50 protein-coding genes and 1 other RNA gene (1 of these 51 running past the window's edge) are annotated in these 57,671 nt (G+C 39.6%); 34 read left to right on the top strand and 17 right to left on the bottom strand.

The genetic code is table 11. The features are described 5' to 3' along the window. The 15 genes from ACWIT3_RS07150 to ACWIT3_RS07080 all read left to right on the top strand — a co-directional run. Positions 1-433 carry the 3' portion of a VOC family protein gene (locus tag ACWIT3_RS07150; RefSeq protein ID WP_457162061.1) on the top strand. It extends 155 nt beyond the left edge of the window, so the window shows 433 of its 588 coding nt (coding positions 156-588); the start codon falls outside the window, past its left edge; its stop codon occupies positions 431-433. Between the two features lie 9 nt (positions 434-442). After that, positions 443-754: a hypothetical protein gene (locus ACWIT3_RS07145; protein WP_457162060.1), complete on the top strand. Its 312-nt coding sequence runs from the start codon at positions 443-445 to the stop codon at positions 752-754. Between the two features lie 23 nt (positions 755-777). Beyond that, complete coding sequence (locus tag ACWIT3_RS07140) at positions 778-1,242, top strand: outer membrane lipoprotein (protein ID WP_046338391.1); 465 nt, start codon at positions 778-780, stop codon at positions 1,240-1,242. 158 nt (positions 1,243-1,400) lie between these two features. After that, complete coding sequence (prfA, locus tag ACWIT3_RS07135) at positions 1,401-2,483, top strand: peptide chain release factor 1 (protein ID WP_457162059.1); 1,083 nt, start codon at positions 1,401-1,403, stop codon at positions 2,481-2,483. Positions 2,484-2,540: 57 nt separating this feature from the next. Further along, a complete protein-coding gene (locus ACWIT3_RS07130) occupies positions 2,541-3,032 on the top strand; it encodes an RDD family protein (protein WP_457162058.1) in 492 nt (163 codons plus the stop codon). Beyond that, positions 3,033-4,364 (top strand): peptide chain release factor N(5)-glutamine methyltransferase, encoded by a 1,332-nt coding sequence (prmC, locus tag ACWIT3_RS07125; protein ID WP_457162057.1) that lies wholly within the window; start codon positions 3,033-3,035, stop codon positions 4,362-4,364. Continuing rightward, on the top strand, positions 4,361-5,152 hold the full coding sequence (locus tag ACWIT3_RS07120) for a SirB1 family protein (RefSeq protein ID WP_046338394.1): 792 nt from the start codon (positions 4,361-4,363) through the stop codon (positions 5,150-5,152). Before prmC ends, ACWIT3_RS07120 begins: the two co-directional genes overlap by 4 nt. 13 nt (positions 5,153-5,165) lie before the next feature. Continuing rightward, entirely contained in the window at positions 5,166-6,020 is an 855-nt protein-coding gene (gene kdsA, locus ACWIT3_RS07115) for a 3-deoxy-8-phosphooctulonate synthase (RefSeq protein ID WP_457162122.1), read from the top strand. Positions 6,021-6,249: 229 nt separating this feature from the next. Next, positions 6,250-7,200 (top strand): 2-hydroxyacid dehydrogenase, encoded by a 951-nt coding sequence (locus ACWIT3_RS07110; protein ID WP_457162056.1) that lies wholly within the window; start codon positions 6,250-6,252, stop codon positions 7,198-7,200. 79 nt (positions 7,201-7,279) lie between these two features. Further along, on the top strand, positions 7,280-8,470 hold the full coding sequence (locus ACWIT3_RS07105; protein WP_457162055.1) for a lipoprotein-releasing ABC transporter permease subunit: 1,191 nt from the start codon (positions 7,280-7,282) through the stop codon (positions 8,468-8,470). 16 nt (positions 8,471-8,486) lie between these two features. Continuing rightward, complete coding sequence (gene lolD, locus ACWIT3_RS07100; RefSeq protein ID WP_457162121.1) at positions 8,487-9,170, top strand: lipoprotein-releasing ABC transporter ATP-binding protein LolD; 684 nt, start codon at positions 8,487-8,489, stop codon at positions 9,168-9,170. After that, the gene (lolE, locus tag ACWIT3_RS07095) at positions 9,171-10,424 is read left to right on the top strand and encodes a lipoprotein-releasing ABC transporter permease subunit LolE (RefSeq protein ID WP_457162054.1); all 1,254 of its coding nucleotides are present in this window, start codon (positions 9,171-9,173) and stop codon (positions 10,422-10,424) included. Between the two features lie 101 nt (positions 10,425-10,525). Next, positions 10,526-11,611: a 3-deoxy-7-phosphoheptulonate synthase AroG gene (gene aroG, locus ACWIT3_RS07090; protein ID WP_457162053.1), complete on the top strand. Its 1,086-nt coding sequence runs from the start codon at positions 10,526-10,528 to the stop codon at positions 11,609-11,611. Between the two features lie 226 nt (positions 11,612-11,837). Next, the gene (gene codB / locus ACWIT3_RS07085; protein WP_457162052.1) at positions 11,838-13,064 is read left to right on the top strand and encodes a cytosine permease; all 1,227 of its coding nucleotides are present in this window, start codon (positions 11,838-11,840) and stop codon (positions 13,062-13,064) included. Positions 13,065-13,073: 9 nt separating this feature from the next. Continuing rightward, positions 13,074-14,336, top strand: coding sequence for a cytosine deaminase (locus ACWIT3_RS07080; RefSeq protein ID WP_457162051.1), 1,263 nt, complete (start codon positions 13,074-13,076; stop codon positions 14,334-14,336). Between the two features lie 92 nt (positions 14,337-14,428). Here the strand turns inward: ACWIT3_RS07080 and ACWIT3_RS07075 are convergent, their stop codons facing one another. Further along, a complete protein-coding gene (locus tag ACWIT3_RS07075; RefSeq protein ID WP_457162050.1) occupies positions 14,429-15,448 on the bottom strand; it encodes a branched-chain amino acid aminotransferase in 1,020 nt (339 codons plus the stop codon). 482 nt (positions 15,449-15,930) lie between these two features. Between ACWIT3_RS07075 and ACWIT3_RS07070 the strand changes: the two genes are divergently transcribed. Beyond that, positions 15,931-16,812: a transcriptional regulator GcvA gene (locus ACWIT3_RS07070; protein ID WP_457162049.1), complete on the top strand. Its 882-nt coding sequence runs from the start codon at positions 15,931-15,933 to the stop codon at positions 16,810-16,812. After that, positions 16,812-17,909 (top strand): 23S rRNA (cytidine(2498)-2'-O)-methyltransferase RlmM, encoded by a 1,098-nt coding sequence (rlmM, locus tag ACWIT3_RS07065; RefSeq protein ID WP_457162048.1) that lies wholly within the window; start codon positions 16,812-16,814, stop codon positions 17,907-17,909. The genes ACWIT3_RS07070 and rlmM overlap by 1 nt, the downstream gene beginning before the upstream one ends. 65 nt (positions 17,910-17,974) lie before the next feature. On the opposite strand, the gene ACWIT3_RS07060 is transcribed toward rlmM, so the two are convergent. Both ACWIT3_RS07060 and tesB read right to left on the bottom strand, forming a co-directional pair. After that, a complete protein-coding gene (locus ACWIT3_RS07060) occupies positions 17,975-18,841 on the bottom strand; it encodes a ferritin-like domain-containing protein (protein WP_457162047.1) in 867 nt (288 codons plus the stop codon). 16 nt (positions 18,842-18,857) lie between these two features. Beyond that, positions 18,858-19,721 carry an acyl-CoA thioesterase II gene (tesB, locus tag ACWIT3_RS07055; RefSeq protein ID WP_457162046.1) on the bottom strand — a complete coding sequence of 288 codons (864 nt, stop codon included), beginning with the start codon at positions 19,719-19,721 and terminating at the stop codon, positions 18,858-18,860. A gap of 193 nt (positions 19,722-19,914) precedes the next feature. Here tesB and ffs point away from each other — a divergent pair. After that, positions 19,915-20,013: signal recognition particle sRNA small type (ffs, locus tag ACWIT3_RS07050), an RNA gene on the top strand. 30 nt (positions 20,014-20,043) lie between these two features. On the opposite strand, the gene cydC is transcribed toward ffs, so the two are convergent. From cydC to ACWIT3_RS07030, 4 genes are all read right to left on the bottom strand, one after another. Next, positions 20,044-21,774, bottom strand: coding sequence for a heme ABC transporter ATP-binding protein/permease CydC (gene cydC / locus ACWIT3_RS07045; protein ID WP_457162045.1), 1,731 nt, complete (start codon positions 21,772-21,774; stop codon positions 20,044-20,046). Next, positions 21,774-23,537: a heme ABC transporter permease/ATP-binding protein CydD gene (cydD, locus tag ACWIT3_RS07040; protein ID WP_457162044.1), complete on the bottom strand. Its 1,764-nt coding sequence runs from the start codon at positions 23,535-23,537 to the stop codon at positions 21,774-21,776. The genes cydC and cydD overlap by 1 nt, the downstream gene beginning before the upstream one ends. A 174-nt stretch (positions 23,538-23,711) precedes the next feature. Further along, a complete protein-coding gene (trxB, locus tag ACWIT3_RS07035) occupies positions 23,712-24,668 on the bottom strand; it encodes a thioredoxin-disulfide reductase (RefSeq protein ID WP_457162043.1) in 957 nt (318 codons plus the stop codon). A 78-nt stretch (positions 24,669-24,746) separates the two neighbouring features. Further along, entirely contained in the window at positions 24,747-25,604 is an 858-nt protein-coding gene (locus tag ACWIT3_RS07030) for a co-chaperone YbbN (protein WP_457162042.1), read from the bottom strand. A 155-nt stretch (positions 25,605-25,759) separates the two neighbouring features. Between ACWIT3_RS07030 and ACWIT3_RS07025 the strand changes: the two genes are divergently transcribed. Next, positions 25,760-27,364, top strand: coding sequence for a sulfatase-like hydrolase/transferase (locus tag ACWIT3_RS07025; protein ID WP_457162041.1), 1,605 nt, complete (start codon positions 25,760-25,762; stop codon positions 27,362-27,364). Positions 27,365-27,427: 63 nt separating this feature from the next. On the opposite strand, the gene can is transcribed toward ACWIT3_RS07025, so the two are convergent. The 4 genes from can to ACWIT3_RS07005 all read right to left on the bottom strand — a co-directional run bounded on the left by can (position 27,428) and on the right by ACWIT3_RS07005 (position 31,289). Next, complete coding sequence (gene can, locus ACWIT3_RS07020; RefSeq protein ID WP_457162040.1) at positions 27,428-28,114, bottom strand: carbonate dehydratase; 687 nt, start codon at positions 28,112-28,114, stop codon at positions 27,428-27,430. A 164-nt stretch (positions 28,115-28,278) separates the two neighbouring features. After that, positions 28,279-29,085 carry a tryptophan synthase subunit alpha gene (trpA, locus tag ACWIT3_RS07015; protein ID WP_457162039.1) on the bottom strand — a complete coding sequence of 269 codons (807 nt, stop codon included), beginning with the start codon at positions 29,083-29,085 and terminating at the stop codon, positions 28,279-28,281. Then, on the bottom strand, positions 29,082-30,281 hold the full coding sequence (trpB, locus tag ACWIT3_RS07010; RefSeq protein ID WP_457162120.1) for a tryptophan synthase subunit beta: 1,200 nt from the start codon (positions 30,279-30,281) through the stop codon (positions 29,082-29,084). The genes trpA and trpB overlap by 4 nt, the downstream gene beginning before the upstream one ends. A gap of 249 nt (positions 30,282-30,530) precedes the next feature. Next, positions 30,531-31,289, bottom strand: a complete 759-nt coding sequence (locus ACWIT3_RS07005) for an SDR family oxidoreductase (RefSeq protein WP_457162038.1) — start codon at positions 31,287-31,289, stop codon at positions 30,531-30,533. A 337-nt stretch (positions 31,290-31,626) separates the two neighbouring features. Here ACWIT3_RS07005 and ACWIT3_RS07000 point away from each other — a divergent pair, with 337 nt between their 5' ends. Beyond that, positions 31,627-32,502: an AEC family transporter gene (locus tag ACWIT3_RS07000; protein WP_457162037.1), complete on the top strand. Its 876-nt coding sequence runs from the start codon at positions 31,627-31,629 to the stop codon at positions 32,500-32,502. Positions 32,503-32,643: 141 nt separating this feature from the next. Here ACWIT3_RS07000 and ACWIT3_RS06995 read toward each other — a convergent pair whose 3' ends face one another. Further along, the gene (locus ACWIT3_RS06995; protein WP_457162036.1) at positions 32,644-33,234 is read right to left on the bottom strand and encodes an FMN-dependent NADH-azoreductase; all 591 of its coding nucleotides are present in this window, start codon (positions 33,232-33,234) and stop codon (positions 32,644-32,646) included. A 182-nt stretch (positions 33,235-33,416) separates the two neighbouring features. Here ACWIT3_RS06995 and sohB point away from each other — a divergent pair, with 182 nt between their 5' ends. Continuing rightward, a complete protein-coding gene (sohB, locus tag ACWIT3_RS06990) occupies positions 33,417-34,475 on the top strand; it encodes a protease SohB (RefSeq protein ID WP_457162035.1) in 1,059 nt (352 codons plus the stop codon). A gap of 241 nt (positions 34,476-34,716) precedes the next feature. Beyond that, positions 34,717-35,535: an OmpA family protein gene (locus ACWIT3_RS06985; RefSeq protein WP_457162034.1), complete on the top strand. Its 819-nt coding sequence runs from the start codon at positions 34,717-34,719 to the stop codon at positions 35,533-35,535. 115 nt (positions 35,536-35,650) lie between these two features. On the opposite strand, the gene ACWIT3_RS06980 is transcribed toward ACWIT3_RS06985, so the two are convergent. After that, positions 35,651-36,517 carry a fructosamine kinase family protein gene (locus ACWIT3_RS06980; protein WP_457162033.1) on the bottom strand — a complete coding sequence of 289 codons (867 nt, stop codon included), beginning with the start codon at positions 36,515-36,517 and terminating at the stop codon, positions 35,651-35,653. 252 nt (positions 36,518-36,769) lie between these two features. Here ACWIT3_RS06980 and putP point away from each other — a divergent pair, with 252 nt between their 5' ends. After that, complete coding sequence (gene putP / locus ACWIT3_RS06975; protein ID WP_457162032.1) at positions 36,770-38,272, top strand: sodium/proline symporter PutP; 1,503 nt, start codon at positions 36,770-36,772, stop codon at positions 38,270-38,272. 72 nt (positions 38,273-38,344) lie between these two features. Further along, positions 38,345-41,941, top strand: a complete 3,597-nt coding sequence (putA, locus tag ACWIT3_RS06970) for a bifunctional proline dehydrogenase/L-glutamate gamma-semialdehyde dehydrogenase PutA (RefSeq protein WP_457162031.1) — start codon at positions 38,345-38,347, stop codon at positions 41,939-41,941. A 107-nt stretch (positions 41,942-42,048) separates the two neighbouring features. Here the strand turns inward: putA and ACWIT3_RS06965 are convergent, their stop codons facing one another. Further along, positions 42,049-43,644, bottom strand: coding sequence for an ABC transporter substrate-binding protein (locus tag ACWIT3_RS06965; RefSeq protein ID WP_457162030.1), 1,596 nt, complete (start codon positions 43,642-43,644; stop codon positions 42,049-42,051). A 342-nt stretch (positions 43,645-43,986) separates the two neighbouring features. Between ACWIT3_RS06965 and thrS the strand changes: the two genes are divergently transcribed. After that, entirely contained in the window at positions 43,987-45,918 is a 1,932-nt protein-coding gene (gene thrS, locus ACWIT3_RS06960; protein ID WP_457162029.1) for a threonine--tRNA ligase, read from the top strand. Between the two features lie 72 nt (positions 45,919-45,990). Here thrS and ACWIT3_RS06955 read toward each other — a convergent pair whose 3' ends face one another. Beyond that, a complete protein-coding gene (locus tag ACWIT3_RS06955; RefSeq protein WP_457162028.1) occupies positions 45,991-46,791 on the bottom strand; it encodes a sulfite exporter TauE/SafE family protein in 801 nt (266 codons plus the stop codon). 227 nt (positions 46,792-47,018) lie between these two features. Here ACWIT3_RS06955 and ACWIT3_RS06950 point away from each other — a divergent pair, with 227 nt between their 5' ends. The 9 genes from ACWIT3_RS06950 to ACWIT3_RS06910 all read left to right on the top strand — a co-directional run bounded on the left by ACWIT3_RS06950 (position 47,019) and on the right by ACWIT3_RS06910 (position 56,199). Beyond that, on the top strand, positions 47,019-48,701 hold the full coding sequence (locus ACWIT3_RS06950) for a solute:sodium symporter family transporter (RefSeq protein ID WP_457162027.1): 1,683 nt from the start codon (positions 47,019-47,021) through the stop codon (positions 48,699-48,701). A gap of 26 nt (positions 48,702-48,727) precedes the next feature. Next, positions 48,728-50,173 (top strand): sulfatase-like hydrolase/transferase, encoded by a 1,446-nt coding sequence (locus tag ACWIT3_RS06945; protein ID WP_457162026.1) that lies wholly within the window; start codon positions 48,728-48,730, stop codon positions 50,171-50,173. Positions 50,174-50,263: 90 nt separating this feature from the next. Then, positions 50,264-50,860, top strand: coding sequence for a Crp/Fnr family transcriptional regulator (locus tag ACWIT3_RS06940; RefSeq protein ID WP_457162025.1), 597 nt, complete (start codon positions 50,264-50,266; stop codon positions 50,858-50,860). A 31-nt stretch (positions 50,861-50,891) separates the two neighbouring features. Beyond that, entirely contained in the window at positions 50,892-52,031 is a 1,140-nt protein-coding gene (locus ACWIT3_RS06935) for an anaerobic sulfatase maturase (protein WP_457162024.1), read from the top strand. 29 nt (positions 52,032-52,060) lie between these two features. Continuing rightward, positions 52,061-52,885, top strand: coding sequence for a D-hexose-6-phosphate mutarotase (locus tag ACWIT3_RS06930; RefSeq protein ID WP_457162023.1), 825 nt, complete (start codon positions 52,061-52,063; stop codon positions 52,883-52,885). A 178-nt stretch (positions 52,886-53,063) separates the two neighbouring features. Beyond that, entirely contained in the window at positions 53,064-53,606 is a 543-nt protein-coding gene (infC, locus tag ACWIT3_RS06925; RefSeq protein ID WP_457162119.1) for a translation initiation factor IF-3, read from the top strand. A gap of 239 nt (positions 53,607-53,845) precedes the next feature. After that, complete coding sequence (rpmI, locus tag ACWIT3_RS06920) at positions 53,846-54,043, top strand: 50S ribosomal protein L35 (protein WP_032109042.1); 198 nt, start codon at positions 53,846-53,848, stop codon at positions 54,041-54,043. Positions 54,044-54,110: 67 nt separating this feature from the next. Beyond that, a complete protein-coding gene (gene rplT / locus ACWIT3_RS06915) occupies positions 54,111-54,464 on the top strand; it encodes a 50S ribosomal protein L20 (protein ID WP_005596075.1) in 354 nt (117 codons plus the stop codon). Between the two features lie 760 nt (positions 54,465-55,224). Continuing rightward, positions 55,225-56,199, top strand: coding sequence for a YadA-like family protein (locus ACWIT3_RS06910; protein ID WP_457162022.1), 975 nt, complete (start codon positions 55,225-55,227; stop codon positions 56,197-56,199). 479 nt (positions 56,200-56,678) lie between these two features. On the opposite strand, the gene ACWIT3_RS06905 is transcribed toward ACWIT3_RS06910, so the two are convergent. Beyond that, a complete protein-coding gene (locus ACWIT3_RS06905) occupies positions 56,679-56,813 on the bottom strand; it encodes a hypothetical protein (RefSeq protein ID WP_457162126.1) in 135 nt (44 codons plus the stop codon). Between the two features lie 165 nt (positions 56,814-56,978). After that, on the bottom strand, positions 56,979-57,671 hold a 693-nt coding region (locus ACWIT3_RS06900; protein ID WP_457162021.1), incomplete at its 5' end, for a YadA-like family protein.

Raw genomic sequence — 57,671 nt, 5'->3', positions numbered from 1 at the left:
CACAACGGCGTTAGCAAAATATTGGCTGACACATTTCTTAAAGTGCGGTACAATTTTGAGCAATAATATCGTCAATGGACGGATGATTTATTTAATCAAATTAAATCAGCCCTTGCAGTTAGCTGGGCAACTCATTGACGTGATAGAATTACCTTTTCCAAAAGACAAAGTTTATTCTGTTGAAGGATGGGAACATATTGAAGTCGTGATCCCTTTTCTGCAACATGAAACAACAGAAGAATGGATAAAAAGGATTAATCTTTTGTTTTTGTGGAACCAATTAACGACATTAACGGTCAAAGTGAGCGAACCTAAAGTGGAAGGGGAGCGGTTACCTAACCCATCCATTGCAGTCAGCTTTGCAGATAATCGAGATAATCATACCTGCATTAAGATTCATCCTTATAATATCAAGCAAATTATTGAGGTCTAGTCAGCAAAGATGAAAAATGCAATTATGTTAGCCTGCGTGACAGCACTGAGTTTGGGGCTGGTTGCGTGTACAAAGAATCATAATGATCGCTATTATAATAATGGTTATCGTGCTGAAATTCTTTTCAGTGAATATAATGGTGAGAATTTATTGATTACAGTTCGTAAAAACAACTGTGAAAACAAAGAAGGTCCGTTGGAAACAATCCAAATGGACCACAAATATGATTCAACTTTAGTTGTTGGTGCTTGTGTTCGAGTACTAGAGAATCATGAGGGATTAAAGAATATTTCAACATTTAATCCAAAATCACCTATATAATTTTATTTTCAGGTAGGAGTTTTATGAAAAAAATTACGTTAGCATTAGCTATTTTAATGAGTTTAGGTTTAGCAGGTTGTGCCAATACTGACATTTATAGCGGTAATGTTTATGAAGGCAATCAATCGAAAGAAGTGCGTTCAATTAGTTACGGAACGATCGTTTCAAGTCGTCCTGTGAAAATTCAAGCAGATAACCAAGGCGTCTTAGGTTCAGTCGGCGGTGGCGTACTGGGTGGTATTGCAGGTTCTGGTATCGGTGGCGGTACAGGGCAAATGATTGCAACAACTGTCGGTGCAATTGCGGGTGCGGTGATTGGTAGCAAAGTTGAAGAAAAAGCAACTCAAGTGGATTCATTAGAACTGGTTATCAAAAAAGATAATGGTCAGGAAATCGTTGTTGTACAAAAATATGATGCGAGTTTAATGCCTGGTGCACGCGTGCGTATCGTAGGTGGCTCGAAAGTGAATGTCTCTGTAATTAGATAAACTTTTGTCTTCTAGATAAAAGGCTTTCAGGTTTGTCTGAAAGCCTTTTTGTTTTTTAGTGAGTATGTGAATAAAAAGATTTTTTATAATTTCTTTTTAAATACATGATAGAATTATCCGATTTTTTATTTTGTTTTATTTATTCACAGGGTTAATCAATGAAACCAAGTATTGTCAGTAAATTAGAAAGTTTAAAAGAGCGTCACGAAGAGCTAGAAGCGCTGTTAGGTGAGGCTTCTGTTATTAGTGATCAGGATAAATTTCGTGCGTATTCAAAAGAGTATGCACAATTAGAAGATGTTGTGAAATGTTTTGCGCGTTGGAACCAATTACAAAACAATGTCGAAGAAGCACAGTTTTTGCTAGATGATCCAAGCATGAAGGACATGGCTCAAGAAGAAATTGAAATGTGTAAGGCGGAAATCGAACAAGTTGAGCAGCAATTACAAATTCTCTTATTACCTAAAGATCCGAACGATGAATATAACTGCTATTTAGAGATCCGCGCTGGAACGGGCGGTGACGAAGCGGGCATTTTCGCTGGCGATTTATTCCGTATGTACAGTCGCTATGCAGAAGGCAAACGTTGGCGAGTCGAAGTACTAAGTGCGAATGAAAGTGAACAAGGTGGCTATAAAGAAATCATTGTAAAAGTCAGTGGTGAAGGAGTATATGGTCAACTTAAATTTGAATCTGGTGGACATCGTGTTCAGCGTGTCCCTAAAACTGAATCACAAGGTCGAATTCACACTTCTGCTTGTACGGTAGCCGTTATGCCTGAGTTACCAGAGTCTGAGTTACCTGAAATTAATCCATCAGATTTGCGCATTGATACTTATCGTTCTTCTGGGGCTGGGGGGCAGCACGTTAACACAACGGATTCTGCAGTACGTATTACACATATTCCAACGGGTATTGTGGTGGAGTGCCAAGATGAACGCTCACAACATAAAAATAAAGCAAAAGCATTATCTGTGTTAGCTTCACGTATTGTTCAAGCTGAAAAAGAGCGCCAAGAACAAGCACAAGCGGATACGCGTCGTAACTTGTTAGGTTCGGGTGACCGATCAGATAAAATTCGCACATATAATTACCCACAAGGTCGTGTTACGGATCACCGTATCAATTTAACAGTATATCGTTTGGAAGAAGTGATGAATGGGAAAATTGATGAGCTGATTCAACCTATTATCACAGAATATCAAGCGGATCAATTAGCCGCGTTATCTGAACAAGCATAAAGCCGTGAACCTCGAGAACGTGATTGAGACGTTGAGTGGTATCCGAGGAAATAATATATGCAATATAATAAGAAGAAAGCGAGCGGGTTCTCTGAACCTGCCTTTTTTATTTCTGATGAGGTTCAATTAGCAAATCGTTTTAAGCGTTTTATGGCCAATTGGATAAATCTGATTTTTTTATTTATCCTGTTCTCTATTTCGGTTGTTGCTTATGAATATTGTGCTGAGAAGACAAAACAGTCAGTAGACATTTTATTATATTGGTTGTTATCTGTGAGTTGTTATTTGTTTGTACAATTAGTTTTGATGAAATATTATGGGCAAACTTTAGGCAAGCATCTGCTAGGTCTCATTGTCGTGAGTCAACAAGATTATCGTCGATTACCTTATTGGTGTTATGTTGTACGTGAGCTATTGGATATATTATTTTGTTTATTACAACTCCCTTTTTTAGTGAGTCTCATGATGATGTTAAAAACAAAACGGTGGCGTTCTTTATCGGATATGTGCGTTTCTTCTGTTGTAATTGAAATAAAAAATAAACGTTAAATGGATAAGCATATTTTTGACAAACAACGGGTATTTGATATTACCCCTAACTATTTAGCCTGTTTAGTGATTACGGGAGTGAAAACCACAACCTGTTCTGGTCGACTTTTGTATGATATTCGGCGGGAAGCATTGCCTCAAGTGAATGAGGTAGTACAAATCTTAGACTCTCAACATCGACCTCTTGCCACAATCAAATTGCATACAGTTGAGCAATTTGCGTTTGGACAAGTACCAAAAATCTATGCTCAAATGGAGGGAGAAGAGTACGAGGTATGGTTTGAACGTCATCAAGTATTTTTTAATCAACAATTAGCAGAGTTGAGATGCCAAGAAGTTGATCAATACACAGGTGTTTGCAATAAAAATGTGACAGGTGATTTTCAAGTAATATGTGAACAATTTTGTGTTGTGCATATTGAACCCAAAAGTTATGCCGAGTGGCTGAGTTTTGCAGAAAAAGTACTCTTAGAGCGCACGCTTAATGACCCCTATCTTAATATAAAACGTGATATCCAAGTGTTGCTGTCTTTTGTGACAGGGCGAAATAAAGCTGCTATTTTAGCCTTTCCAGAAACATTGCTTTGTACTGAACAATTACAACATCTTGCCCAGTTATTAGTTCGTCGCGCTAACGGTGAGCCGATAGCTTATATCATTGGTGAGAAAGAGTTTTGGTCATTGCCGTTAAAAGTCTCGCCAGACACCTTAATTCCACGTCCAGATACGGAGATCTTGGTAGAAAAAGCATTGGAAATCGCGCTCTCCCGTTTAAATGCACCAGATTTCTCTGGGGAGTTAACCATTTTAGACCTTGGAACAGGAACGGGGGCTATTGCCTTGGCGCTAGCCGCAGAGTTAATGCCTTGCGCGAAAAAGCGCGGAGTCAATGTGAAGATTTTAGGGGTAGATGTCGTGCAGGGGGCTGTTGAGTTGGCCAAGCAAAATGCGCAACAACATCAACTTGAGGTGGAATTTGTACAAAGTCATTGGTTTTCGGCACTGACGTCAACCATGAGGTTCGATGTTATTGTAAGTAATCCACCTTATATTGATGCGGATGATGTTCATCTTTCTCAAGGTGATGTGCGTTTTGAACCTCGAAGTGCGTTAGTGTCTGAGCAACAAGGTTATGCAGATTTACAAGAAATTATTCAACAAGCGCGTCATTTTCTGAAAGACGGCGGCTATTTGTTAGTCGAACACGGCTGGCAACAAGGGGAAAAAGTGCGGTCTATTTTTCAAAAAAATCAATGGCAAGCCATTTCAACAATACAAGATTACAGCAGTAATGAGAGAGTGACCTTAGGTGTTTGGGGGGTAACAGAATGAAATATATCAAGAAAGCACTTTATGATGAAATGTTAGCTTTTTACAATACAACATTACATAATCATGAAGAAGTATTACGTATCCGTGGGCAAATTGGACACTTAGTGCGTGCTGCACGTAAAGCAATTCCTGACGAAATGGATGCAAAAGCGAAGATCCATTTATTATTGCAATTATTCTATGGGGAGTGGGGCTTTCATTGTGATCCCCAGTCTTATTTTCTGTCTTCCAATTTGTATTTAAATGATGTGTTAGACAGACGTCGAGGGATGCCTGTTAGCCTTGGGGCCATTTTGTTGTATATCGCAGATCGGTTGAACTTGCCACTTTATCCAGTCGATTTCCCAACACAATTAGTGTTACGTGCGGATGTGGACGGTGAGGTTGCCTTTATTAATCCGTGGGATGGGCAATATATTCCAAGAGCATTATTAAATAAATGGTATGAAGGGGCGATGGGATTTGGGGTCGAATTGACGCCCACAGACTTAGCTGTAGCAGAAGTAGGGGATTTATTGGGACGTTTTAGACAACTGGCAAAGAATGCGTTAATTCGAGAAGAACGGAATGATGAAGCATTGCGCTATATTTCACATTTGATGCACTATAACCCCGATGATCCTTATGAAGTTCGCGATCGTGGTTTGGTGTTAGCGCAGATGGGCTGTTACCATGTGGCGACAGAAGATTTTGAATATTTTATTGATCAATGTCCGCAAGATCCCACTGCCGCATTACTGAAAACACAATTAGAAGAATTAAAACAAGATTCTTATCCTATTCACTAAGAAGGAAAACATGATGCAAAACAAAGTAATTCGTTTAGATAAGATTGAAATTGCTAATGACAAACCATTTGTATTATTCGGTGGGATGAATGTCTTAGAGAGTCGTGATATGGCAATGCAAGTGTGTGAAGCCTATGTCAACGTCACAGAAAAGTTAGGCGTTCCTTATGTGTTTAAAGCCTCATTTGATAAAGCCAATCGTTCTTCCATCCATTCTTACCGTGGGCCAGGCATGGAACAAGGCTTACATATTTTCGAAGAGTTAAAAAAGACGTTTGGCGTTAAAGTAATTACGGATGTACATGAAATTTATCAGTGTCAGCCTGTCGCTGAAGTGGCTGACATTATTCAACTTCCTGCTTTTTTAGCGCGTCAAACTGACTTAGTTGAAGCAATGGCTAAAACAGGTGCGGTCATTAATGTGAAAAAACCACAATTCTTGAGTCCTGGTCAAATGGGCAACATTGTTGAGAAAATTGAAGAATGTGGCAATGATAAAGTCATTTTATGTGATCGTGGTACTAATTTTGGTTACGATAATCTTGTCGTCGATATGTTAGGGTTCTCGGTCATGAAAAAAGTGTCTAAAGGTTGTCCCGTTATTTTTGATGTTACTCACGCATTACAATGCCGAGACCCATTTGGCGCTGCTTCAGGCGGTCGTCGCGGTCAAGTGACTGAATTAGCGCGGGCAGGGATGGCTGTAGGATTAGCAGGGCTATTTTTAGAAGCACATCCTAACCCAAATCAAGCAAAATGTGACGGTCCTTCTGCGTTACCACTTTCAGCACTTGAAGGTTTTGTGACTCAAATGAAAGCGATTGATGATTTAGTCAAACAGTTTCCAGCGTTAGATACATCCAATTAACGTTTTCTTGATAAAAAAGCATCGGGCGTTTTTGTGTGATTATGTTGCTATCAACCCGTCTTACAAAATGATGTCTTGTTGTGAATGGGAAAAAGCCTCTACGATAGAGGTTTTTTCTTTAATCGGGCGAATGTACAAAACAATAATGTGATTTTATAAAATTTGTATTTGCTATCTCAATTCAAATTGGACACAATACTTATTCATTGCAATATTAAAGGAGTGACCAATGTTAAAAATCGTTTTTCTTGATAGTACTGCTATTCCGAAGCACATTCCGATTCCTCGTCCTCGTTTTGAACATGAATGGATTGAGTATGAACATACCTCGTCGGATCAAGTTGTTGAGCGTATGCAAGACGCAGAAATTGCAGTAACCAGTAAAGTTGTGTTTAGTCGTGAAGTGATGCAACAATTACCGAAATTGAAGCTGATCGCGATTACGGCAACAGGAACGAATAACGTCGATTTAGTGGCGGCTAAATCACTTGGTATTGCAGTGAAGAATGTGACAGGTTATTCCGCTACAACAGTACCTGAACATGTATTAGGTCTCATTTATGCGTTAAAACATAGCATCATGAGCTGGTATCGTGATCAACTCTCTGCCAAATGGGCTGATAGTAAACAATTTTGTTATTTCGATTATCCGATTACGGATGTAAAAGGGTCAACCTTAGGTGTTGTTGGTAAAGGGTGCTTAGGTTCTGAAATTGGCCGTTTAGCAACTTTACTCGGTATGAATGTTCTTTATGCAGAACACCGTGGTGCGACAGCTTGTCGGGAAGGTTATACCCCATTTGAAGAAGTATTAAAACAGGCTGATATCATTACGCTACATTGCCCATTAACTGAAACCACACAAAATTTAATGAATAAAGAAACACTGGGATTAATGAAAAAAGGTGCTTTTTTAATTAATACAGGGCGTGGTCCATTAGTGGATGAGCAAGCATTGGTGGATGCCTTAGAAAGTGGGCATTTAGGCGGAGCAGCCGTAGATGTGTTAGTAAAAGAACCGCCAGAGAAAGAGAATCCTATTATTCAAGCGGCGACACGTTTACCAAATTTAATTGTGACACCACATATTGCTTGGGCATCTGACAGCGCAGTGACTACATTAGTCAACAAAGTGACACAAAATATTGAAACCTTTGTTAAAGAGGAATTCAACCTATAATGACAAAATATCGTGAGGTTGTTGCATAAAATTCATGCAATAATAGCACGATATTTTTATTGCTAATTTTTAGGAAAATATGACATTTTCAGTTCCTTTCTTTATTGCCTTACGTTATTGGCGAGCAAAAAGTGCGGATCGTTTTGGACGATTAGTGACGAATTTAGCGAGTATTGGCATTGTATTAGGTGTGATGGCACTTATTATTGTTTTATCGGTGATGAATGGGTTAGAACAGCACCAAAAGCAACAAGTGCTTGCTGATTTGCCTCATGCAATTATCATTCCCAAGAATCAACCTATTGCGTTAACTGACAATATATTAACGTTACCTGATAGTGTGACAAAAGCGGTTGCGATTAATCAGACTCATATCATTTTACAAACTGCAAAAGGGGTGAGTGCTGGTCAAGCAATTGGCGTTCAACATTTGTCAGATGATCCGTTACTCTCTACGATTTTTAACACGGAATTCGAGCACGTTTTGCCAGCTGGTGCATTTAATGTTGTCATTGGCTCATCATTGGCTCAAAAATTACAACTTCATGTTGGTGATAAAGTACGCCTAATGATTACTGACAATAGTCAATATACGCCTTTTGGTCGTGTCCCTGTTCAACGTTTGTTTACTGTGAGTGATATCTATTATACGAATGCAGATATATCGAGCTATCAAGTTTTCGTGAATTTAAGTGACATTGGTCGTTTAATGCGTATTCAACCAACACAGGCTCAAGGCTATCGATTATTTTTAAATGATCCTTTCCAAATTGTGACGCTTCCACAGTTTTTTAGTCCAGAAGCATGGACTATTAAAGATTGGCGTGAGCAAAAAGGGGAGTTTTTTCAAGCGGTCAGAATGGAAAAAAATATGATGGGCTTGTTGATTAGTTTGATTATTATCGTGGCAGTTTCCAACATCATTACATCTTTGAGTTTAATGGTGGTGGATAAGCAAGGAGAAATTGCCATTCTGCAAACTCAAGGGCTAAATAAAAGCCAAGTGCGGTCCATTTTTATTTATCAAGGTTGTTTAGTCGGGAGTGTTGGCACAGTCATTGGGACTATATTAGGTATATTCGTCACATTCAATTTAGACCGTTTAGTGAATTTGATTAATCCGCAAGGCATTTATCTGCCTACCGCACTTGAGCCAACTCAACTCGCGATCATTATTGGTTTTTCTTTACTTTTATCGCTGCTTTCAACGATTTATCCTGCTTATCGTGCCGCAAAAATTGAACCTGCAGAAGCATTACGTTATGAATAAAAAGGCTGCAAACGAAATGAAACAACATTTATTACATTGTCAGAATATTAGTAAGTTTTATCAAGAAGGGCAAATTCAGACTCAGGTATTGAAAGATGTCTGCTTTTCTATGGAAGAAAATGAGCTGGTGGCGATTGTCGGCAGTTCGGGCTCAGGTAAAAGTACGTTGTTACATACATTAGGTGGATTAGATCAACCGACGCAAGGGGAAGTGTTTATCAAAGGGCAATCCTTGCAAAAAGCAAGCCCAAATCAGCTCGCAAAATTGCGTAATCAATATCTTGGCTTCGTGTATCAATTTCATCATTTAATGGCGGATTTTACAGCATTAGAAAATGTCATGATGCCGATGTTAATTGGACAGCAAAATAAAACAGAAGCCAAAGACCGTGCAGAAAAAATGTTAGCAGCAGTGGGGTTATCCCATCGTATTTCACACCGCCCTTCAGCTTTGTCTGGTGGAGAGCGTCAACGTGTTGCGATTGCTCGGGCATTGGTCAATCATCCCGCGTTAGTGTTAGCCGATGAGCCAACAGGAAATTTGGATCGTAAAACAACGGAAAGTATCTTTGAGTTAATTCAACAGCTGAATCAAGAACAGAATATTGCTTTTCTTTTAGTGACTCATGACTTAGGTTTAGCGGAAAAGTTAACACGTCGCTTAGTGATGCAAGACGGTGTATTACGTGAGGAAGGGTAAATGAATACGCCTTTTTTTATTAGTTGGCGCTATCAGCGCAGTAAGCAAAAAAATCGTCTAGTAACATTGATTTCTACATTCTCTAGTATTGGCATTGCATTAGGTGTCGCGGTGTTAATTCTTGGTCTAAGTGCAATGAATGGCTTTGAACGAGAATTAAATCATCGCATTCTTTCTGTGGTTCCCCATGCTGAAATCATGATTTATCCCAATGATAATCAATCGCCAGCTATCGAAAATGGTGCAGCATTAATCCAACGTCTTGCGCAACATGAACAAGTTCGGGGGATTTCGCCTTATGTAAGTTTTACCGCACTCGTTGAAAATGGGACGAAACTGAAAGTCGTGCAAGTGAAAGGGATTGATAAAACACAACAAGATCATGTCAGCACATTAGGGCATTTTGTTTTAGATCAGGCGTGGGAACGTTTTGATCAACAAAGCGGCTTAATTTTGGGGTATGGGATTGCCCGTGATCTTGAGGTCCAAGAAGGAGATTGGGTGACATTGCTGATCTCTCAACAGACAGAGAATAATCAATTGACTCAACCTGTGCGCCACCGTATACAAATTAGCGGTATTTTGCGTTTAGATGGGCAGCTTGATCACAGTTATGCTTTACTCCCTCTTCGTCAGGCACAAGAATTATTAGGACTGACATCTGCACAAATTCACGGGGTTGAGCTAAAAGTCAGTCAGCCTTTTGCCGTACAATCTTTGCAGTATCCAATGCTACAAGACTATCCGCAAGCGCTTTATGTTCAAAATTGGGTCAGTAAATTTGGTTATATGTACCGTGATATTCAGCTCATTCGTAGTGTGATGTATATTGCGATGGTGTTGGTGATTGGAGTCGCCTGTTTTAATATTATTTCGACGTTGATCATGGCAGTCAAAGATAAACAAGGTGATATCGCAATTATGCGTACATTAGGGGCAAATAATCGTTTTATTAAACAAATTTTTGTTTGGTATGGCTTGCAAGCTGGCATGAAAGGGTGTTTAATTGGCATCCTTTTAGGTGTAATTTTGTCCTTGAATTTGACGCAAATTATTCATGGTGTTGAATCCTTAATCGGTAGAAAATTATTATCAGATGGTATTTATTTTGTCGATTTTTTACCAAGTGAGTTACATTGGCAAGATGTGTTGTTGGTTTTCATTTCGGCGTTAATGCTCAGTTTAATCGCCAGTTTATATCCAGCTAATCGAGCCGCTAAATTGCATCCCGCGCAAGTCCTCAGTAGCCATTAAATGTAATGTTTCGCGATGAGCGATAAATGATTTATTTTCAGATGAGACCCGCGCCTCAGATTGACGTCATTTTTATGTAAAAAGAAGTAAGTGAGAGCAGTATGACAGAATATAAAAACGAGATTCATATTGAGAATGATGATACTCGTATTGATAAAATTGAGCAGGTATTACCCCCCGTAGCGTTATTAGAAAAATTTCCTGCGAGTGATAAAGCGGTTCAGGTTGTGAAAGAAACGCGTAGAAAAGCACATGATATTATTCATCAAAATGATGATCGTTTATTAGTCGTGATGGGACCTTGTTCTATCCATGAACCACAATCTGCCATGGAATATGCTAAACGTCTTCACATCATGCGTGAAAAATATCGTGATACGCTTGAGATTATTATGCGAGTGTACTTTGAAAAACCGCGTACTACAGTGGGTTGGAAGGGATTGATTAATGATCCTCATCTCAATGGTACTTTCGCATTGAACGATGGATTGCGTATAGCTCGCAAGCTTTTGTCAGATATCAATGATCTCGGTGTGCCTGCAGCAGGTGAATTTTTAGATATGATTACGCCACAATATTTAGCTGATTTTATGAGCTGGGGAGCAATTGGGGCGAGAACAACAGAATCACAAGTGCACCGTGAATTAGCCTCTGGGCTGTCATGTGCGGTTGGGTTTAAGAATGGCACTAATGGCGGTGTGAAAATTGCACTAGATGCCATTGGTGCAGCAGAAGCACCACATTACTTTTTATCCGTAACAAAATTTGGGCATTCTGCGATTGTATCGACGAAAGGTAACGAGGATTGTCATATCATTTTACGTGGTGGGGACAACGGACCAAATTATCATGCGGAAGACATTGCTGCCGTGTGCGCGGATATTGAGAAAAGTGGACGTATTCCACACATTATGGTGGATTTTAGCCATGCAAACAGCCATAAACAGTTTAAAAAACAGTTAGATGTTTGCGCCAGTGTATGTGAACAAATTGCCAAAGGTTCAACACAAATTTTTGGTGTGATGGTGGAAAGTCACCTTGTTGAAGGGCGTCAAGATCTGGTTGAAGGCAAAGCTCTGCATTATGGACAAAGTATCACAGATGCGTGCATTGGTTGGGAAGACAGTGAGGCTGTATTGGCTGCCTTATCAAGTGCGGTCATGTCTCGTCGAGAAATCCATAAATAATACTTTTCTGCGCCAGTGTTACCTGGCGCATTTTTTTCACATTTATCTTCTTCCTTTTCGTTTATCTTTTCTAAGTTTTTATTTTGAACCGCTGTGTTAAGTGGTGTTGATTAACCAGAGCGCGTGATTTCTATTCTGATCAAAAATTATTACGCAAACGTTTGCTTTTCTGTGCTATGGGATTATAATGCAACGATTTTTTTAATTTTTAACCAAGGAATTGATAATGAGCTTAGATAATTTTAGTTTAAAGCCAGTCCCACAGCATGAACGTAAAGGGGGAATTGCCCTGACTTTTGTAATGCTAGGGTTGACCTTTTTCTCTGCAAGTATGTGGACAGGGGGAACATTAGGGACCTCATTAACTTATGATGATTTTTGGACGGCTATTTTAGTGGGTAACTTAATGTTGGGGGTCTATACCTCTTGTCTAGGGTATATCGGAGCAAAAACGGGGCTGACGACACACATTTTGGCGCGTTATTCCTTTGGTGTGAAAGGATCTTGGTTGCCCTCATTATTATTAGGTGGAACACAGGTCGGTTGGTTTGGCGTTGGGGTGGCTATGTTTGCGATTCCTGTAAATAAAGTCACTGGAATTGATGTCAATACCTTAATTATCCTTTCTGGTGCATTAATGACGATCACCGTTTACTTTGGTATTTCTGCACTTACTATTTTATCGGCAGTGGCAGTGCCTGCGATTGCACTATTGGGCTCTTATTCCGTTTATCTTGCTGTGACTGATGCGGGTGGATTAGATGTGTTGCGCCAAATTGTGCCAAAAGAAAGTATGCCTTTATCGATGGCAATTACATTAGTGGTTGGTTCATTTATTAGTGCTGGGAGTTTAACTGCGGATTTCGTACGTTTCGGTCGTGTGCCAAAGCAAGCGATTATTATCAGTATGATTGCCTTTTTCTTAGGTAACTCGTTGATGTTTATTTTTGGAGCAGCAGGGGCATCAGTGAAAGGCATGGCTGATATTTCGGATGTGATGGTAGCACAGGGCTTAATTTTACCTGCTATCATTGTACTTGGTTTGAACATTTGGACTACGAATGATAATGCATTGTATGCGTCTGGTTTAGGTTTTGCCAATATCACGGGATTAAGTAGCCGTATTTTATCGATGGTAAATGGTGCGATTGGTACGTTGTCTGCGCTTTGGTTATACAATAACTTTGTTGGTTGGTTAACGTTCTTATCATCGGCGATTCCTCCTGTGGGTGGGGTGATCATTGCTGATTATCTCTTACGTCGTCAGGCTTACCAAGAGTTTGAGCAGGCAAAATTTGTGAATATCAACTGGATTGCCATTGTAGCCGTTGCGATTGGTGTGGCTTGTGGCAAATACTTACCAGGTATTATTCCAGTGAATGCAGTATTGGGTGGTGCTATTTCATATTTAATTCTTAATCCATTATTAGCAAAAAAACTGGCAACAAAATAGGAATCGGTGATGTTAATTAAAAATGTACATTTGGCAAATAAAGAAGGACTTTGGCAAATTCTGGTTGAAAATGACAAGATTGCACGTATTTGTCCACATGATGAAGTTATCGCTTATGAAGGGAAAATTCTTGATGCTGAGGGGGGGATTGCGTATCCACCGTTTGTTGAGCCACATATTCATCTTGATGCGACTCAAACTGCAGGACAACCGAATTGGAATCAGTCGGGTACTTTATTTGAAGGCATTGAGCGTTGGGCAGAGCGAAAATCGTTATTAAGCCACGAAGATGTGAAAGCGCGTGCGTGGAAAACGTTGAAGTGGCAGATTGCAAATGGGGTGCAATACGTGCGTACACATGTCGATGTGTCTGATCCCACATTAACGGCATTGAAAGCTATGCTAGAGGTTAAAAAAGAAGTTGCACCTTGGATTGACTTACAAATTGTGGCTTTTCCTCAGGAAGGCATTTTATCCTATCCAAATGGTGAGGCGTTATTGGATCAAGCGATGGCAATGGGGGCGGATGTTGTTGGCGGTATCCCGCATTTCGAATTTACTCGCGAATATGGCGTTGAGTCGATGCACATAGCCTTTAATATCGCACGGAAATACGGCAAGCAAATTGATATTCATTGTGATGAAATTGACGATGAACAATCTCGCTTTGTTGAAACCGTTGCAGCACTTGCATTGAAATATGAAATGGGTGATAAGGTCACTGCAAGTCATACGACGGCAATGCACTCTTATAACGGAGCGTATGCTTCACGTTTATTCCGTTTATTGAAAATGTCTGGTATTCATTTTGTGGCGAATCCATTAGTGAATATTCATCTACAAGGACGATTTGATACTTATCCTAAACGTCGTGGGATCACACGTGTCAAAGAAATGTTGAAGAATCAGATCAATGTGTGTTTTGGACACGACGATGTGTTTGACCCTTGGTATCCATTAGGGACAGCCAATATGTTGCAAGTGTTACATATGGGCTTGCATGTTTGTCAGTTAATGGGCTATGGTCAGATCAATGAGGGATTGAAATTAGTGACAGAAAATAGCGCCAAAGCGCTAGGGCTAACAGATTATGGTCTGCAAGAAGGAAATTCTGCTCACTTAATTATTTTACCTGCTAAAAATGGGTTTGATGCAGTAAGAAGACAAGTACCGACACGTTACTCTATTCGTTTTGGTAAAGTCATTGCAGAAACCAAGTTGGCGGAAACACAGATCTATTTAGATCAGGCTGAGTCGATTACCTATTGTTAGGTGTGATGGCGTTCAGTCAGGATTAAAACCATCAAAATGAAAGTGCGGTCAAAAATTTAGAAAATTTGACCGCACTTTTTTAGATAGTTGTGTTATTCGACTTTTACAATCCAGCCTTCAGGCGCTTCAATATCACCAAACTGAATGCCTACCAGTTCGTTATATAATTTTGTGGTCACTTCACCTACTTCAGTTTCTGAATAAAATACATGGAAGTGATCGCCATATTGAATAGCGCCAATTGGTGTAATCACGGCGGCAGTACCGCAGGCCCCTGCTTCTTTAAATTGATCTAATTGATCAATATATACATCTCCCTCTTCTGTTTCTAAGCCCAAGCGTTCTTTGGCTAAATAAAGTAAGGAATATTTTGTGATACTTGGCAAAATAGAAGGAGAGAGTGGGGTAATAAATTTATTGTCTTTTGTGATCCCAAAGAAGTTTGCAGAACCGACTTCTTCAATTTTAGTATGGGTAGTTGGATCGAGATAAATACAGTCACCAAAACCATTTAATTTAGCTTTTTTGCCAGGATATAAACTGGCAGCATAGTTTCCTCCCACTTTGGCGGCACCCGTACCTTGTGGTGCTGCGCGGTCATAGTTAGACACTAAGAAATTTGTTGGTTTTAATCCACCTTTAAAATAGGCGCCAACAGGACAACAAAAGATAGAGAAAATATATTCTGGAGCGGGATTTACACCAACATTATCACCTACACCAATTAAGAAAGGACGTAGATAGAGTGTTGCACCTGTACCATAAGGGGCTAGCCATTCTTGGTTTGCTTTGACAACTTGTTTACAGGCATCGATAAACATGTCGGTTGGTACTGTCGGCATTAATAAACGTTGACAACTGCGTTGCATACGCTCTGCATTTTGATCGGGACGGAACAAATTGATCGAACCATCTTTACAACGATAGGCTTTTAAGCCTTCAAAACATTGCTGACCATAGTGTAATGCAGTGGAACCTTCACTGATGTGTAAAACGTTATCTTTTGTCAATTCCCCTTTAGACCATTTACCGTCTTTCCAATAGGCAATATAGCGATAATCCGTTTTGATATAACCGAAGCCCAAATTCTGCCAATCAATATTTTTTGTCATTGTTATGTCCTTTCTATTTTATTGTGTTTGAGAGTACTTTTTAATCTACACCATTCTTGATGGCTTGCAAGCCTTTGCGTAAAAAAATTTAGTGAATTGAATAATAACGGCAGAAAAACGAAATATCTTGAAGTTAAACAAGCAATCAGCAAGTGGCTATGTTAAAATTCTAGACATAAAAAAACACCGCTCAAATGAGCGGTGTATAACCAAAAGGGTTTAAAATAAATATACAGGAAGTGAAAATAAGTAACTGTAAAAGTTACTCTGTTTGGTTTCCCAAACAATATGCAAACACAACATCATACTTAAGTCCGAAAACTCTTAACCAGTAAGGAATTACCATTCATTAAGTATGAGGGCATTTTAAGGGGAAGTATGGGTATGAACAATCGATATTTTTTTATATCAAACATTAAAAAAACTAATGCGAAGTGCATTTTTTCTATTATAGATCAAAAATTTAACATTGAGAAGAGTATATGTGTAAACGTTTGCCTCCCTTGAATTCATTGAAAGCATTTGAATCTGCAGCAAGGCATTTAAGCTTCACAAAAGCGGCTGAAGAATTGTTTGTCACACAGGCCGCCGTGAGTCATCAAATAAAACTGTTAGAAGATTTTTTAGGCATTACATTATTTAAACGGAAGAATCGTGCGTTAGAATTGACCGAATTAGGGAAAGCATATTTCACGGATATCACGAAAATATTGCATCGATTAGCAGAGTCAACGGATAAATTATTAGCACAAAAAAATAATAAACATCTTACAATTAGCGTACCGCAAACATTCGGTATACAATGGCTGGTCCCACATTTAAGTGACTTTAATCAGCACTATCCTGAGATTGAAGTGCGTTTGAAGGGCGTTGATCAAGACGAAGGCTTGCTAAGCAAAGATATTGATATCGCGATTTATTATGGACAAGGAAATTGGGAGAATTTGCAGGTTGAAAAATTAGTTGAAGAAAACCTTCTCATTTTAGCCTCACCCAAATTATTAGAACAACATCCCGTTCAGCAAAAAGAAGATTTGAAAAACCATACCTTAATTCATACACATACGCGTGATAACTGGAAAAACATGGCTAATTTTTTGCAGCTTGATGAGTTGAATATTCAACAAGGCTCGTTATTTAGTCACACTTTCATGGCGTTGCAAGCTGCAATACATGGGCAAGGATTGGTACTTGCCAACCGTATTTTAGCCCAGCAAGAGATTGATAATGGTAATTTACAAGTGGTTCTCCCTACGAACTTACATGATCCCAAGTCCTTTTATGTGGTGAATCACTTTGATGTAAATGATGAACGTATTCAAGCCTTCCGAGCTTGGATCATTGAAACAATGAAACAGAAGTAATGAATAAATTAATTTTATATTGCCGTTCGGGATTTGAAAAAGAAGTGGCGGCAGAAATCACAGAAAAAGCTAGCGCACTGGGTGTGTTTGGTTTTGCACGTGTCGTTGAAAATAGTGGGTACTGCGTCTTTGAATGTTATCAAGATGGGGAAGCGGATCAGTTAGCAAGAATGATACCTGTCAATCAGCTCATTTTTGCTCGTCAATTGTTAGTGGTGTCGGATTTATTGACTGATTTGCCATTGCATGATCGGATTTCGCCTATTCTTCAACAATACCAAAACGTAGCAACGCAGATTAATCTTAAACAGAGTAATGAAATTTGGGTAGAAACAGCAGACACCAATCAAGCAAAAGAGCGCCTTGGTTTTTGTCGTAAATTTACGGTGCCATTACGTCAAGCATTAAAAACACAAGGTTGGTTAGGTGCAACGGCTAATCCATCGCGCACACTTACGCTACATGTCTTTTTCATTAATACAAACAGTTGTTACGTCGGGTATTCTTATAATCAATATCATTGTGTGCATTTTATGGGCATCCCACGTCTCAAATTTCCTGCGGATGCGCCAAGTCGCTCAACATTAAAATTAGAAGAAGCTATTTTAGCATTTATTCCAAAAGAGAGTGCAGCACAGCGTTTAAATGACAAGATGTATGCTGTGGATTTAGGTGCATGCCCAGGTGGATGGACTTATCAATTAGTGAAGCGAGGTTTATTTGTTTATGCCGTTGATCATGGCAAAATGGCAGACAGCCTACACGAAACAGGACGCATTGAGCATTGTGCAGAAGATGGGTTTAAGTTTCAGCCACCTAAACGGACTAAAATTGATTGGTTAGTTTGTGACATGGTTGAACAGCCTAGTCGTATCGCAAATTTAATCTTGAAATGGCTTGTGAATGGTTGGTGTTATGAAACGATTTTTAATCTTAAATTACCAATGAAAAAGCGTTATCTTGAAGTGCAGAAATGTTTACAGCAGATAGAAGATGAATTAGCCAAGCACGAATTAAGTTATCAGATTCAAGCGAAACATCTTTATCATGATAGAGAAGAAATTACCGTACACATTGCAGTAAAAAGACCGCACTAATCTGTGTGGTCTTTTGGATGTTTATGGGGATGAAACAGGGCAGACAAAGGGCTGCCTTGTAAAGATTAGCTCGCTCGAACAGTCTTGATATGTTGTTTCAACGTTTGTTCGATTTCATAAATCCAATCGAGTTCATATTGTGTAAAACCAGCTTGAATACGTGCGTCCGTATTAATCACACCTTTAAAGATGACGATCCGATATTTATGCAGCAATTCTGCAAAGCATTTCATCGCATCTAGACCACGTTGAGTGGATAGCGCGTGATACCAATGATTCCCAATTGAAACATGTCCAATTTCATCACGTAAAATCACATCAAGTATAGCGACTGCTTCATCATCTTTACGTTGACGAATTTTCTCTTGTAATACGGGCGTGGCATCTAAACCTCGTGCTTCTAAGACTCTAGGCACTAATGCCATCCGTTCCCAGATATCATGTGCTGTCGCTTGAGACATTTCCCATAACCCCGCGTGGGCTTCAAAGTCACCATATTGATAACCCAGTGTGTGTAAATGGGTATTGAGCAAAGTGAAATGTGTGCTTTCTTCGCGCGCAACACGTAGCCAATCTTTCACAAATGCCATGCCTTGCTGGAGTTCAAGTTGGGCACAGCGTCCGAAACGCCAGGCAGCATCAAGCCCTAAGTTAATTGCATTAAATTCAATATGCGCTATTGCATGCAGAGTAGCCGCATAGCCTTCATTGGTACTAAATGCTCTTTTCGGGACATCTTTCGGGGCAACCCGTTGTGGTTTGTGTGGAAAGCCTGCAATATCTTGCTCAGGCGTCACTACTGGAAAGTCAGCAACATCCGTCAGTGCAACATGAGGAAGCAGAACATCATACAAGTGATTGACTTGGGCACATTTTTTCTCTGGGTTGGTTTCAGTTAAAGCGGTGGTAATAGCATGCCAAAATTCAGTCATGGTTTTCCTTGTGTGGTTAAACTGGTGAATAACGAATTAATCCTTCTTGTTGTGTGGTTGCGATAAGGCGACCTTGGCGATCAAAAATTTGTCCACGTGCTAATCCTCTTGCCCCAAACGCATTATTACTTTCAATGGCATATAACAACCAATCATTGAGATCAAAAGGGCGGTGGAACCAAATCGAGTGGTCAATCGTAGCAACTTTCATACCCGCTTGTAAAAAGCCTTTTTCATGTGGATGAAGTGCGGTCAATAAACAATGAAAATCGGAAAAGTAAGCTAATAAGCATTGCTGAATTTTTTGATCTAACGGAGCTTGACCATTTGCTTTCACCCAAGCAAATTGTTCTGCAGGCAAAGTCGTACCATGAAATGGATTATTGACATATTTAGCGCGAATATCAAAAGGGCGTTCTGCCGTAAATTTTTCGCGTATTGCCTCTGGAATATAAGGGGCAAGCTTTTGAATAATCAAACTTTCTGAAATAAACTCATCAGGTTCCGCAACTTGTGGCATGACACTTTGGTGATCAAACCCTGTTTCTTCATTTTGAAATGATGCGGTGATATGGCAAATTGGCTCATTATGCTGAATGGCTTTCACTCGTAATGCGGTGAAATTACGTCCTTCACGTAAAGTTTCAACATCATAAATAATCGGGTGCTGACTGTCACCAGGCGATAAAAAGTAAGCATGGCAAGAGTGGAGTACTCGGTCTTGTGGGGCGACTTGGATAGCTGCAGATAACGCTTGAGCAACCACTTGACCGCCAAATACTTGGCGTAAGCCCAGATCTTCACTGCTACCACGAAACAAAAAATCATCAATACGTTCGAGTTTAAGTAGTGCAATTAAATTGTGTAAAACATTAGACATCGTTTATTCCTTATGGCATAGCGATATGCTCTGTGAAATGTATCGTGGTCTTGTATTGAAAAGTGTTAATTTTACTTAAAAAATAAGCAATTAAACAGAAATAAAAACCAATATTTGCAATATGGGGAATCTTATTGCATAATACGCCACCTAATCACAGAAGAAGTTATTTTGTGGTTATTCAATGGAAACCTTCTCGGTTCCTCGCAATAGGGTCTGATTTACCTGGTCAGGTTCGGAAGAAAGCAGCCAAAGTCAGAATTTCTGTGTGCCGAGATAAAGCTGGGAAGGTTTCCTCCCAACTTATCTCTATCTCCTAATATTAAATTCTGTCCACTAATTGTTTAAAGTAACCTTTTTCTTGATTAATTAATTCATCGTAACGACCTTGTTCAATCAGCTTGGCATCATCAATCACACAAAGCAAATCAAATTGTTCAATAAAGGTTAAGCGATGAGTGACCATCAAGAGTATTTTATTGGCAGCATGTTCAAGAACCAAACGGAGAATATGTCGTTCTGTTTCACGATCTAATCCTTCTGTTGGTTCATCGAGCAACAAAATAGGGGCATCATTCAATAATACTCGCGCTAAACCGAGACGACGTTGTTCCCCTCCCGAGAGTGGACGACCACCATCACCTAGCCATACATCTAACCCTTCAACTTGCTCAAGAAGTTTATCCAATCCCACTTTTTTTAATACATCTATCATTTTTTGATCAGGAATGAAGCTATCATTAGCAAGTTGCAAATTCTGGCGCAAGGTGTCGCTGAATACATGCACTCGTTGGGTTAAGAAGCACAATTGTTGACGGAGCGCTTGTTCAGAATAAGTCTCAATAGGTGCACCAGATAAGAGTAATGACCCCTTATCCGCATCATAATTACGCACAAGTAATTGTAATAATGTGGATTTCCCACTGCCTGTTTTACCTAAAATCGCAACTTTCTGTCCAGACATAATAGTTAAGTCGACATGGTTAAGTGCGAGGTTATCCCGTTCAGGATAAGCAAAACAAAGTTGTTTAGCTTGGATAAGGGGGACTATATGAGGTTCAAACGCGCGTGTTCCTTCAAATTTAACCAGAGGAGTTTGTTCGATAATTTCACTGACACGTTCCGCGGAGGCAATGACTTGTCCAATGTGTAAAAATGCTGCACCAATGGGCATGAGAATTTCGAATGCCGCCAGGGCAGAGAATGTAAATAATGCCATGAGCGCAGCTTTGTACATACCTGAACCTAAATCGGCTTCTGCAGCAAACCATAATGTAGTAGAAAGAATTAAACCATTCACAAGCAGTAAAATGGCACTGGACAATCCTGCCAGATTGGCTTCTTTCTGTTGATATTGTTGCCATTGTTGTTCAGTTTGGTTGAGTTTTTGTTTCTGTTGTTGTTCAGCATTAAATAACAGTAGTTCGGCTTGTGCTTGAATAAACTCCACAAATTGTGTGCGATATTGCGCTCTTGCTTCAGTGAGTCGGTAACCGAATTTGGTGCCAAGGTGATAAAACACTGTAGGAATAATGAGCAAAAAGAGGAGGAGCGTTAACCCAATAAATAAAGCAAGGGGAATATGGATAACACTTAGCCCTAGTGTAATTAAACTAATCACAACAATTGCGCTGATGAAAGGCGCAATTAAACGTAGATACAGACTATCGAGCGTGTCTACATCAGCAACTAAACGGTTTAATAAGTCACTGTTACGGTAGCGATTTAAGACCGCAGGACTAAGGGGAATTAATCTCTGAAAAACTTGAACACGTAATTTTGCTAACACACGAAATGTAGCATCGTGAGTCACGATTTTTTCAAAGTAACGTGCGACAGTGCGTCCAATCGCTAATCCTCTCACGCTAGCTGAAGGGTAGAAAAAATTAAATAATGTCCCAACGCCCGCAATAGCCGTTGCCGCTAAGAACCAACCAGACAAGGTCAATAAACCGATACTCGCAGCTAAACCAGTGATCATGAGGATGACACCTAAAATTAAGGTCAGTTTTGCATGTTTAAATAAACGTAAAAAAGGGAATAACGCACGCATTAGTTTACATCCTGTTTTCGTTGAGCTAATAATTCAGCAAAAAAACCATCATGTTGAAGCTGTTCAAAATGCCCTTGTTGGATGATCGCCCCATTTTGCATGACTAAAATAGCATCACATTGTTTTAAATCTTCAATACGATGCGTGATCATCAAAGTCGTCTGATGTTGACTCATTTGTTGTAATGCTTGTAACACCAAGTTTTCCGATTGTGCATCTAAACTAGCTGTGGGTTCATCGAGTAATAATAGTTTGCCTTGTCGTAATAATGCTCGTGCAATCGCAAGGCGTTGTGCCTGCCCAACGGAGAGACCTAATCCTCCCTCTTTAATTTCGCGCGTTAATCCTAATTTATCGGTAAACGTTTTGGCTTGAGCAAGCGTTAAGGCGTGGTCAATTTGTGCTGTCGTGGCGTTGATCTCACCAAGCAATAAATTTTCTTTAATTGTCCCTTGTAGTAATAGCGGGTTTTGCCCCACCCACGCAATGTGTTTACGCCAGTCAGCTAAATTCATCTCTTTTAATTCGATCCCATTGACTTTTAGGCTACCTTCATACGCGAGGAAACCCAGTATGGTATTAATTAACGAAGTTTTACCCGCACCACTTTGTCCCACTAAGGCAGTGTGACTTTGAGCAGGAAGATGAAAGTTCAGCGGTTGTGTAAGAGGAATTCCTTGTGGCGAAAGGACAACAAGATTATTTGCTAAAATATCGACCGCACTTTCTGTCTCAAAGGATTTATCCTGGGTTGATTGAGCTGTGATATGTTTGGTTTCTAAGAAGTTGACGATTTCATCAGCCGCACCAATTCCTGCAGCACGATCATGATAGTATGTACCGAGATCGCGTAGGGGCTGATAAAATTCAGGTGCGAGAATAAGACAGAAGAAACCCACAAATAGCGTGAGTGGCGCATTGTAGGTACCAAAGTTTAATTCACCTAAATAACTGAAGCCAAAATAAACCGCCATTAATGCAATGGAAATGGAGGTAAAAAATTCTAAGACAGCAGAAGAGAGAAATGCCATTTTTAATACATCCATTGTGGTTTCTCGGAAATCTTCTGTTTTTTCCTCAATATGCTGTGTTTGTTCTGTTGTACGATTAAATAAGCGCAAAGTTTCTAACCCACGTAAACGATCTAGAAATTGTCCACTTAATTTGGCTAATGTTGCCATATTTTTTTGACTGCTGTCAGCAGCAGCGATCCCGACTAAAATCATAAAAATAGGAATCAAGGGCGCAGTAATCATCAATACTAACCCCGCTGCCCAGTTCAGTGGGAAAACGGCAATCAGAATAACTACAGGAACAATTGCAGACAGTGCTTGTTGAGGTAAATAACGTGCATAATAGTTATGTAAATTTTCCACTTGCTCTAACATGATGGTTGCCCAGCTACCAGCGGGTTTATTATTGATAGTTGCGGGACCAACTTGATGGATTTTTTCTAAAATTTGTTGGCGGATCGTATTACGTAAAATGCGACCGCACTTAAAACCGATTTGTTCACGTACCCATAAAATGAAGGCACGTAGTGCGAAACCTACAACTAAGCCGACAAAATCAAGCAATAATTCACTACGTGGTGTGTTTAGCATGATCAAATGATGTAGTAAATTTGCTAAAAAATAAGTATTCATCACTAAGATGACAGAAGAAAAAGAGGCTAGTAGGATATTTAAATTTAATAGCTTTTTAATTGGTTTTTGTTGTGACCAAAGCCATTTTTGTAAATATTTTTGACGAGCTTTTTGCATAGTGAAAGTGGGTTTTAAAGTTATTGTTATATCAATCTTCTTATAAAGACGGAAGGACGCTTGAAGTGCGTCCTTAGTCTGATGACGTTAATCTGTGCGAATTAGGCAAGCTATGTTAGCTAATGTAACATGAGCCGAGCACAGATAAAAAGCCATTTTTATCAACAACGATATTTAACCAGCAAGTGCATCTAAATAACGTTCAGCATCCAGAGCTGCCATGCAGCCTGTTCCTGCGGAAGTAATCGCTTGGCGATAATTATGATCCATAACGTCTCCCGCGGCGAATACTCCTTCCACTGACGTTGCGGTAGCATTTCCAGCTAAACCTGATTTGACAACAATATAACCGTTGTTGAGTTCAAGTTGTCCAGCAAAAATATCGGTATTAGGCGCATGACCAATTGCCACAAAAACGCCGTCTAACGTTAGGACTTCGGTTTGATCGGATTGTGTGTCTTTTAAGCGAATCCCTGTTACACCCATGTTATCACCTAATACTTCATCTAATGTACGGTGAGTATGCAAAATAATTTTGCCCTCTTCTACTTTTTTCATTAAACGATCAATTAAGATTTTTTCACTACGGAAGCTGTCACGGCGGTGGACTAAATGGACTTCAGAGGCAATATTGGCTAGATATAACGCTTCTTCAACAGCGGTATTGCCTCCACCGATAACCGCAACAGGTTTGTTACGATAGAAAAAACCATCACAAGTTGCACAAGCCGATACCCCACGTCCTTTATAGGCTTCTTCAGAAGGTAAACCTAAATAACGGGCAGAAGCACCTGTTGCGATGATTAACGCATCGCAACTAAAAGTTTGCACATCACCATATAATTTGAACGGGCGAGAAGATAAATCAACGCGGTTGATATGATCAAAAATGATCTCAGTGTCAAATTTTTCCGCATGTTGTAACATGCGTTGCATTAATTCAGGTCCTGTTGTCTCACCAAAATCCCCTGGCCAGTTCTCGATTTCCGTTGTCGTCGTGAGCTGACCGCCTTGTTGTAGCCCTGTGACTAAAACGGGTTTTAAATTCGCACGCGCAGCATAAATTGCTGCAGTATAGCCAGCGGGACCTGAGCCTAAAATTAATAATTTGCTATGTTTAATTGAGTCCATTTGATTCATCCTTTATATAACATGTCGTGTACGTATTATAGACGCTTCATGCCGTACAGGCTATCACTAATCCTACTATTAATATAATAGGGAGTATAACAAACGACGATATTGATTACTCAGCGGGTCAGCTTGTCCAATTGCCGCAATAATGGAGAGAAATTGCTGTTTCACTTCGCCATTTTCTGCATTGAGATCGTGTTTTAATAAATCAAACAAGAGCGATAACGCCTCTTCATTACGGTTTGCCTGATGGAGTTGAACGGCTAATTTTAATGCCAATTGTCCTGTCGGTTGACGGGCAAAGTCTGCTTGCAGTTGCTGAATTTCTGGGGTATCAGCGGCTTGGATCAATAAATCAATTTGGGCAGATAATCCTTGCCAGCGGCTATCCCGATCTTGTCGCGGAACTTGATTTAAAATGGCTTGTGCGGGTTCAGTTTTTTTCATCGCAATATAGGTTTCTGCATACAGTAGTGCAATATCACTATTGCGTTTGTCTGACAGTTCCCAAGCCTCTTTTAATAATGGCAGAGCATCTTGATACTGTTCTGTTTCAAGTAACGTTAATGCCTGCATAAATTTGATGTCTTCTTCCTTGGGTAAGATGAGCGCGAGACGCTGTTGTAACGTCTGTTCATCTAACGCGCCTTGAAACGCATCTAGTGCTTGTCCTGCTTTGAAGAGATAAGTTGTAGGCAGTGTTTGAAGGCGGAATTGTGCGGCAATATTTTGTTCTTGTTCACAATTGACTTTGGCGAGAACAAATTGCCCTTGATATTGTTCTGCATAACGTTGCAATAACGCAGTAAAGTCAACCGAAGCGGGATGACTCGGTGCATAAAACGTGATGACCAACGGGGATTGTTGTGATAACTGCAATGTTTCAGTTAAGTTTTGTTCATTAATGTCAATCAAATAGTGTGGGCTACCCATGTCATTATCCTTGTGATTTTCAAATGACTTCATTCTACCAAAGCTCTCTCTCAGAAAATAGCGCTATATGATGATAAAGATTTAATGTATTGCACTTAGCAAATGATACATTTTTCTTTATAATATGATTTATTTCAATGAGTTAGCTGTACAAAATGTATCAAAATTTAGTTCGTTATTTAAAAAGAAGAGCATTTTATATTTGGTTATTCGTCTTTTCTTTTTGGTCTTTTTTCATTTCACCCGAGTCAAGTACACCTTACGCCATATTTGGCACCTTTATTTTTTATTACTTACTGTATTCTTATCATGAAAGACTGTTTTCTGTTGTCATTAGTTTTATCACGGTTACATTGGCTGTGTATTATCCCATTTCACTTTATTATGGTTCATTAAACTCGGGCATGGTGGCCGCATTTTTGGAAACGTCTGTTTCAGAGTCGTTGGAGTTTATCCAGAAAATCTCGTTGTCACACCTGATGGTGCCATTATTTTATATTTTGTGTGCTGTAGTTTTACTTCGTCTCAAAAAATATCACCAACGCTCTCCTATAGATAAGAAAAAACGCATGATGCAGAGGGGATTATGTCTTGTTTTTGCTTTCACTCTCGTTTTTGCACCAACACAATTTTATTTCACACATGCGAGCGAAGACGAAGAAACGAGATGGACATTAGCGAATAGTCCGATTAATAGTATTTCTTTTTACGTCAATATTTATGACAGTGTGCGTGATTATGTGATGGAAAAAGCAGCATTAGAACAGGCTGCGTCAGCTACACCTCCTTGGCAAATCCAATCAGTTTCGCCTACATACCGAAATTATGTCTTGATTATAGGAGAAAGTGCGCGTCGAGATTACCTGTCTACATATGGTTTTTCTTTACCAACAACGCCTTTTCTCGATCAAACAAAAGGATATATCAATAGTGGTTATATTTCGGCTGCACCCGCGACGTATCATTCGCTTTTAAACTCTTTGTATTTTAAAAAAGAGAAGAAAGTGGATTATCGTTATAACATTATTACGCTTGCTAAAGCGGCGAATATTGAGACAAATTGGTTATCTAATCAAGGAAGTATTGGAAAATACGATACGATGGCAAGCCGAATTGGTGCGAGTGCAGATTTTTTCTATTTTACTAAAAAGGGCGGGTTTAATACGGGGAATAATGAAGATGATGTGAAACTGGTTGAGCAATTAAAAGTGCGTTTAGCAAGCCCGCTCTTGACTTCTGCACGAGCGAGATTATTTGTTTTACACTTAATGGGGTCGCACCAAGATTTTTGTCAGCGTATTCAGGAACACGAGAAAAAATTAACGTTTGTGAATGAAAAAATGTCTTGCTATGTCAACAGTATTTTGAAAACTGATACATTAATCCAAGAAGTCGTGCAGTTATTAAAAGATAAAAATGAACCTTATTCGCTTATTTATTTTTCTGATCATGGCTTGAATCATATTGAAAAAGAAAACCCAAGCACATTGAATTTAGATTACGATGTCAAATTTAAATCAAATTATGAGGTGCCCTTTGTTAAATTGGCAAGTGATGACAGGGTACGAAACCTGGTGAATGTAAAGCGCAGTGCGGTTAATTTTATGTATGGGTTCGCGCAGTGGCTAAATATTACGACACAAGAATTAGATCCATACTATAATTTCTTTTCACAGAAAGACGATGAACATATCAAAGTGTTTAACTTTGAGAAACATGTCGATTTTGATGAATTAGATGAGGATCCGATCACGTTTTAATCGCATCATCATGGTTATGGTCGTTTATGTAAAAACAGCACGGTTATTACGTGCTGTTTTTGTTTATTCTGTATCTTGTTCTTTTTTTACAATTTCATCTTCGCTGAGCTTCAACAAACGGGCAATGGCGTTACGATAAGAAATTTCTAGGCTTTCTCGACTGGTTGCGATGACACCTTGATCGATTAAAAAGCCATCATTGACGTCATAAACCCAGCCATGTAAAGAAAGTTTTTTCCCATTTTTCCAAGCGGATTTAATAATCGACGAGCTACCTAAGTTATACACCTGTTCTGCGACATTAATGCGTGTCAACATATCCGCACGCTTTTCTGGTGATAAATTGCCAAGTAAATGACTGTGTTTGTACCAAATATCTCGAATATGAAGTAACCAGTTATTGATTAGCCCAAGATCTTGATCTGCCATGGCGGCTTTAATCCCGCCACAATTGGTATGGCCACAAATAATAATGTGTTCAATGTTTAATACATCTACAGCATATTGCACAACAGATAGACAGTTTAAGTCCGTATGGATGACTTGATTGCCCACATTGCGATGTACAAATAATTCCCCTGGACCTAAATTTGTTAATTTTTCTGCAGGAACACGGCTGTCTGAGCAGCCAATCCAAAGATAGCTTGGCGTCTGGTGGTCTGCCAATTCTTGAAAGTAAGAAGAGTTTTCCTCTTTCATACGTAATGCCCAGCTATAGTTATTGGCAAAAAGTTGTTCAATTTTCTTCATTAAGTGTGATCGTCCATACAGCAAAAATAGGGCGTTAGTATAGCGTAGAAACAGATAATGGGTAAAGAAAGGGGAAAAAAATTGTTCCTAGTTGATTGTATTTATCTCAACCTGACCAGCTAAAATGTGAACCCGACTCAGTTCGAATCGGGCTTGTGAAGAGATTATGCTTTAAGAGCGGTCAGTTTTTTCGTATTTTGAGCAAGATCAGCGAGTTTTGTTAAGCACATAGCGGGCGTATCAAGGTGGTTTTCAATGACTTCAACTACGCTTTCACTGGTGATCATACCAGCAATACCATTAGATAAGATTTCCATCACATGTTGAGGGGGAATCGTCCCCAGATTGAGCATAATTGGGGCAGAATTAGCCGATTGTAGTTGGCGTACCAGATCACGTAATTTCACAATGCTATCTGTTGAGGCACAATGTGGCAGAGCGGGTAGATAAACATAGCCTTCTGAATAGGTTGCGACCTCATTAAGTGTGGCTTCCGTAGTATGAAGTGGACACATAAAAACTTGCTGAATCCCATATTTTCGGGCAAAAGGAAGAAATTCTTCACGGCTGAGCAACGGCAAATCCACAATAAAAACGGCATCGATACCGACTTCTGCACAACGTTGATAAAATCCATCAAGCGTTTGGGCATAGACTAAATTGGCACAAAGCATAAGACTAATCGGAAGGGTCGGGTAGCGTGCACGTACCTTGGCAATCAACTGAAAACTGGTTTTTGTTCCGCCGTCCGAGGATAAGGCTCGCTGATTAGCCGCTTGAATTGCTGGACTGTCTAACAAGGGATCAGAAAAGGGTAAACTTAATTGCAACGCGTCTGCGCCGTTATCGATCAACGTACAAATCAGCTCAAATGAACGTGTTGAATCAGGATCACACAACGTTAATTGTGGCATAAAAGCACACGCTTGTTGGCTTTTTAATTGATGAAATAGGGTATCAAAACGACTCATGCAGACGCTCCTTTTTCAGCTAAGATTTTGTCTACGGTAAAAATGTCTTTATCTCCTCGTCCAGATAAGTTTACGACGAGCAGTTGCGCTTTATTAGGTGCTTGGCGGATCAGTTTTAAGGCATAGGCTAAAGCGTGCGCACTTTCGAGAGCAGGAATGATGCCTTCATGTTGAGCCAGCGCTTGAAACGCTTCTAACGCTTCATCATCGGTAATGGATTCATATTCAGCTCGACCAATTGCGTGTAAGTAAGCGTGTTGGGGTCCAACAGACGGAAAATCAAGTCCCGCAGAAATCGAATAGGATTCTTGAATTTGCCCTTCTGTAGTCTGCATTAAGGGCGCTTTCATACCAAAATAAATGCCTGTTGTACCATGGCGTAGTGGGGCGCCATGTTTACCTGTTGAAATGCCTTTTCCAGCGGGCTCAATGCCGATTAAACGAACGCTTGTTTCTGGAATAAAATCGGCAAACATCCCAATCGCATTAGAGCCACCACCGACTGCGGCAATGACCATATCTGGTAGGCGTCCTTCCTGCGCGAAAAGTTGTTGTTTGGTTTCTTCACCAATGATTTTTTGGAATTCACGTACAATTGTTGGGAAAGGATGAGGTCCTGCCGCAGTGCCCAATAAATAATGGGTATGGTCATAATTTTCTGCCCAATCACGCATCGCTTCACAACAAGCATCTTTGAGCGATGATGCGCCTTTAGTGACTGGTGTTACCGTTGCCCCCATTAAACGCATTCGAAATACATTCGGTGATTGACGCGCTACATCTTTCGCGCCCATGTAAATCTGACAAGGTATATTAAGTAAAGCACAAGCTAATGCCGTAGCAACACCATGTTGTCCAGCCCCTGTTTCCGCAATAATCCGTGTTTTACCCATTCGCTTGGCTAATAAAATTTGCCCGAGTACTTGGTTTGTTTTATGCGCACCACCATGCAATAAATCTTCTCGCTTTAAATAAAGTTTCGTTTGCGTACCTTTCGTCAGATTTCGACAGAGAGTCAAGGCTGTAGGGCGACCAGCATAATGAGTAAGTAAATCGTGAAATTCTTGTTGAAAGCTAGGATCTTGCTGTGCTTCAACAAATGCTTTTTCAAGTGCTTTCAGCGCGGGAATCAGCGTTTCAGGGACATACATCCCTCCGAATTCGCCGAAGTAAGAATCAAGTAACATTTCAGACATCATTATTCCTTTGAGAGTGAGTGGTGTAAATATATGATATTATCTTTTGCACTATTAAACTAGTGTAAAAATGTAAAAGCAAGTGTTTTTTGAAAAAAATAACAAAGAAAAAGAGGAAGAAGAAAAAAATAAGAAAAAAGAGAAGTCACAGAAAAAGGACGAGAGTATTCCATGTGACATAAATGGATAGGGAAGAGAAGTGGAGATTCAAGCACAACAAAACATTGTGCTTGAACCTAGTTGGCAGGGTTATTGTGTGTTGCGTGCAACATGCAGTGCGGCACTGCTTTGTGCGGTTGGCATGACTTCAATCCGATTGATATTAACATGTTCAGGTTGTTGGTTTGCCCATAGCACAATATTGGCAATATCTTCAGGTGTAATGAATTTGACATTCTCATATAATTTTGCAGCACGTTCATCATCACCTTTAAAACGAACATTTGAAAACTCGGTGCCACCACAAAGCCCTGGTTCAATGTTAGTTACGCGGATAGCCGTTCCCGCTAAATCAGCACGTAGATTTAAACTGAATTGTTTAACAAACGCTTTTGTCGCGCCATATACATTGCCACCAGGATAAGGATAGGTGCCAGCAATTGAGCCTAAATTAATAATGTGTCCCGTATTGCGAGATACCATCTGTGGCAAGATTAAGCGCGTGATTGTGACTAAACCAACTGTATTGGTATTGATCATTTGTAGCCAGTCGTCTAACTCGGCTTTATCTGCACGTTCTAAACCAAGGGCTAGACCCGCATTATTGACTAAGAGATCAATGGATTGCCAAGCCTCTGGTAAGCCCTGTATCGCTTGTTCAGTTGCCTGACGATCACTCAGATCAAACGCAAGTGGAAGGAAATCATTACCTAGTTCATGTTGTAATGCGTGTAAACGTTCTGCTCGTCGTCCTGTTCCGATGACACGGTAATTGTGTTTGACCAAAATACGACAGATCGCGCGTCCGAAACCTGCCGTTGCCCCAGTAACGAATGCAATTTTTTTCATGTTTTACCTCTCATGGACAAATTGTAGAATGATAATTTGATATGCTATAAAAAAGATGAAGCATATTTGCCCGCTTCCTTATCCTGTATAGCGTATAGGAGGAATACGATTTCATCGTCTCCATCTTGCGTTAATTTTCTGATAACTTCAAAGCTTTTTTCTCTTTTGTTGAATAAATCTTGTGAAGAGTCAGCTTACCTAAAAGCGTTAAGAAGGTGTAACCTATCGCAGGTTGCATCTTTACTTATGTAATGAAAATGTTATAACGTTGTGATGTTTTATCGCGAAATAAATTAGTGATAAAAAGTATCTTACCAAGCAGAGTGCGGAGCGACCCATGTCACTTTTTATTTTATCTCCTCTGGTTTATTTACTTATTGGCATGTTTATGGCGCGTTTTCCTTTTAACATCAAAGGGAAGATTTCTGCGTTTTTGACGAAATTTGTGATTCCATCCGTCATTGTTTACAACATTGCCACATCTAAAAATGACTTATTAGTCATCATGTTCGGGATGATGGCGATGTTGTTCATTCTGTTTTTTCTCAGTCGTGTTTTAGGCGATGATCCTGTTAAACGCTTATGCTTTTTTTATTTGAATATTGCGTGGTTAGGGTTGCCCGTGGGGAGTGCGATCTGGGGAAGTGAAGCCGCGACGATTTTAATCAGTGTGTATATAGGAAGCTCATTATTTTGTAATTCCGCGTGTGTGAGTTTAATGTCGGTTGACATCGCTTGGCGACATCGGATACGTCAAATCATCAAAGCCCCTCCCGTTATTGCGTTATTGATCGGCATCGTCACGTTGCCTTTGGGAGACTGGCTCGAACAACATGTCTATATCGTGTATGAGTGCCTAAAATTTACCATGACCTTTTTAGGTATGATGTTATTGGGGATATGGTTAGCAACGACCAAATTAAAATCGGCAGATTTTAAAGCCGCATGGTTTCTTTTTTTGTTTAGAATGGTAAGTTTGTCTATTTTAATTACCTTATTTATATTGGTTGCAGAGTATTATCAGATTACATTAGTGACACAAAATAAGCCTGTTTTTTATTTGCTGAGTTTTTTACCACCTGCCGCTAATTTAATCATATTGGAAACGTATTACTTAAAAACAGGACAATCTGCCAGTATGATTGCTTGTGGGACAATTATCAGTTTAGCCGCAATCACCGTTTATGTGACAGGGTTACTTATTTGGGGGTAATCATCGTACGAGAGAATCTAGAAAGTGGAATCGCAGGACAAGTGGCGTGAGTTACGAATAAAATGTCGTCAAATTGACCGCACTTTTGGAATTTTAAATACATGCTAATACAGAAAGAAAGGGCAATTTGCCCTTTCGGTTTTATAGTGATGATAAGAAATGATCAATTTCGTTTTTTGCTGAAGCCTGTGCATTTTTAATCGCTTCTGTTCCTAATCCGATGCCTTCTGCATACACAAATTTAACGTCAGTGATACCAATGAAAGCTAACATTGTTTTAAGGTAAGCCGTAACTAAATCGGTCGGTTTATGTTGATGAATGCCACCAAAAGCAACCAGAACAATAGCTTTTTTCCCTGTGACTAAGCCTTCAGGTCCCGATGCAGTATATTGAAACGTCACACGAGGACGAGCAATAAAATCGAAATAACTTTTTAATTGAGTCGGAATACTAAAGTTATACATCGGGGCATTAATTACGAGGAGATCGGCACTCTTCATTTCTTTGACCAATTCATCAGAAAGCGTTAACAACGCCTGTTCTTTTTCTGTACTTGGCGCACCACGTAGTGCATTAGCAGCAACAGCATCAAAATGAGGAAGTGGGTTGGCGGCTAAGTCACGAACATGGACATCAGCAGGCTTAAGTTGAGCCACTAAATAATCAGATAGGTGATTCGTTTGTGAATGCTCTGCGGAAATACTGGATTTTAACACTAAAATATTTTTCATTTTTTCCCTTTTTTATGAATAAGACACAAGAATTAAGTGAGCTGTATTATAAAGCGTGTTTTGATGAAATAAATGCCGCATAAAGAAAAAGATTATCAATAAATCGTTAAAAATAGATGACCTAATTGCACTTTCAATCAAATTAGCTATGATAACCCATCGTTTGTTTTAAGGAGAAAAATATGTGGTCTGAAATTGCGGTAGGTTATGGTGTGTTTGTATTAGAAGTCTTAACCATTTTGTGTGTGATTGCGGGAATAGGGGCGATGATTTTTACATTGAAACAGCAAAAAGCGCAGACACAAGGCGAACTGACGGTTACGGATCTGTCCGAAACCTATCAAGAAAATACAAAAAAATTACATGACTTTCATTTAAGTGAAGACGCGTTAAAAGCGCAGGAAAAAGCAGAAAAAAAAGCAGAGAAAGAAAAGCTCAAAGCAGAAAAAGCAAAACGTAAAAAAGGGGAGCAGATTGATGCTGAGCGCAAACCTCATCTCTATGTTTTAACTTTTCAAGGCGATATGATGGCGTCACAAACTCAGGCACTGCGTGAAGAAATCAGTGCGATTATTGGTGCGGCGAAGCCAGAAGATGAAGTGTTATTGCGCTTAGAAAGCCCTGGTGGTGTTGTGCATGGTTACGGATTAGCCGCATCACAATTACTGCGCTTAAAGCAACAAGGGATTAAATTGACCGTCGCAGTGGATAAAGTTGCTGCAAGTGGGGGATACATGATGGCGTGTGTCGCGGATAAAATTGTCGCTGCACCTTTTGCTATTTTAGGATCCGTTGGCGTAGTGGCTCAAATTCCCAATATTCACCGCTTATTAAAAAAACATGATGTTGATGTAGAGGTCATGACCGCGGGGGAATATAAACGAACCATGACGGTGTTAGGTGAAAATACCGAAAAAGGAAAGCAAAAATTTCAACAAGAATTAGAAGAAACCCATCAACTCTTTAAACAGTTTGTTGAACAGCATCGTCCACAGTTAGACATAGATAAAATTGCGACGGGAGAACATTGGTTTGGTCAACAAGCCTTGACTTTACAGTTAATTGATGACATTTCGACAAGTGATGATCTCATTTTACAGGCGCTCAAGGAAAAAACGGTACTTGCTGTCAAATATTCAGTCAAAAAATCCCTGTTACAAAAAATGGGAAAGCAGGCTGAAGAGAGCACAGATAACCTATTATTACGTTGGCTAAACAGAAATAACAATAGATTACTTTAGCTGACGATCTTTACATTAGTTGACCAAAAGTTATTGAATATTAGTGATTTATTAGTTTACTTTGCCTAGAAGACAACTTAGTATATTAAGTCGAATTTTGAGCAGTTTTAATCTTGTGAATTGCGTATTAAACATCGACAAGGCATAGTAAAATCGCCTTTGTAAGAGTCAGTCTCTTAAGTTAATCGCTGTGATTATGAGGGTGACAATTTTGAATAATGAAAGGAACTAAGGTAAACATATGAAATTATCACGTTTTTTATTAACAGCTGTTGCGGCAACAACATTGGTTGCATGCGGTAACTTAAGTAAAGTGACTGATGAAGGCACATCAGATAATCTTGTTTGGCCAAAAATTGATGAGTCTGTATTTAACCACGATGGAAGTCAATTCGGTTCATGGCCGAACTGGGATAACGTTCGTATGGTTGAACGTGGCATGAACAAAGATCAACTTTATAACCTATTAGGTCGTCCACATTTTGCTGAAGGCTTATATGGCGTACGCGAATGGGACTATGTGTTTAATTACCGTGAAAATGGTGTGCATAAAGTTTGTCAATATAAAGTCTTATTTGATAAAAACATGAATGCACAAAGTTTCTTCTGGTATCCAAATGGTTGTAATGGTACGGCATCATTTAGCTTAAGTGGCGACTTCTTATTTGACTTTAACAAAGATACTATCACAGCTAAAGGTCAAGAAGTTGTTGATAGCGTTGCAACACAATTAAAAGCATCTGGCGCAAAAGAGGTCAAAGTCGCAGGTTATACTGACCGTTTAGGTTCTGAAGCTTATAACTTAAAACTTTCTCAACGTCGTGCAGATCGTGTTAAAGCGCGTTTAATTGCACAAGGCGTGAATGCTAATATTCATGCAGTAGGCTATGGTAAAGCGCATCAAGTAAAAGCCTGTGATGGTGTTCAAGGGGCAGAATTAAGAGATTGTTTACGTCCTAACCGTCGTGTAGAAATTACTGCATCGGGTACCGTTTTAAAACAAGGTGAACACGGTATGGAAGCGGGAACAACAGGTCCAGCACCACTTTATAGAAAATAATCTTATTATTTCAGTTTATAAAAAGGCTCTTTGATAAAGAGCCTTTTGTTTTTTATCTATTACTTATTTACTTATTTACTTATTTACTTATTTACTTATTTACTTATTTACTTATTTACTTATTGAGTAAATCCTGAATAAATTTTTTGGTTAATTCAACGTAATGTTTATGGAAGCGGTGACTAAAATTAAGTAAATAATAGAGTTGATACAAGGGTTTTCTGTCTTGATAACCCGCATCGATTGGATAAGTGCGGTCATAATTTTCATAAAATTGTCTCGGAAATGGTTCAAATAACTCCGTAAATGCTAAATCACACTCTCTATCTCCCCAATAACAAGCAGGGTCATAGGTGACAATCTCATTGTTGACTGTTGCACAATTTTCTATCCATAAATTTCCATGCAATAATGATGGTTGAGGTTTGTGTTTTGCTAATAACTCAGCAACTTTATTTACAATCGCATCAATATCGCCAAAGTTCACTTGTTTTTCACGGCATAACTGCAATTGCCAACCGATCCGTTGCTCACTAAAAAATTTTGCCCAGTTATCATGCCATTCATTTGGTTGATATTCTGGACCCAGCCAAGTATCAAAGTCTAAACCGTAATTTTCTGAACCTTTAATCAAATGTAATTGTGCCAACTGCTGACCAAATGTTGCCATTGCCTCAATGCTATTATCTTTATTAAGTGGAAGCGCTTCGAGCAGTAAAAAACTGTGTGAATGTGAACAACCTACAGTATACGCGGTTGGTACGTTTATTGTATTGGTTTTGGCAAGGAGATGGAGCTGATCTGCTTCTGCACGGAACATTGAGCGGAATGTTTTAGTATTGACTTTCAAAAAGACAGGTTGAATACCATCATCAATAATCCATGCCTCATGCATTTCGCCAGTATGGATTTTTTCTTTATGTTTAATCGAGTAGTACGCCCCGAACTGATCGGCTAATACTTGAGATACATGTTTCCACATAGCGCCCCCTATACTGATGACCTTACATTCTTAGTGTAAAAGATTAGAAGAAAATTACTGTGATTGATATCAAACTTCTTTTATTTTTAATGCCAAATTTAATGTGTTTTTTATTCTTAATCTTACTCCTTACTCCAAATGTGGTTAAAATGTGATCTTGGTTATAAAATTGAAATTCAATTGTTGTGCTTTTGTTAAAATAGTGTAATTTTTATCCGAACCTATTCCTCTCATGTCTCAGGAGAAACCGTTATGTTTGGATATAACCCAACAATTGTCACATTTACAATTTATATTCTTGGTATGCTATTAATCGGTTTTATTGCTTACCGTTACACTAATAACTTATCTGACTACATTTTAGGTGGTCGACGTCTAGGTAGTTTTGTGACTGGCTTATCGGCTGGGGCATCGGATATGTCAGGCTGGCTTTTGATGGGCTTACCTGGTGCCGTATATGCAGCAGGCTTAGTGGAAGGATGGATCGCAATCGGTTTAACGATTGGTGCGTATTTAAACTGGTTGTTTGTTGCAGGAAGATTACGTGTTTATACTGAATTTAATCAGAACGCACTCACGTTACCTGAATATTTTCAGCATCGCTTCAATGATGACACAAAAATCCTCAAAATTGTGTCAGCAACAATTATCCTCTTTTTCTTTGCAATCTATTGTGCGTCAGGTGTCGTCGCAGGTGCACGCCTTTTCGAGAACTTATTTGAAATTCCTTATGAAACAGCATTGTGGTATGGCGCATTAGCCACTATTGCCTATACTTTCATCGGTGGTTTCTTAGCAGTAAGTTGGACTGATACGGTGCAGGCTTCTTTAATGTTGTTTGCGTTATTCCTTACCCCGATTTTCGTCTTAATCCACTTAGGCGGATTTGAAAGCACACATACGGTCATTGTTCAAGCAGGCGAAGCCGCACAACGTGACTTTACTGATCTCTTTACTGGGACCAGTTTGATTGGCTTATTAAGCTTATCTGCTTGGGGCTTAGGTTATTTTGGTCAGCCGCACATTTTAGCGCGTTTTATGAGTGCGAAAGATGCCAAATCATTAGTGAATGCACGTCGCATTAGTATTATGTGGATGATCATCTGTTTATTTGGTGCCGTCGGCGTGGGTTTCTTCGGGCAAGCCTATTTCTTTGCTAATCCTCAGGCGGCTGCCGTTGTTAATGCCAATAATGAACAAGTCTTTATTGAACTAGCTAAATTATTATTCAATCCATGGATTGCAGGTATTTTACTCTCAGCCATTTTAGCGGCAGTAATGAGTACATTAAGTTGCCAATTATTAATTTGCTCAAGCGCAATCACAGAAGATTTTTATAAAGGCATGATTAGACCAAACGCATCACAAGCAGAACTTGTTTGGTTAGGTCGTATCATGGTGTTAGTGATTGCGGTATTAGCCATTTATTTAGCGCAAGATCCAAACAGTAAAGTACTTGGGCTAGTTTCTTATGCTTGGGCAGGCTTTGGTTGTGCATTTGGTCCAGTGGTAATTTTTTCATTATTCTGGAAACGCATGAACATGGCAGGCGCAATGGCAGGAATGTTAACAGGTGCGTTAATGGTAGTGTTCTGGAATGATTTAGTACCAAACAGCGGTATTTATGAAATGATTCCTGGCTTTATTAGTGCAGCTGTCGCGATTGTGGTGGTGTCATTAATCACGCCAGCACCAACAAGCAAAGTCGTTTCGAATTTTGAACAAGCGGAAGCGGCTTATCACGCACAAAAATAATGAGAAAAGGGCGGTGTCTTCGGATACCGCTTTTTCATGTTACTTATTCATTTTACCTTGTGAGAAAACATCATGACTTATCAATTATTACCCAAATTAACATCAATTCGAGAACAACTTAGTCAACATTACCGTACGAATGAAACAGAATTAATGCACAAGCTTTTTTCTGATGCTGAAATCTCTCCCGACCTCCGCTCTAAAATTCAACAACTCGCTAGAAAACTCGTCGAAAACGTTCGTAACTCTCGCCAGCAAGCCAGTGGTGTTGATGCTTTAATGCATGAATTTTCACTTTCTAGTCATGAAGGTGTTGCCCTAATGTGTTTAGCGGAAGCTCTATTGCGTATTCCAGATAAAAGAACGGCAGATAAATTAATTCGTGACAAAATTTCAAAAGGCAACTGGCGCGCTCACATCGGGCAAAGCCCGTCTTTATTTGTGAATGCAGCCGCGTGGGGCTTATTAATCACGGGTAAGCTTGTTTCTTCACATAGTGATCAACAACTTTCTGCGAGTTTAACTAAATTGATCGCCAAAGGTGGTGAGCCTTTAATTCGCAAGGGCGTGGAAGTCGCGATGCGTTTACTTGGTAAACAATTTGTAACGGGCGAAACCATTGAACAAGCCATTAAAAATGGTGAAAAACGTTTTCAACAAGGTTTCCGTTATAGCTATGATATGCTCGGCGAAGCTGCCTTGACCGCAGAAGATGCAGAACGTTATTACCAAGATTATGTAAATTCTATTCATGCCGTAGGACAGCGTTCTCAGGGATTAGGCGTGTATGCGTCATCGGGTGTCTCTATTAAATTGTCTGCGATTCACCCGCGTTATAGCTTATCTCAGCACCAGCGTGTGATCGATGAGCTGTATCCACGTGTAAAACAACTCTTTTTACTCGCTAAACAATATGATATCGGCTTAAATATTGATGCGGAAGAAGCTGATCGTTTAGAGATTTCCTTTGACTTACTTGATCGCTTATTAGCGGATCCTGATTTAGCAAATTTCAATGGTATTGGATTAGTGGTACAGGCTTACCAAAAACGTTGTTATTTTGCGATTGATTACCTCATTGAACAAGCACGTAAACATCAACGTAAAATCATGGTACGTTTAGTGAAAGGGGCGTATTGGGATAGTGAAGTAAAACGCGCACAGACCGATGGCGCAGAGGGATATCCTGTTTTCTCACGTAAAGTACATACTGATGTCTCTTATGTGGCGTGTGCTAAAAAATTATTATCGGCACAAGATGTGATCTATCCACAATTTGCTACCCACAATGCACAATCACTTGCAACCGTGTACTACTTAGCACAAGGTAAACAGTTTGAGTTCCAATGTTTACACGGGATGGGTGAAACGCTTTATGATCAAGTGGTGGGTAAAGATAACCTGAATGTCCAATGTCGTATTTATGCGCCAGTGGGCTCTTATAAAACCCTGTTAGCTTATTTAGTCCGTCGTTTGTTAGAAAATGGTGCAAACAGTTCTTTTGTGAATCATATTGTTGATGACAGCATACCAATTGAAGATTTAATTGTGGATCCTGTACAGAAAGCGAAAGTCACAGAAGGAACAATGCACCCGAAAACACCATTACCGCGTCACATTTTTAACGAAAATCGACTCAACTCAATGGGATATGACTTAACCGATGCAGTGAAGCTCCAACAACTGCAAGAGGCACTGAATGAACAACGTCAAACACAATATTGCGCTTATCCATTAACCGATGCACAGTCCGCACCCGTTGGTAATGCGCGTCAAGTCTTTAATCCTGCTGACCGCAGTATGCTAGTTGGACAAGTTTTTGATGCGACAGAAGCAGATGTAGAACATGCCTTTACGGTTGCCGCGCAATGTCAAACACATTGGGCAAATACCCCCGTGCAAGTGCGGTCAGAAATCTTAGAAAAAATGGCTGATTTAATGGAACAGCATATGCCACAGCTATTTGACTTAGCCGTACGCGAAGCAGGAAAAACCTTAAATAATGCGATTGCTGAAGTACGCGAGGCGGTAGATTTTTGTCGTTATTATGCCAAAGAAGCACGCAACTTAGCCGCAGAAGCAACACCACGTGGCATTGTCGTGGCAATTAGCCCTTGGAACTTCCCACTTGCGATTTTCATCGGTGAGGTCTCTTCTGCATTGGTAACGGGAAATGTCGTAATCGCAAAACCAGCAGAACAAACTTCGTTAATGGCACATTTTGCGGTCACATTGTTCCAGCAAGCAGGTCTCCCCGTTGGCGTATTACAATGCTTATGTGGTGCGGGAAAAGTGATTGGTGAAAAATTAGTGTCTGATCAACGTGTTGACGGTGTTATTTTCACTGGTTCAACGGAAACAGCAAAACGTATCAATAAAAATCTCGCCAAACAAGATAAAGTCGTGCCACTGATTGCTGAAACAGGCGGACAAAATGCCATGATCGTGGACAGTTCCGCTTTAGCAGAACAAGTCGTGTTAGATGTTCTCAATTCTGCTTTTGACTCAGCAGGTCAGCGTTGTTCTGCATTGCGTGTGCTTTATGTACAGAAAGATGTCGCACCAAATATCTTAGCCATGTTAAAAGGTGCCATGGCAGAACTAAAAGTCGGAAATCCACAATCCTTAACAACAGATATTGGTCCTGTGATTGATGAAACTGCGCAAGCGCGTTTATTAAAACATATCGACGAAATGAGTGTTATTGCAAAAGATAAATACCAAGTTCAGATTGCGCCAGAAGTAGCAGAGAAAGGCATTTTTGTACCGCCAACCCTGTTTGAAATTGACAGTATTCGTCATTTGAAACACGAAGTGTTTGGACCAGTCCTACACGTCATTCGATTTGATGCGAAAGATCTTGAGCAGGTCATGGCAGACATTAATTCTACAGGCTTTGGGTTAACGAGTGGGATTCATAGTCGTATTGATGAAACCATTTCTCAATGGTTAAGCACTATTCATGCAGGAAACCTATATGTTAACCGCAATACTGTTGGCGCGGTCGTCGGTGTGCAGCCGTTTGGAGGAATGGGATTGTCAGGCACAGGACCAAAAGCAGGCGGTCCACTTTATTTACAACGTTTAACTCACACACCACACTGGCAGCTGAATGGTGTAGAGAAAAACGAAAAACCAGACTTATCTGAACTGGCGTCAAAAGTGCGTTCTATTTTTGATAAGCCTCAACAAGATGAACTGCTAGAGACTCTCCGTTTCGTTGAAGAACATTCTCCTTTAGGCAGCGTATTTCACATGAAAGGAATTACAGGGGAGGACAACTATCTCTGTTTTGAATCACGTGGTCTTATTGCGATCGGGGACGGTCCGCTACTTGAACAAATGAAAGCCTTAATTGCAGTAGCAGGTGTGGGGGCAAAAGCTGTGATCAGTAAATATTCTCAGCTCGCGGTCTATGAAAAACGCCTTGCACATTATGTAGTCGTTGATGAATTAAGCCATCGAGAAGACGTCAGCCAAATGATTGTCCTTGACCCAATTTCCGTTCAACAAAAAATGCAACATGCAGAACGTAAGGGGGCAATTTTGACTTATGTGGATGATTTATCCTTAGCCTTATCGCTCTTCCCATTAGTGCATGAAAAATCCGTCAGTATTAATACCACTGCCGCAGGTGGAAATGCTAGCTTAATGGCAGAAATGGACTAAGTCGTGAAAACAGATAAAAAAGTGGGGAATTCCCCACTTTTTTATGTTATGACATAAAAAAAACACCGCACTTCATTCCGAAAGTGCGGTGTTTTTTTATAACGTTTTTAATCTTCTAGTTTAGTGCCGTAGAAATAGCTATAACCAAATGGGCTTTGTTTATAGTCTTTCACCCGTGGGCTTAGTGCAGTGTTGGTGATAGAGTGTGCCACTGTGATCCAAGGGGCTTGTTCTTTAGCAATGACTTGGGCTTTTTTGTACAGTTCTGCACGTTCCGCTTGGTTGGATAAGCTAATCGCTTTATTTAATAACGCATCAAATTCGGCATTACTCCAACGAGCATAGTTACTGTTGCCAATATTTTCACTACTTAATAACGGAGATAAAAAGTTGTCTGGATCGCCATTGTCACCTGACCAACCGTATGTCCCTACAGTAAGCTCTCCAGCTTTGGTGCGCTTAATGTAGTCCCCCCATTCATAGCTGACCAGTTTAGTTTTGACTCCTGCTTTTGCCCAGTCATTTTGCATGACTTCTGCCATTCGGCGTGGATTAGGATTCGATGCCCGCACCACAGGTTGTACCCAAATTTCTGTCTCAAACCCGTTTGGATAACCTGCTTCGGCTAAAAGTTGTTTTGCTTTTTCAATATCAAAAGGATAGTCTTGCACGGCATCGTTATAGCTCCAAATTGTTGGCGGTAACACATTTTTTGCCATCACGCCTGCCCCTTGATACACCACATCAATAATTGCTTGTTTATCGGTGGCATAGTTTAGTGCTTGACGCACTTTCACATTATCAAACGGAGCTTTTTCGGTGTTAAACGCAATATAAGCGATATTTAAACCTTCTTTTGACATTAATTGCACTTTCGGGTCTGTTTTCATTTTTGCCAAATCTGCAATATTTGGGAAGTCGATCATATCGCAAGCCCCAGACTGTAATTTGGCATAACGCGTTCCCGCGTCTGGCACAATATCAAAAATTAAACGTTCAATGTCTGCTTTCGGCTTCCAATATTCTGGATTCGCGAAGAAACGAATTTTTTGTTCAAGCTGATAGCCCGCAAAAATAAAAGGTCCTGTGCCAATCGGTGTGGTGTCCACTTTTTCAGGCGTGCCTGCTTTCATCATCTTATCTGCATATTCAGCAGAGTAGATCGAAATAAAATCCATGCCTAAACTGGCTAAAAATGTGGCATCAGGTTTGTTTAAAGTAATTTTAACAGTGTAATCATCCACTTTTTCAACAGATTTCAACAGTTTGGGAAACTTCATCGCATTGAAGTAAGGATAAGTGCCTTTGGATACGGAATGATAAGGGTGGTCTTTATCCAATTGGCGATGGAAAGAGAACATCACATCATCCGCATTAAATTCACGACTAGGTTTGTATTCTTTCGTGCTGTGGAATTTCACCCCTTTACGTAAATGAAACGTATAAGTTAAACCGTCATCACTAATTTGCCAGCTTTCTGCTAATGCAGGTTCAATATCCGTTGAGCCACGTTTAAACTCAACCAAGCGATTATAAACTTGTTGTGAGCTTGCATTATAGGAAATTCCTTCCATCACGAGTGCAGGACTAAAACTACTCGGCGCACGGCTCACGCAGTTAATAAAGGTTTTATTGGCAGCTTGTGCCATATTGATGGCAAATAAGCCTGTTGCCAATAAAGAGAATGTTGTGGTTAATTTCATTGCGCCTCCTCGTCGTGAAAATAGCCTCTCAGTAAATCATCATAGGATTATACTAAAATAAACAGATAGGATAGACAAAAGAACTTCGGGTTTTAATTTATAACGAGTTGCTATAAAAGTGAACGAAAATTATCGTTAAATCATAAAAAATGTGGGATTGCCTGCAATCTTTGTTTGATTTGCTCAAATCTAAATCGCCAAGCAAACTGAAATGTGTTAAAATTTTGGACCGCACTTTTGTCTTATTCAGAGTAGGAATGAGCCTAAAGTGCGGTTTGTTTTTTAAATTTTTCATTGAAACAAGTAACCTCTCGTATGGGTTACCACTGTAAAGGAAACATTATGCCGATTATTACTTTACCTGACGGATCACAGCGTCAGTTTGAACAACCTGTTTCTGTGATGGACGTTGCCGCTAGCATCGGTGCTGGCCTTGCAAAAGCGTGTATTGCTGGACGTGTCAATGGTGAGCGTAAAGACGCGTGTGACGTGATCACCAATGACAGTAGCTTAGAGATTATTACCGCAAAAGATGAAGACGGTTTAGAAATTATTCGTCACTCTTGTGCGCACTTATTGGGGCACGCAATTAAGCAATTATTCCCAAATGTGAAAATGGCGATTGGTCCAACAATCGACAACGGTTTTTATTATGATATCGATTTAGACCGCTCTTTAACGCAAGAAGACTTAGATGCGTTAGAAAAACGTATGCTTGAGTTGGCGAAAACCAATTATGATGTAGTGAAAAAAGTGGTGAGCTGGCAAGAAGCTCGCGATACCTTTGAACAACGTGGTGAGCCATACAAAATGGCAATTTTAGATGAAAATATCGACCGTTGTGACACTCCAGCACTTTATCATCACCAAGAATATATCGATATGTGTCGTGGTCCACACGTACCCAATATGCGTTTCTGTCATCACTTCAAATTAATGAAAGTAGCAGGTGCATACTGGCGTGGTGACAGCAAAAATAAAATGTTACAACGTATCTACGGTACGGCTTGGGCAGATAAAAAACAATTAAGCGAATATTTAACCCGTTTAGAAGAAGCGGCAAAACGTGACCACCGTAAAATTGGTAAAGCATTAGATTTATATCATATGCAAGAAGAAGCACCGGGTATGGTGTTCTGGCACAATGACGGTTGGACGATTTTCCGCGAGCTTGAAACGTTTGTGCGTACCAAATTAAAAGAATACGATTACCAAGAAGTGAAAGGTCCATTTATGATGGATCGCGTACTTTGGGAAAAAACAGGTCACTGGCAAAACTACGGTGATTTAATGTTCACCACACAATCAGAAAACCGTGAATATGCGATCAAACCAATGAACTGTCCAGGTCACGTACAAATTTTCAACCAAGGTTTGAAATCGTATCGTGATTTACCAATTCGTATGGCGGAATTTGGTTCTTGTCACCGTAACGAACCATCAGGTTCATTACACGGTTTAATGCGTGTTCGTGGGTTCACCCAAGATGACGCACACATTTTCTGTACAGAAGATCAAATTGAAAGCGAAGTCACCTCTTGTATCAAGATGGTTTACGACATTTACAGCACATTTGGTTTCCAAAATATCCAAGTGAAATTGTCAACTCGCCCAGAAAAACGTATCGGTGCAGATGACATGTGGGATCGTGCAGAAGCAGGTCTTGCAGCAGCATTAGCGCACAACGGTCTTGAATATGAAATTCAAGAAGGGGAAGGCGCATTCTACGGTCCGAAAATTGAGTTCGCATTACGTGACTGTTTAGATCGTGAATGGCAGTGCGGTACAATTCAGTTAGACTTTGCATTACCAGGTCGCTTAAATGCGTCTTATGTTGCAGAAGATAACGACCGTCGTACACCAGTAATGATTCACCGCGCGATTTTAGGTTCTATCGAGCGTTTCATCGGTATTATCACCGAAGAGTACGCAGGTTTCTTCCCAGCGTGGTTAGCACCAACACAAGCCGTGGTGATGAACATTACCGATTCACAATCTGAATATGTCCAAAAAGTCGTGAAAACTTTATCTGACGCAGGTTTACGCGTGAAATCCGATTTACGTAACGAAAAAATCGGTTTCAAAATCCGCGAACACACCTTACGTCGCGTACCATATATGCTCGTTTGTGGTGATAAAGAAATCGAAGCGGGCAAAGTGGCAGTACGTACCCGTAAAGGTGCAGACCTCGGTACATTCACCATTGAAGAATTTTTAGAGATTCTGAAAAAACAAGTTCGTGCTCGTGAACTGAAATTACTTGGTGAAGAGTAGTTTTAAAGGTCGTAAATAACAAAAGTGCGGTAAAAATTACCGCACTTTTTTATTGTTTGCTTATTAGCTTTTCTATTTCATCAAATGGGCGATGAGCATATAGCCTGCGATGACTAATAAGATGATGCCTAAGAGTTTTCTGGCAACATCAGGATGTAAAATGCCGCGGATTTTCATGGAAAGAAAACTAGTGACAAATGAGCTTAATACGACAATTGCAACCACTGAAAAATTTACATAACCAATTTGCCAGCCGTAATCTAAATGAAATGGTGGGGTTTTAGATAAGTAACCATATAAGCTACCCAGCCCCCCGATCACCATCATATAGTTCGTATAAGGGGCGATTTGATGAGGTCTGACACTGCGAAGTTGTCCAATCAAGGGAGCCATAATTGAACCACCGCCAATGCCTGTCATACCCGCCACCGTACCACCAAATAAACATAACCCAGCACCTTTAAGGTTTTCACTTGTTTCAATGTCTTCTACTTTATTGGTTTTCACTAAAAAGAGTGTTCGAATAGCAAGCAGGGTTAATACACTAATGAATACCACGATAATGAACAAATCAGGTAAATAAAAGCTCGCCTCAAAGCCTAATTGCACGCCAATAATCATACCCACAGACCAAAGTAACATCGCTTTGAAGTTAATTTGGATTTTTTGTTTATAGAAGTAGGTCAAATTAATTAATGCAGAGCCGATCACTATGGTGAGTGAGGTTGCAGCGACCATCTGTAGTGGGAATTCAGGAAATAGGGTATATAAGATAGGCACCATCAGTACACCGCCCCCAATCCCAAATATAGCGGACATCAGATTTGTCATCATGCCGCATATAATAAGGATAGAAATTAACTGCAAACTCATACCATGACTCCATGTTTTTTATTGCATTATGTCTATTATCAGGCAAAACACTTATGATCACGCTCATATCGTGAAAAAATTTTTTAACGCTAATTCAAATCTGTGATCTAACTCACGATAGCTCTATGATGATTATCATAAGTCTTCATTTTCGTCTGTATTATGCTAATCCTGTATCTTTTTAGATGCCTTTATTTTTGGACTCAATATAAGAACAGGAGGACGTTATGTTCATGACCATCGCCAGCTTTCTCGTGGTAACGGGAATTGTGGCATACATTTCGTGGAAAAAAACAAAAGGTGATGATTTAAGCACCTCAAAAGGCTATTTCTTAGCAGGGCGTGGGTTGAGTGGACTCGTAATTGGTTGCTCAATGGTATTAACTTCATTATCAACAGAGCAACTTATTGGGGTCAATGCCGTTTCGTATAAAGGAAATTTCTCCATTATTGCTTGGACAGTACAATCAGTGATCCCATTGTGTTTCTTAGCATTGTATTTGTTACCAAAATACATCAAAAATGGGTATACCACCATTCCAGAATTCTTTGAAAATCGTTTTGACCGTCAAACACGTTTGATCATGTCCGCGCTTTTCTTAGTGTTCTACCTTTTCATCGTGATTCCAACCGCACTTTATACGGGAGCAATCGCATTCAACAAAATCTTTAACTTAGAAACTGTTTTTGGCATTAGCTATGGTCAATCTATTGTTTATACGGTTGTTGCGATTGGTATTGTTGGTGCAATTTATGCGATTTTCGGTGGTTTAAAAGCGGTTGCGGTTTCTGATACAGTGAACGCGGTCATCTTGGTGATCGGTGCGTTATTAGTGCCAATCTTTGCATTAGCGCATTTAGGTGATGGCAGCATTTCTGAAGGTCTTAAAGTGATTACCACAACGCACGTTGAGAAATTTAATGCAATTGGGAGTGCAACAGATGCGGTGCCTTGGCCTGCAATGTTTACAGGTATCTTAATTGTAAACTTCTTCTATTGGACAACGAACCAAGCGATCGTACAACGTGCATTAGGGGCGAGAGACTTAAAAGCAGGTCAAAAAGGGATTCTTTTAGCCGCATTATTCTTATTAACTTTACCTGTAATTCTTAACTTACCAGGCTTATTAAGTTTCCATATTCTTGGGGATGGCTTAAATCCAATTGATACGTCTTACCCAGCATTAGTGAATAAAGTATTACCAACATTCTTACAAGGTTTCTTTATTGCAGCATTATTCGGTGCGATTTTAAGTACATTCAACTCATTCTTAAACTCAGCAGCGACAATCTACTGTAAAGACTTATTACCATCAATTAGTAAAAAACAACGCACAGAACAAGAACTTATCGCTCACGCGAAAAAAGTATCAACCATTATGGCGATCTTAACCATGATCATTGGACCATTATTGATGTTCGGTACAGACGGTATCTTCTTGTTAACTAAACGTTTTGCAGGCTTTGTCAACATTCCAATTGTTGCGTTATTTGCGGTCGGTTTATTTAATAAAACGGTCTCAGGTTTAGCTGCACGTATTGCCTTGTTATTGCATGTTGTTTTATATTTCTGCATTGTTTGGGTATTCCAAGTCAAAGTCAACTTCGTTTACGTCATGGCAGCGCTATTCGTATTCGACGTGGTAGTAATGTTAGTACTCGGTCGATTCTTGAAACGTGAACCGTACGAAGAAAGCAAAGAAAACAAAGACGGCGTAGATTTAACTTATTGGGAACATGCTCGTGTCACCGTAGCGTCATTAGTACTCGGTTTATTGGCATTACACGCATTCTTATCACCAATTGGTTTAGCCTCACCAGAAGGTCAACCAGGCTTAATTTTAGGTATCTATGCCGTGTTACAAGTGATCGTATTATTCGTATTCCGTACGAAAAAATCTGCGATGTAGGTCATCGTAAAGCAGAGGTGTAAATAATGAATATTGTCTATATTCTCTTAGATCAAGTGAGAAAAGATATGCTTGGTGCCTATGGGCACCAAGTGGTAAAAACGCCGAATATTGATCGATTAGCACAAGAGGGGATTCGCTTTAATAATGCGTTTACTCCCGCATCAGTTTGTGGACCAGCAAGAACGTCATTGTTCACAGGGTTAATGCCTTCTACACACGGCATCATTAAAAATGGAGAAAAAGGCGGCACTGGCGAAATTAGCAAACAAGCCCCCAATATTGCGAGATTAGCGGGATATAACAGCTATGTTGTGGGGAAATGGCACGTAGGGACAAAATCGGTACCAGAAGATTACGACATTAAAGGACATAATTTCGATGGTTATGGTTATCCAGGCAGTGGGGTGTATAAAAACTTAGTGTTTAACCAACCGCCAACACATTCTAACCGCTACCACGAATGGCTATTAGAAAAAGGGCACCCAATTCCTGAAGTCAGTCGTGCATATTTTGGTGATAATCCACATTTACGTGTGCAAGAATTATGTGGCTTATTATCAGGTACAAAAGCAGAAACCATCCCTTATTTCATCATTGATGAAGCAAAACGCTATATCAAAGAATCACTTGATGAACATAAACCGTTCTTCACTTGGATTAACTTCTGGGGCCCGCATACACCTTGTATCGTGCCTGAGCCGTATTATTCAATGTACAGCAAGGATGATGTGGTTCTCGATGAAAGTTTCTTCAAGCCGCTCGAGGGTAAACCAGGTCACTTCCGTACTATTTCAAAAATGTGGGGGATGTGGGAAGCGAGCGAAGATCATTGGAAAGAAGTGATCACAAAATTCTGGGGATACATCACCTTAATTGACGATGCAATCGGTGAGTTATTAGCTTACTTAGAAGAACACAATCTCTATGACAAGACGTTCATTGTCGCCACCGCCGATCACGGTGATGCAATGGGCGCACATCGAATGATTGAAAAAGGGGAGTTCATGTTTGACACGACCTACAACATTCCATTGATTGTGAAAGATCCAAAATCTGACCGCGTAAATGAACAAGATGACAATTTAGTTTATTTACACGACTTAACGTCAACCGTGTATGACATCGCAGAACAACCTATTCCAGACGCATTCCAAGGGGAAACCTTGCTGCCAATTACACGTGAAAAACAACACAATGATCGTAAAGGTCTTTTGGCGCAACTTGCAGGACATTTCGTGTATTTTGAACAACGTATGTGGCGTCGTAAAGATTATAAACTCGTCTTTAACGCAACTGACGTATGCGAATTATATGATGTTCGTAACGATCCAGGCGAAATGCATAATCTTTTCTATGACGAACGCTATCGTGACATCAGAAAAGAAATGCTGGAGGAAATGCGCGTCGAAATGAAACGACTGGGTGATCCACTGGAAAATTGGCTTTATCGCATTATTGATGAAGTCTAATCAACAAAAAGGCGGACAACAGTTCGCCTTTATCCCCTATAATAATAAAAAATGGACCGCACAAGCAGAATCAGCGAAGGAAATCAGGCGATGGAAAACCACAATATCCAACCAGAAGACTTAAAATATTGCCAACTGACTCACTTACATCAATTAACCAAAGGCATGACCGTTTATCAGCAAGGGGAAGTCGCACAAGAATTTTATTATATCAAACAAGGACTCGTCGGCTTATATCATACCTTAGACAACGGCAAAGAAAGTTTAGTCCGCTTATATCGTCAAGGCGACTATTTTGGTTTTAGAACCCTATTTGGACTAGGGGACAGCCGTTATCATTGCAATGCCAAAATTCTCATTGAAGCAGAAATTGTGCGCATCAAACCCGAAAATATTGAACAATTTTTCCTACACAACGCGCAACTCAGCAAATCCTTATTACAAACCTTAGCCAATGAATTGCGCGATGCAGAACAACGTCTGGCAAAAAGTGCCTATTTACGCACCTTAGATCGTGTAATTGATAGTCTTTACTTCTTAACCAATAACTTCCCGTATTACAACTGGACCTATCGTGAAATTGCCGAATATGCGGGTTGTGAAACCGAAACTGCCATTCGTATCGCCAAAGAACTCAAACAAAATGGCTTGTTCTCCGAATTATTACCCAACCCCAAAAATAAATAACCTGTGTTTTACACAAACCTTGGAGTGAACAATGGCATTTTTCTCACCAAAACCGCATTTTCATTTAATGGCAAAGCCAAGTAGTTTCCATTGTAATATCCAATGTGAATATTGCTTTTATTTAGAAAAAGAACAGGATTTTGGTCAACAAGCGGCATTTATGTCGCAAGATACCCTCAAAAACTACATAAAAAACTACATTGAATCATACGCAGGCAATCAGGTCGATTTTGCATGGCAAGGGGGAGAACCGACATTATTAGGCTTAGATTTCTTTAAAACTGCGGTCAAATTTCAACAAGAATTAGCAAACGGAAAAACCATCACCAATGCCTTTCAAACCAATGGGATAGCCCTCAATCGCCAATGGGCAGAATTTTTTAAACAACATGATTTTTTAATCGGCTTATCCATCGATGGCTTAAGTGCGGTACATAACCGCTACCGCATTACCAGCACAGGACAACCCACTTACGATCGTGTTGTAAAAGCCCTTGAATTATTAAAAGAATATCAAGTGAACTTCAATACGCTCACTGTGATTAACGATCAAAACTGGCAAAAAGGCAAAGAAACCTACCAAGCGTTAAAAGCGCTGGGCTCAACCTTCATGCAGTTTATCCCCATTGTTGAAAGAGCAGTAGACACGAACATAAAACCAACAACCTCTTTTTCAGTCTCACCAGAAGGCTACGGCATCTTCCTCTTTGATGTCTTCCAAGAATGGATAAAAGAAGATGTCGGACGCATTTTTGTCTTAGAGTTTGACAACTTACTTGGACAATGGCTTGGTTACCCATCGAGCAGCTGCATCCACCAAGCCACTTGTGGTAAATCCTTAATTGTTGAAGCCAATGGTGATGTCTATTCCTGTGACCATTACGTCTACCCAGAACACCGCATCGGCAACCTCAACCAACAAACATTAGTGGAATTAGTCTTATCCCCGCAACAACAGCAATTTGGTTTAGCGAAACAACAATTAACCTCACTTTGCCAACAATGTGAATTTAAATCCATTTGTCACGGCGGCTGCCCAAAACACCGTATTGTTGAAGTGCCTAATAATACATTCAAACATAATTATTTGTGTCAGTCGTATCGTTATTTCTTTAGCCAAACCGCACCGCACATGAAACAAATGCGACAAAAAATTTTAAATGCTCAATAGGATTCAATCATATTCAATGGGAGTCTGCTATGCACATACAACCTATCAAACACATCACACCAGAACTGGAGCTGTCCCGCTATAACCACATCCCCGTCTTAACCCTAAATCACCCCGTGGGACAAGCAAAAATTGCGCTACAAGGCGCACAATTACTACAATGGCAACCACAAGGACAACAAGAAGTATTATGGCTCAGTGAGATTGAACCGTTTGAATTAGGGGTGGCAATTCGAGGCGGCATACCGCTTTGCTATCCATGGTTTGGCAATAAACAACAACCAATTCATGGCACCGCACGTTTAACCTTATGGGCATTGAGCGACTACCACATCACAGCCGAACAAGTGCGGTTAGTTTTTTCCTTATTTAACCAAATCGAACAACTGGAAGCCAAAGTTACCATGACGTTTAACCAAGATTGCCAGATTGAATTTACACATTATGGCAAAGAACCTGCCCAAGTCGCGTTACACACCTATTTTCGCCTCAGCAACATCACACAAATTGACGTCAATCAATTACTCGAGCGCGGATTCAACGCCATCACGCAACAACACGAAGTGTTACCATGCACACGCCGTATCACAGAACACGTAGACTGCGTCTATACCTTGCCAAGCCCACAAACACACCGCAACACCATCAACGATCACGGATTTGCCCGACAACTGATCATCGAACACCAAAACATCAGCAACCTCGTATTATGGAACCCATGGCATCAGCCCATGAGCGCCATGCAACCGACCGATTACCAACAGATGCTATGTTTAGAAAGTGCTCGAATTTCGCACCCATTACAAACAGGTGAACACCTTGCAGTAAAAATACAGTCACGCACACAAGCATAACCGCAACATTGTTTTCGCAGCTTTTTTCAGTTTTTCGAAGCAGGAGAAGACGTTACGTATTGCATAAGTCGCTAAAATCCAGTAGAATCTGGTCCGTTTTTGTTCATTTTTGAACGCAAAATCATCGTTTTCTGCTAAAGCAGAAGCGCGCAAGATAAACCAATAGAGGAATAAGACTATTAAAACCGTAAAAAAAGCACCCGTTGCGAATCGTCCGAATCGTATTAATGATGAAATTCGAGTAAAAGAAGTTCGTTTGATTGATCAAGATGGCGAACAAGCTGGTATTGTATCAATTCAACAAGCGTTAGAAATGGCAGAACACGCTGAATTAGATCTTGTTGAGATTAGTCCAAATGCAGAGCCGCCCGTGTGCCGCATTATGAATTACGGTAAATTCCTGTATGAAAAAGGAAAAGCGGCAAAAGAACAAAAGAAAAAACAAAAAGTCGTACAAGTGAAGGAAATTAAATTCCGTCCAGGAACCGACGAAGGCGACTACCAAGTCAAATTACGCAGCCTCATGCGTTTCTTAGAAGAAGGCGACAAAGCAAAAATTACCGTGCGTTTCCGCGGGCGCGAAATGGCACACCAAGACATCGGTTTAGACGTCTTAGAGCGTGTAAAAAATGACCTTGCAGACATTTCTGTGGTCGAATCGGCACCAGGCAAACTCGAAGGACGCCAAGCCGTCATGGTCCTCGCCCCGAAAAAGAAATAATTTCAGCCAATAATCGCAAAAAACATTTGCCAAAAACAGACGAGTTCTATAAAATTCGTCTGTTTTTCTTTCTGAAAAACCCAAATGAATCAGGCACACTACGCAGCCTGATAAATTGGTCAACAGGTCGTAAAATATTCGCGACCAGAATCGAGAAATAATCAGTGCTAAACAAGTAATATCGCAAGGTATTCGCCTAATTATCAGTGTTTAACAAAACAATGCGGAGTTATTTAACAATGCCTAAAATTAAAACAGTACGTGGTGCGGCGAAGCGTTTCAAGAAAACAGCTTCTGGCGGTTTCAAACGTAAACAATCTCACTTACGTCACATTTTGACTAAAAAGACAACTAAGCGTAAACGTCATTTACGTCATAAATCCATGGTTGCGCAAGCAGACCAAGTTTTAGTAGTAGCGTGCTTACCATACGCCTAACCCGCGTGTTGAGTACTGTCGTACGATTAGTGAAATTTTTAGAAAATAGACAAGAGGAGATTTAATCATGGCTCGTGTAAAACGTGGTGTTATTGCAAGAGCACGCCATAAGAAAGTACTTAAGGCGGCTAAAGGTTATTATGGTGCACGTTCACGTGTTTATCGTGTTGCGTTCCAAGCGGTAATTAAAGCTGGTCAATATGCGTACCGTGACCGTCGTCAACGTAAACGTCAATTCCGTCAATTATGGATTGCACGTATCAACGCTGCAGCGCGTCAAAATGGTTTATCTTACAGCAAATTCATCAACGGCTTGAAAAAAGCGTCAGTGGAAATTGACCGTAAGATCTTGGCAGATATTGCCGTATTCGACAAAGTGGCATTCGCTGCATTAGTTGAAAAAGCAAAATCAGCACTGTAATTTACGCTTAGCGTAAAGATAAATGAGGACGCCATTACGGTGTCCTTTTTTATTTCGCAAGACAGAGCCCCCTAAAGAAGATAACCCCTCTTATCCCCCTCGACTCAACCCCAAATCCCACTCGTTTTATATCCCAAACAGACAGCGTTTTTCTTCATCTAGCATCCATTATTTAACGTTGTTTAACATTGTTTAACATTGTTTAACCCAAGCCTATATTCAACGCCATTCCCGCCCCAAAACCTCGAGTTGTTATCAAAAAATAAACAATCACAACACAAGCAAAATAAAATAATTAGAGAAGAATAAAAAGACAATAATTAATTCTTCATCAATTCAAAATAAAACCAATTAAAAAATTAATCAAAAAGTAAACGGATTATATTTATTTTAAATAATGAATTGATTTATTAATAACCTTGATTAATTTTATTATTGTTTAATAAATATAAATAACTGATTATATTTGAATCATCATTAATAAAACCTAATTTATTAATGATGATTAATTTAATTTATTAAATAGATTAATTTCAATCAATATTTGATTTATTATTAAACATAAGTTTTATTTTTAAACGGGAATGGATTTATATTTATTCATTTAAAACAAAAAACGAAAAAAAATATTGTACTCCACACAAAAATAGATAAAATTTGTTGCGTATTTAGTTGGTACATAGGATATCGTTCAATTAAATATAAAAAGGATTAATTGGATAAATAAAAGTCGTATAAGTGAACCAAGGAGAAAAACTTAATGAATTTATCGAAAATTGCCGCAGGATTAGCGGTATCGTTTGGCTTAGTGAGTAATGTTATTGCGATGGATTCGATGCCTGCAGCTCCAAGTCAAGCAGCTCCAAGTCAAGCAGCTCCATCTCTTTTAGAGAAAAATACTTATTCTAAATCACTATTAGAAAAAGCTAAGGAGAGATTTGATCGACTAAGTAGTGATTTGGATATAGATAAAAGGTTGTCAAGTATATCGTCATCATTAGAACATTCTTCGAATCCATTATTTTTAGAGTTTTCGGATGAAGAAGTTGAGAAATTATTTGATTATTATGGATATGGTGAGGCAATTATACGGTTAGGTAATATGGCAAATGATCCCGAAAAATTTAAACATTATTACCCATTAGTTGTTCTAAACGATGAGATTAATATTAATAAAAATAAGATAGATGATAATTTAGAAGGTATAAAAATTATTGGCGATTCTATAAATAGAGTTGCATCTAATAAAGCTGATATTGATGATCTTATAAAGAACTCAAATAAAATAGAAGAAAATAAAAAGTTAATAGAAGATAATAAATCTATTCTTGATGAGAATACTAAAAATATATCAGAAAATAAAAAATTAATTAATGATAACAAATCAGCAATTGAGGTAATTGGAAAAGATATTGTTGAAAATAATAATAAAATTGCGCTTAATAAAAAAGCAATTGAAACAATGAACAAACAATTATCTTCACGTTTAGATAATTTAAATAAATCGCTTAAAAGCGGTTTAGCAACCCAATCCGCGTTAAATGGTTTATTCCAACCATATAACATCGGTAAAATGAATGTAAGTGCTGCATTAGGTGGCTACAAGTCACACAATGCCCTTGCAGTTGGAGCGGGCTTCCGCTTTAACAAAAATGTCGCCGCGAAAGCTGGAATTTCTTCAAGCTTTGACGGTTCCGCCTTATCTTACAACATGGGAGTAAATTACGAGTTCTAATATTTTTTAACTTAGATTTTTGTTCATTTTGAATCAAAGGCTAATATTTCGGCTTGCTTTAAAAATTAAAGGATGAATTTTTAAAAACTCCACCCTCAATCTATACACCAAGAAATATTAGCTATCATCCGAAAAAGCTATCTTACTTCGTTAAGATAGCTTTCTCTCTATATACCCAACCACATATACATATCGCGCGTTCGCCTTCACCGCTCACAATAACTCATTTTTTAAACCCCAAGATCATCTTTCGCCTCATCTTCATACGCCCTCAGCCCAAAACCTTGACAATACCTAGAGTAATATTAATACATCAATGCCCCGATAATCTTGCGCCTGCTCCTGAATTAACACCAACCGTTTCCAAGTAACAAAATAAATCAGTGGCGAGAAATTAGGCGACATCTCGTTAAATCCCCCTTATTAAATATTACGTCTCGCGAAATTCCCTCTTTTATGAAAGGTTAGAAAGGTTACGTCTAAATGATAAGATAAACTAATCTAATGCCATTGAAATTCGCTAAATCAGGAGCCGCTAATAAGCGATCAAGTAAGTCAAAGGAAATCTCTAAACGATCAGCGTCTTCCGCATCAATATTGAAAGCGTTCATCATTCATCTCGCTTTCCCGCAAACTTTCCCGCAAACTTAACGCATGTCTTCATCACGACCATAAAAACGCAGCATGATTACCATCGTCCACCACGAACCCCTGCCCAATAAAAAAGAGCCACGTTAACCGTAGCTCTTTTCATCATTTAAAATAGAGTAGGGGCAAAATTAAAACTCAAAGTTTACACCCACATTGTATGCCATACCGCCACCACTTGTGCTAGTAGACACACCCGCTTTCGCTGCCACTTTCTCGTTAAAGCGGTAACCCATACCAACAGCAAGCGCAGTACGATCACGATAACCACCCACAGCCGCACTCACGTTAAATTTACCTACGTTATACGGTTGGAATAACCCTGTTAACGCCGCTTGTGTTGCAAGACCTTTTCTAACTTCTTTTTCAAGATTTGTAACACGGTAATCTAATACTGCAATATTGTCTCGGTTGATCGCAATATTATCTCTGTTGATGGCAATATTGTCTCGGTTGATGTCAATATTGTCTCTGTTTATCGCAATATTAGTTTTGTTAATATCAATCGCGGTTTTATTAGTTGCGATATTCGCTGTATTGGTTGCAATATCAGCTTTATTGGTTGCAATATCAGCTTTATTGGTCGCAATGTCTGCTTTGTTGGTTGCAATATCAGCTTTATTGGTCGCAATATCAGCTTTGTTGGTCGCAATGTCTGCTTTGTTGGTCGCAATGTCTGCTTTGTTGGTTGCAATATCAGCTTTGTTGGTCGCAATGTCTGCTTTGTTGGTTGCAATATCAGCTTTGTTGGTTGCAATATCAGCTTTGTTGGTTGCAATATCAGCTTTGTTGGTTGCAATATCAGCTTTGTTGGTTGCAATATC

This window comes from Pasteurella sp. P03HT, assembly GCF_054052285.1.
The sequence above is the reverse complement of the archived record's forward strand: the minus strand, read 5'-3'. Positions and strand labels throughout refer to the sequence as shown.

Excerpts from the sequence above, each read along its gene's own strand:
- ACWIT3_RS06950 (WP_457162027.1), top strand. The coding sequence starts at position 47,019 with ATGTTCATGACCATCGCCAGCTTTCTCGTGGTAACGGGAATTGTGGCA.
- ACWIT3_RS06955 (WP_457162028.1), bottom strand. The coding sequence starts at position 46,791 with ATGAGTTTGCAGTTAATTTCTATCCTTATTATATGCGGCATGATGACA.
- ACWIT3_RS06980 (WP_457162033.1), bottom strand. The coding sequence starts at position 36,517 with ATGTGGAAACATGTATCTCAAGTATTAGCCGATCAGTTCGGGGCGTAC.
- ACWIT3_RS06995 (WP_457162036.1), bottom strand. The coding sequence starts at position 33,234 with ATGAAAAATATTTTAGTGTTAAAATCCAGTATTTCCGCAGAGCATTCA.
- ACWIT3_RS07025 (WP_457162041.1), top strand. The coding sequence starts at position 25,760 with ATGTATCAAAATTTAGTTCGTTATTTAAAAAGAAGAGCATTTTATATT.
- prmC (WP_457162057.1), top strand. The coding sequence starts at position 3,033 with ATGGATAAGCATATTTTTGACAAACAACGGGTATTTGATATTACCCCT.
- kdsA (WP_457162122.1), top strand. The coding sequence starts at position 5,166 with ATGCAAAACAAAGTAATTCGTTTAGATAAGATTGAAATTGCTAATGAC.
- codB (WP_457162052.1), top strand. The coding sequence starts at position 11,838 with ATGAGCTTAGATAATTTTAGTTTAAAGCCAGTCCCACAGCATGAACGT.
- cydC (WP_457162045.1), bottom strand. The coding sequence starts at position 21,774 with ATGCGTGCGTTATTCCCTTTTTTACGTTTATTTAAACATGCAAAACTG.
- sohB (WP_457162035.1), top strand. The coding sequence starts at position 33,417 with ATGTGGTCTGAAATTGCGGTAGGTTATGGTGTGTTTGTATTAGAAGTC.
- aroG (WP_457162053.1), top strand. The coding sequence starts at position 10,526 with ATGACAGAATATAAAAACGAGATTCATATTGAGAATGATGATACTCGT.
- can (WP_457162040.1), bottom strand. The coding sequence starts at position 28,114 with ATGAAGAAAATTGAACAACTTTTTGCCAATAACTATAGCTGGGCATTA.
- ACWIT3_RS06965 (WP_457162030.1), bottom strand. The coding sequence starts at position 43,644 with ATGAAATTAACCACAACATTCTCTTTATTGGCAACAGGCTTATTTGCC.
- ACWIT3_RS06905 (WP_457162126.1), bottom strand. The coding sequence starts at position 56,813 with ATGATGAACGCTTTCAATATTGATGCGGAAGACGCTGATCGTTTAGAG.
- ACWIT3_RS06935 (WP_457162024.1), top strand. The coding sequence starts at position 50,892 with ATGGCATTTTTCTCACCAAAACCGCATTTTCATTTAATGGCAAAGCCA.
- ACWIT3_RS07000 (WP_457162037.1), top strand. The coding sequence starts at position 31,627 with ATGTCACTTTTTATTTTATCTCCTCTGGTTTATTTACTTATTGGCATG.
- ACWIT3_RS07060 (WP_457162047.1), bottom strand. The coding sequence starts at position 18,841 with ATGACTGAATTTTGGCATGCTATTACCACCGCTTTAACTGAAACCAAC.
- tesB (WP_457162046.1), bottom strand. The coding sequence starts at position 19,721 with ATGTCTAATGTTTTACACAATTTAATTGCACTACTTAAACTCGAACGT.
- lolE (WP_457162054.1), top strand. The coding sequence starts at position 9,171 with ATGAATACGCCTTTTTTTATTAGTTGGCGCTATCAGCGCAGTAAGCAA.
- ACWIT3_RS06945 (WP_457162026.1), top strand. The coding sequence starts at position 48,728 with ATGAATATTGTCTATATTCTCTTAGATCAAGTGAGAAAAGATATGCTT.
- lolD (WP_457162121.1), top strand. The coding sequence starts at position 8,487 with ATGAAACAACATTTATTACATTGTCAGAATATTAGTAAGTTTTATCAA.
- rpmI (WP_032109042.1), top strand. The coding sequence starts at position 53,846 with ATGCCTAAAATTAAAACAGTACGTGGTGCGGCGAAGCGTTTCAAGAAA.
- ACWIT3_RS07130 (WP_457162058.1), top strand. The coding sequence starts at position 2,541 with ATGCAATATAATAAGAAGAAAGCGAGCGGGTTCTCTGAACCTGCCTTT.
- ACWIT3_RS07080 (WP_457162051.1), top strand. The coding sequence starts at position 13,074 with ATGTTAATTAAAAATGTACATTTGGCAAATAAAGAAGGACTTTGGCAA.
- cydD (WP_457162044.1), bottom strand. The coding sequence starts at position 23,537 with ATGCAAAAAGCTCGTCAAAAATATTTACAAAAATGGCTTTGGTCACAA.
- ACWIT3_RS07110 (WP_457162056.1), top strand. The coding sequence starts at position 6,250 with ATGTTAAAAATCGTTTTTCTTGATAGTACTGCTATTCCGAAGCACATT.
- ACWIT3_RS07070 (WP_457162049.1), top strand. The coding sequence starts at position 15,931 with ATGTGTAAACGTTTGCCTCCCTTGAATTCATTGAAAGCATTTGAATCT.
- ACWIT3_RS07075 (WP_457162050.1), bottom strand. The coding sequence starts at position 15,448 with ATGACAAAAAATATTGATTGGCAGAATTTGGGCTTCGGTTATATCAAA.
- ACWIT3_RS06910 (WP_457162022.1), top strand. The coding sequence starts at position 55,225 with ATGAATTTATCGAAAATTGCCGCAGGATTAGCGGTATCGTTTGGCTTA.
- ACWIT3_RS07030 (WP_457162042.1), bottom strand. The coding sequence starts at position 25,604 with ATGGGTAGCCCACACTATTTGATTGACATTAATGAACAAAACTTAACT.
- putA (WP_457162031.1), top strand. The coding sequence starts at position 38,345 with ATGACTTATCAATTATTACCCAAATTAACATCAATTCGAGAACAACTT.
- ACWIT3_RS07145 (WP_457162060.1), top strand. The coding sequence starts at position 443 with ATGAAAAATGCAATTATGTTAGCCTGCGTGACAGCACTGAGTTTGGGG.
- trpA (WP_457162039.1), bottom strand. The coding sequence starts at position 29,085 with ATGAGTCGTTTTGATACCCTATTTCATCAATTAAAAAGCCAACAAGCG.
- rplT (WP_005596075.1), top strand. The coding sequence starts at position 54,111 with ATGGCTCGTGTAAAACGTGGTGTTATTGCAAGAGCACGCCATAAGAAA.
- thrS (WP_457162029.1), top strand. The coding sequence starts at position 43,987 with ATGCCGATTATTACTTTACCTGACGGATCACAGCGTCAGTTTGAACAA.
- ACWIT3_RS07140 (WP_046338391.1), top strand. The coding sequence starts at position 778 with ATGAAAAAAATTACGTTAGCATTAGCTATTTTAATGAGTTTAGGTTTA.
- ACWIT3_RS06940 (WP_457162025.1), top strand. The coding sequence starts at position 50,264 with ATGGAAAACCACAATATCCAACCAGAAGACTTAAAATATTGCCAACTG.
- prfA (WP_457162059.1), top strand. The coding sequence starts at position 1,401 with ATGAAACCAAGTATTGTCAGTAAATTAGAAAGTTTAAAAGAGCGTCAC.
- rlmM (WP_457162048.1), top strand. The coding sequence starts at position 16,812 with ATGAATAAATTAATTTTATATTGCCGTTCGGGATTTGAAAAAGAAGTG.
- putP (WP_457162032.1), top strand. The coding sequence starts at position 36,770 with ATGTTTGGATATAACCCAACAATTGTCACATTTACAATTTATATTCTT.
- ACWIT3_RS06985 (WP_457162034.1), top strand. The coding sequence starts at position 34,717 with ATGAAATTATCACGTTTTTTATTAACAGCTGTTGCGGCAACAACATTG.
- ACWIT3_RS07120 (WP_046338394.1), top strand. The coding sequence starts at position 4,361 with ATGAAATATATCAAGAAAGCACTTTATGATGAAATGTTAGCTTTTTAC.
- ACWIT3_RS06930 (WP_457162023.1), top strand. The coding sequence starts at position 52,061 with ATGCACATACAACCTATCAAACACATCACACCAGAACTGGAGCTGTCC.
- trxB (WP_457162043.1), bottom strand. The coding sequence starts at position 24,668 with ATGGACTCAATTAAACATAGCAAATTATTAATTTTAGGCTCAGGTCCC.
- ACWIT3_RS07005 (WP_457162038.1), bottom strand. The coding sequence starts at position 31,289 with ATGAAAAAAATTGCATTCGTTACTGGGGCAACGGCAGGTTTCGGACGC.
- trpB (WP_457162120.1), bottom strand. The coding sequence starts at position 30,281 with ATGTCTGAAATGTTACTTGATTCTTACTTCGGCGAATTCGGAGGGATG.
- ACWIT3_RS07105 (WP_457162055.1), top strand. The coding sequence starts at position 7,280 with ATGACATTTTCAGTTCCTTTCTTTATTGCCTTACGTTATTGGCGAGCA.